Consider the following 57,049-nt stretch of genomic DNA (forward strand, 5'->3'; position numbering starts at 1 on the left):
CCCTGCTGGCGTTCGTCACGGTTGGCCGAAGGGGCTGAGGTGCGGCGCGAGTGTGGTCTCCAACCGTTGCACCGCGTCTTCGTGCTCTCGCAGCATCTCAAATGCCGGACCCTTGAGGCCGTTCCAGTGAAATTCAGCGGACGAGGAGCGGTGCTACTCGGGTCAGCGTCTCCAGGACATTTGGCCTCGCTGACCGCCCTCCGGGCCTCGTCGTACCTCCGCGTCCGGCCACGGCGCCAGGTCAGGCAGTCGCGTTTCCACCTGACCTTCCCGCACCGCGATGACGAGCGGATCACGCTCCCCTGGATCCGCATGCCCGCCGACCAGTAGCCACGACTGTTGCCGCTGATGCCATCGCAGCAGTACCCGACCGCTGTCCGGGTGCACCACCAATGCCGAGGCCGTGACGTGCAGAGAGCTGCCCGCCGCCATGGATCACCAGCTTCTTAAGGCTCCGTTGGGGTTCGCGGAAATTCGCCGGGCGCGTACCGGTACGCCGGCTGGTGGCCGACAAAGTGCTGCACATCTGGCCGGCCCCCGTTGTCAGAGGGGCCTGCGATAGTGCGTCCATGATCGCAGAACATGAGTACGCAGTCGTGTTGCGCCCGGGTGAGCAGTTGGTCCGCCGGACTGTGAGCTGCCCCTCGGGTGAATACAGTGTGGTGCACCAGCACGATGGCAATGTCGTCGTGTACCGGAACGCGGACCACTTCGCCGTCTGGGCCACTGGGACCAATTTCCAGCACTCCGTGTGCCGTCCGGAGGCTCTCGAGCATCAGGACCTGGACCGCGCCTTCGGTCGGCCGGGACGCCTGTTGTTGCAGGAGGACGGCAACCTGGTGGTGTACTCCCCGACGGACCAGCCGCTGTGGTCCAGCGGCACGATGGGCCGGTCGATGGCCGCCCTGATGATCCAGGACAGCGGCAGGCTCGTGCTGAGGACCGCAGAGGACACCATCCCGTGGCACAGCTCCAGCGCGCCCCAGCGGTGGGAGGGCTGGAACCGCGTGACAGACGGCAGGCGACTGCGGCGCGGGCAGTGCCTGCGCGGCGGAACCCTGGTGTCGGACAACGGCGCATACGCGTTCGTGGCGGAGGGGGGCAGCGCCGCCTATTTCTGCCATACCGCTGGCGGGATTCTGTGGACGGTGGGACTCCACCCCCAGCAGGGCTACGAACTGACCGGCGACGGCCGTCTGGTCACACGCGACGCCGACGGCACGGAACGTCCCGCCGAATCGCTCGGGATATCCGACTCCGCCGCCGCCGCACTGGCCAAGAGGGGGGCGGCAGAGATGTCGGTGACCGACGACGGACTTCTCGTGATCACCGATGGCGAGGGTATGGTCCTGTGGACCATGACGCCTCCATTCACGCACACGCCCAGGCAGCGCCTGCCACGGGCGGAGCGGCCGAGGCCCCGAGTGGCTCCGGACGTGCCCTTGCTGCCCGTGGGTGAGGACCTGCCAGTGATCCGGACCGACTTCTCCGACGACGCCGCCTGGGAAGATGCGGTGGCGCGGGTGAGCGCGGAGTACGACGACTGGTCGGTGGACGTGACACCGATCGACGACCGCCGCTACGCGGGCCTGACATCGGACCAGGTGGCGCTTCTCGTCCCGGAGGACGTGCACTGGCCCATGTTCGTCATGGCAGACGTCCGGACCATGGCCTCCCCCGGACGCGAGATGCTGATGGTCGCGACGGACCCGGAAGCCCTGGTGGACAGTGCGCGCGCCACCCCGACCGCCATCGTGGAGATAGCGGTCAACCTGTGGATCGCGAACATGGACTGGGAGGATTATGTGGGTAGGTCCGATGACTCGGCCGAAGCCGACGACCGTGTCCTCAAGGCGTGGAACATCGAGGAACCGCCCGAATAACCCGGGAAGGTCAGCCGACGTTCGAGTAAAAGTGCCCGCACCCGCTCGATGTCGGTACGTTCCGCTGTGGTCCTCGGCTCGTAGCGGCGACCGCAGTCGAGCCGCCTGTGGTGGTGCCCGCCCCGCGGCCGCATCCGGAGCCGGCGGCGGTGTCGTGGCCGTCGGCGGACGGTGAGGCGGTCGTGGTCGAGGTGGACCGGGGTGGTGCCCCGGTCGGGGAATCTGAGTCTGTGCGGGCAGCAGATCTGGTTCGGTCCGGCGCTGGCCGGCACGGCGGTGACCTTGCGGATCGATGTGAACCGGCTGCATGTGCTGATCGGTGGAGCCCGGCACAAGACGCTGCCCTCGAAGCTGTCCGGCCGGGATCTGCGGGCCCTGCTGGCCAGCAGGCAAGCCCGACCTGCCGGAGCCTGGGCGCCTGATCCCGGCCCGGTCGTCGATGGTTCGGCGGTGGAGGTGGACCGCACGGTCAACCCGGTCGGCTACGTCGGTCTGGGCGGTGACCGGTGCAATATCGGCTGGGCGTTCGCAGGACAGCGGGTCACCCTGCGGCTGGACGGCACGGTGATGCAGGTCCTGGACGAGCAGCGCGTCTTGCTGGCCGCGCTGCCCTGCCCCCTGTCGGCCACGGCCTGCGGCCGGTTGCGCGGAGCACGCCCAGCAGGCCCACCCCCGACCATTCCGCCGCCCGCCCCGCAGATCGCCGAGCGGACCGTCACCAGCAACGGCGGCTTCACCCTCGCAGGCCAGCGCGTCCAGATCGGCCGATCCTGGGCCCGCCAGGTCGTCACCGCCCACCTCGACGAGACCGTCATCCGGGTCTTCCACGGCAACGACCTGATCACCACCGTCCCCCGCACCACTGCAAGGAGGTGGCCGTCCGCAAATCCGGAGAGTACAACCGACGGAAGATCGTCTAGGACAGACGTCAAGCATCACCCGACGCCAAACCGTCAACCATCACCCGAGACCCGACAGCTGGCGCTTGGCGCGTTCGTGCTCGGCAATGCTGATGATGGTCTCGGCTCCGTTGATCTGGTGCTGGAGCTTGTTGAGCACGTCGGTACGGGCCGACTGAATGAGGTGGTCCGTCGTCGGGGTAGTGCCGGTGCTGGTTCCGGTGGGGGTCCAGAACGTCTTGTGGCTGCACTCGCGGATGATGTCTTGGCACGTGCGGATCACCCAGTTCATGGCCACGGTGATCTCGTCGCGGTGGAGCTGGTCCAGGTCCGAGCTGTCGTTGTGCTCGGGGCGGTGTGTCATTCGGTGTGCCCTGCGGTCGGCGTCGACTTCCTGGTGAACCAGACCGTCTTGCCCACGGTGTGCTCGATGTCGCCCCAGTCGTCGGCGAGTTCGGTAACGAGGAGCAGGCCGCGGCCGTGTTCGCAGTCGGGGCGTGGGGTGAGGGAGATAGGGCGGCCGGAGCCGGAGTCGCGTACTTCGATGCGTACCTCCTCCTCGGTGGCCTCGATGCGCACCCGAAACAGCCGGCCGGGCGGGACGCCGTGGAGGAGTGCGTTGGTCGCGAGTTCCGATACGCAGAGCTCGATGTCTTCTAAGCGGTCGACGTAGCCCCACTCGGAGAGTGTTCGGGTCACGAACTGTCGGCTTGCCTGGATGGATGGCTTGCGCCGCGTGAACAACTGCTGGCCCGTCAAGTGCACGGCCGGTCACCGCCTCAGAGCGTGCTGTGAGATTGAGGTCACCTTATTGCTATTCACGAAAGGTGGCAAGGTAGTCTCGAGGGCGGTGGCCATGGGGTCGCTTACTGTGTAAAGCGGCAAGGTTGGCGAGTCCGATCAAGCTTGAGGAGGGGTTCGGTGCCTGGCGACGTGTGGGCCAGTACCTCGATGCCTTATCTGCGGCCGGCTGCCGGAGGGCAGGGCGATGTGTGGGGGCAGGAGGCCGCGGCGCTCGGGCGTCGGGGTACGCAGCGGATCGTGAGGGCGGGGGAAGTGCCGGCCCCCGAGGTTGTGGCCCGGCTTCTGGGGCTTGAGGAGGGGGATCGGGTCGTCGTGCGGCGGCGGATCATGTACCTGGACGAGCAGCCGTGCGAGCTGACCGACTCCTACTACCCGGCCCACATCGCGGCAGGAACCGCCCTCGCGGGCACCGCGAAGATCCGCGGCGGAGCGGTGGCTCTGCTCGCCGAACTGGGTTACGTGGGGCGCCGGGTGCAGGAGGACGTGACGGCTCGGATGCCTGATCAGGAAGAGCGGGGGTTGTTGGGGACCGGCGCCGACGAACCGGTCTTGCGGCTGGAGCGTGTTGTCCTCGACGGGGACGGGCGCCCGATCCAGGCCGACCTGATCACCATGCCCGCCCACCGGCAGCGTCTGCGCTACGAACTCACGATGGGATGACCGTGCCCAAGGCCGAACAGGACGCCGTCGACCGGCGCTCGCTGCACGAGCGGATCGCCGCCGACCTGCGGGACGAGATCATGTCGGGCGACCTGCGCCCCGGCGCGAATCTCCCCTCAACCGCGCAGCTCAAGGAACGGTTCACCGCGTCGAACGCGACCGTGCAGAAGGCGCTTCAGCTACTGAAGGACGAGGGCCTGGCGGTGGGCCGTGCCGGAGCGGCTGTCACCGTGCGGGAGCACCGGCAGCGCACCATGCGCCCCGCCTCGTACATGGCCCCGGCCGCGCCCGGTGAGCCGTATCGGTGGATCAGCGAGGCCGCCAGCCGTCAGACGCGCGGGAACAGTCGGCTCCTGGACGTGGCCGAGGTTCGGCCGTCGGCTGATGTCGCCGAGGCGCTGGGGCTCCCGGAGGACGGCACGGCGCTGCTGCGGGCGCAGGTGCTGCTCATGGATGACGAGCCGGTGGAGCTGGTGAAGTCCTACTACCCGCTGGAGCTGGCGCGCGGGACGGCGATGATGGACCGCCGCAAGATCAAGGGCGGCACCCCGGCCCTCCTCGCGGAACTGGGCTACCCACCCCGCCTCAGCGTCGACAAGGTCTCCGCCCGCGTGCCGACCCAGGAGCAGTACAGGGTGCTCGGTCTGCCCGGAAACCTGCCCGTGCTGCGCACGCTGCGGGTGGTGTACAGCGACGACGAGCGCCCTATCGAGGCCACGGTGATGGCCAAGGCAGGTCACCTCTACGAGCTGCAATACGAGTTCACCCCTTCTTGATTGCCTCCTGATGAACGGGGCCGTTCACCGGTCCGGCGACCGGTGTCGGGTCGGGGTGGTGGAGTTCCGGGAAGTGGGCTTTGCGAGCCGCTTTGGCCGAGAGGGGAAGAAGCAGGTCCCGTCGCATCCGCCGCAAGGGCATCGCCTTCAGGCGAGTGTTGAGGTCGTCACACGATCGGGCCCCGCCTCGCCGCCTGTGAGGTGACAGTTCGGGGAGTGCGGAGCCATCTGGTGCGGATCTGGCACGAGACGCTTAGAGAGGTCTAGACAACAAAGAAGCCCCGGGCCGCTGGCCTGGGGCTTTGTGGTGGAGCGGGTGACGAGAATCGAACTCGCGCTCTGAGCTTGGGAAGCTCATGTTCTACCATTAAACTACACCCGCGAGTGAGGCGCCGATCTCTCGGTGCCGCATCGTCGCTCACTTTACCTCATGGCTGACCCCCGGTGCATGCGCTGTGGGGTTTTCGCGTTTTTCGGGTGCGGGTGGGGCCCGGTCGGAGAGGGTGGAGTGGGGGAAGGTGCTCTTGGGGTGGGGGAGTTGGGGCGTACCGTGGGGGGCGGAGTGCCGCTTGGAGTGGCGTGCGGTTGATCCCCTAATGTGGCTTTTGTCGTCCGCGTCGTCCACGTTCATGGGGAAGGGACTCAATGGAGCGCACCGTCGTCCGTTGTGCCGAAGGGCATGTGTTCAGCACCGCTTCGTTCCCGATGCGGCACCTTACGGTCGACCGCATCGGTCCCGGGCGGCTGCTGCGGTGTCCGCGTTGCGCCAGGCTCCGGCATGCGGTGCCGGTGGCGCGCGAAGAGCGGTAGGCGCCGTAGGGGCCGTAGCAGCAGCGGGTAGTTGCGGTAGTCGAACGAAGATCGTGGGCGCGGGGCCCGGGCGGGGGGCCGGGGCCCCGCCCAGGGGGGGGGGGGGGTTGGGTCTACAACTTGCGTGGGTATCTGAGGAACGGGCCACCGGACGGCGATCGTCCCCCGCCGCGGGGGGGGGGGGGGGGGGGGCGGGCTGGGGGGGGGGGGGCGGGGGGGGGGGGCCGCGGGGGGGGGGGGGGGGGGTTCCGCGCGGGGGGGGGGGGGGGGGGCCCGGGGGGGGGGCCCGGCCCCCGCGCCATGGGGTGGGGGTGGTTTGCGTATCCTCGTTCCGTGCTTCTCTCAGACAAGGACATCCGGACGGAGATCGACGCCGGACGGGTGCGGATCGATCCGTATGACCCGGCGATGGTGCAGCCGTCGAGCATCGACGTCAGGTTGGACCGGTTCTTCCGGGTTTTCGAGAACCACCGCTATCCGCACATCGATCCGGCGGTCGAGCAGCCGGATCTGACGCGGCTGGTGGAGCCGGAGGGGGATGAGGCGTTCATCCTGCATCCGGGGGAGTTCGTGCTCGCCTCCACGTACGAGGTGGTCACGCTCCCGGTGGACCTCGCCTCGCGGCTGGAGGGGAAGTCGAGCCTGGGCCGACTGGGGCTGCTGACGCATTCGACGGCCGGTTTCATCGACCCGGGGTTCTCGGGGCATGTGACGCTCGAGCTGTCGAACGTGGCGACGCTGCCGATAAAGCTGTGGCCGGGGATGAAGATCGGGCAGCTGTGCATGTTCCGGCTGACCTCGCCCGCCGAGCATCCGTACGGCTCGGCGCGGTACGGCTCCCGCTACCAGGGGCAGCGTGGGCCGACGCCTTCGCGTTCGTTCCAGAACTTCCACCGGACGAAGGTGTGAGCAGCGGTGGCTGAGGAGCGCGAGAATCTTTCGTACGAGCGGTTCGGCGTGGCGGTCCGCGAGCTGGCGCAGGAGATCGCGGACGACGGGTACGAGCCGGACGTCGTGCTGTCCATTGCCCGCGGCGGGGTCTTCGTCGCGGGCGGGCTGGCGTACGCGCTGGACTGCAAGAACATCCACCTGGTGAACGTGGAGTTCTACACGGGGGTGGGGACCACCCTCGACATGCCGGTGATGCTCGCGCCCGTGCCCAACGCGATCGACTTCTCCGACAAGAAGGTGCTGATCGCCGACGATGTCGCGGACACCGGCAAGACGCTGAAGCTGGTGCGCGACTTCTGCCTCGGGACGGTCGCCGAGGTGCGCAGCGCCGTGATCTACGAGAAGTCGCAGTCGCTGGTGAAGTGCGAGTACGTGTGGAAGCGCACCGAGCAGTGGATCAACTTCCCCTGGAGCGTCGAGCCGCCTGTCGTGCGGCGTGACGGGCAGGTCCTCGACGCGTAGGACGCGTAGCAGGGGGTGTGAAGGGGCCCTTGCGGGCCCCTCTCCTACAGGGTTCCGAGCTTCACCAGCGACAGCAGCGCGATCAGCTGGATCGCCGACGCCCCCAGCGCCTTCTGCCACGGCAGGTCGTGCGACTTGCTCACCATGGACGTGAACAGCGCGCCCGACGCCAGCCAGGTCGCCCAGCCCAGCACCTGGACCAGGGAGCTGTCGCCGCCCAGGAAGAGCGCGAACAGCAGCCTCGGCGCGTCGGTGATCGACATGATCAGCATCGAGAGGCCGATCGTCGGTCCCCAGGTGCCGTCGCCGCCGAGCTGGCGGGCGAGGGTGTGGGTGACCGCGCCGAGCACCAGGGCGCTGATCACGACGGCGACGCCCGCGCTGAGGATCCACGGGATGCTGTTGGCCATCGGGGCGTTCAGGACGTCCTTACGGGCGTCGTCGAAGCCGAAGACCGCCAGCAGGCCGTAGACGAAGGTCACGATGAGGGCCGGGCCCCACACCGTGTAGTCGCGCATCTGCCAGAAGGTGGGCGCCGGGCGCAGCACGATGCCGCTCAGCAGCTGCTTCCAGTGCAGCCGGGGGCCGGCGGGCGGGGCGGTGGAGGAGCCGGCGCGGTAGGTGCTGCCGTCGTCGTACGAACCGGGGCCCTGGTCGTACGGGTCGTACGCGTCGGGCGCCTCGCCCACGCTGAACGCCTGCGTATGCCCGGAGTTGTTGTCGGCGTACCCGCCGGGGCCCCCGGGGCCCGGTCTGTACGTGCCGCCCTGGCCGTAGCCCTGGTCCGGGCCCGGTCCGCCGCCGGGCCCGCCGCCGGGTCCGTAGTACGGGTCCTGGCTGCCGAAGTACTCCGGCTCTCCCTGTGTAGCGGGCTGCTGCCACTGCGGCTGCGTGCGGCCGTACGGGTCCTGCGACCCGTGCGGCGGCTGCTGCGGTCGCTGCTGCTGCCCTTGTTGCGCGGAGTGGGAGTCCCGTCCGCGTCCGATCCTGAATCCAGCCACCATTCGAACGTACCCGGTCGCGGAGGGTGGGGTGCCGGAGCGGGGGGACAGGCCCGGCATTGCTGCCGAGCTGTGACATCCCTTAGGGGGACCCTGGGGGGTTAACCCCCCGCTCGTACGCCAGTTGGTGCTAGGAGGTCGCGGCGAAGGGCCGGCTGGAGAAAGTGATCTTGTCGGAGGCGCCGTTGGTGATCCACCACCGCTCGGGCCGCTCGCCGTACAGGGAGAACGCGATGCCGGGGCCCCAGGCGAGCACGATCTCGTCCTTGCCGTCGTGATCGAAGTCCGCCGCGCCGTAGAGCCGGGCGGCGCGCTCGTCCCGGCGTACGGCCTTGCCGTCCACCCGGGCCGGGACGGTGCGGGTGAGGGTGTGGCGGGCGAGGGCGGTACGTCCGGGGCGCGGGGCCAGCAGCCGGGCGCCGCCGGAGCCGAGCGGGACGGCCAGCTCGTCGGCGCCGTCGCCGTCGGTGTCGGCGGCCACCATCGTCCCCGACATGCCGGGCACCGGGATCGACGGGGAGGAGCGGACGACGCGGCCGGTGGCGGTGCCGTAGTAGACGCTCACCGTGCGGCCGATGTCCGGCTTCTCCGTCGCGTCGCCGCCCTCGTCGGCGCGGGTGCCGCTGGCGCCGACCGCGACGTCCCGGCGGCCGTCCCCGTCGAAGTCGCCGAAGGTGATCGAGTTGCCCTTGCGCAGCGGGCGCCCGGTGTGGCGCAGCCCGTGCGGGCCGGCGGACAGCAGGGCGGAGCCGGACTGGGTGGCGGCGCTGATCCCGTGCACGACCAGGTCGGTGGGGCGGTCGCCGTGGATCCGGTCGGCGACGAGGTCGCCGATCTCGGCGCCGCCGCCGTGGAACGGGCTGCGGTACGGCACGGTCCGGGCGGCCCGGCCCGCGCGGTCGAACGGCCCGTACAGGACGAGGAACGAGCGCCGGTCGGCGCGGACGACCGCCAGGTCGTGGTGGCCGTCGCCGTTGAAGTCGCCGACGGTCGGGCGCGCCGGGTCGACGGAGTCGGAGGGGCCGGTGAGCTGGACGCGGGCGGCGGAGCGGGCGTGCGGTGGGCCGCCCGCGCTGCCCCAGGCGATGTACGGGACGGTCCGGACCGTGGCGTGGGTGCGCTTGGCCTCGGCGGCGCCGAGCCGTTCGCCGCCGGTGGTGGTCACGTCGGCGTAGCCGTCGCCGTCGAGGTCGGCGGTGGTCACCTCGGTCGCGCCCGCGACGGCGACGTCGCCGTCGGGCAGGCCCAGGTCGGCCCGGCGCAGCACGGTGCGGGTGGCGGGGTGGAGGCCGTCGTCCGAGCCGTGGACGAAGGCGATCCGGCTGGGCAGGCCCCGCTTGCGGGGCGGGACCGGAAGCTGGAGGTCCGGGTAGCGGTCGCCGTTGACGTCGTCGGGCAGCTTGCTGCCCTTGCCGCGCGGGACGGGGGCGGTCGCGGCGGACCCGGCGCCCGCGGAGGCCGCCGAGGCGTGGGAGGGGCGCTGGTCCCGTGGCCCGTCGGCGGAGGCCCCCGCGCCGCATCCGGTGAGCAGCGCGAGCACACCGGCCCACACCGCGCAGGTGGCGAGGGCGGTGCGGCCGGGGGATCGCGTGGGGGGAGTGGGCGGAGGCGCGGGCGTCATCGGTCACCCCTAACCCATGCGGCACGGTCGCGGCAACCAAGGGGTTACGGAGGTTCTGGGAGCCATCAGTCCGCTTGACTGTAAAGATGACCTTTGGAGCACAAGGGCTGTCCAGGACATTTACCCACCCATGGGTGGGGCATGATCCCTGTGAGGATCCACAGGGATCCACAACCTTGTTGTGAGAAGGGATACTTCACGGCCAGGATCGGTTCATGTTCGAAGCGGGCGAGCGGGGGCTGCCATGTGCGTATCGCACGATGCGTCAGTGACGGGTGAGGCACCGAGACCCATGGAGGGTGCGAGCGGGGTGTAGGCGCGATGTCGGACGGGAGTGGCCGGCCGGCTGCGGCGGATGCCGCTCGCCCGCCAGAGCACGAGGGTGCTGGAAATAACGGCATGGCCGGACTTTTCGGTCGAGCACGGGTCCCCCTGGCGCGGACCATGACCGACTGGCGGAATCAGCGCGGCCATCAGGGTCCCCGCCGTCAGCGGAATGCCCGCGAGCGGAATGTCCACGAGCGGAACGGGCACGACCCCGCGGTGCGTGACCCCGCGGCGCACGGGACCGAGGGGCGTCCGACGAGCGGGACGGGCCAGGCGCTACGGACCCGCGAGGGGTACGAGGGGCAGGGCCCCCGGGGCCGCCGGGGCGGGCGGTCGCGCCGCCTCCCGGGCCGTGGCGTCCGTACGGTCGCGGGCCAGGTGTTCGTTCTCCAGGTGGGCGTCGTGCTGCTGCTCGTCGTCGCCGCCGTGGTGGCGCTCGTCCTGCAGTCCCGGTACGACAGCGAGCGCGAGGCCCGTAACCGCTCGATGGCCGTCGCCGAGAGCTTCGCGAACGCGCCGGGCATGGCCGCCGCGATGCGCGGCCCCGATCCGGCCGCCGCGCTGCAGCCGCTCGCCGAGCGGGCCCGCAAGGGCTCGGGCGTCGACTTCGTCGTGGCCATGTCGCCGCACGGGATCCGCTACACCCACCCCAATCCGGACCGGATCGGGAAGCACTTCATGGGCAGCATCGACGCCGCGGTGCGGGGCCGGAGGGTCACGGAGACCTTCACCGGCACCCTCGGCCTGTCCGTGCGGTCCGTGGTGCCCGTGTTCGACCACCAGGGAGACCACCCGGGAGACCGCCAGGGGAGCCACCGGGGCAAGGTCGTGGGCCTGGTCTCGGCCGGGATCACGATCAAGAAGGTGAGCGGCGCGGCCAACCACCAGCTGCCGCTGCTGGTCGCCGCCGCCGTTGCCTCGCTCGCCCTGGCCACCGGCGGCACCGCCCTGGTCAGCAGGCGGCTGCGGCGCCAGACCCACGGTCTGGACCCGGCCGAGATGACGCGGATGTACGAGCACCACGACGCGGTGCTGCACGCCGTGCGGGAGGGCGTGCTGATCGTCAGCGGCGACGGACGCCTGGTGCTGGCCAACGACGAGGCGCGCCGCCTGTTCGCCCTGCCGCCGGACGCGGAGGGCCGTCTCGTCGCCGAGCTGGGCTTCGATCCGTACACGACCGAGCTGCTGGTGTCGGGGCGCGCGGCCACCGACGAGGTGCACACGGCCGGGGAGCGGCTGCTGTCGGTCAGCCACCGCCCCACCGACCGCAACGGCGGCCCGCCCGGCAGCGTCGCGACCCTGCGCGACACCACCGAGCTGCGCGCGCTGACCGGCAAGGTCGACCTGGCCCGCAACCGCCTGAAGCTGCTGTACGACGCGGGCGTGTCCATCGGCACCACGCTGGACGTGGTGCGCACCGCGCAGGAGCTGGCCGAGTACGCGGTGGCCCGGTTCGCCGACTACGTCTCCGTCGACCTCGCGGACTCGGTCCTGCGCGGCGAGGAGCCGCAGGAGGGCGCCGCCGGTACGGCGGGCGGCGGGGGCGGCGCGGACGGCCGCCCCACGCCCCTGCGGCGTACGGCGCTCAGCGGCATCCGCGACGACGTGCCGCTCTACCCGCTCGGCAAGCTGATCCGGTTCACGCCGAACGCGCCCCAGGCCCGCGGCTTCCGCACCGGCACCGTCACGGTCGTCCCCGTGCTGAGCGACCACGGGGGCTGGCAGGAGCAGGACCCCGACCAGGCCCGGAAGATCGTCGACTCCGGCATCCACTCGATGATCACGGTCCCGCTGCGGGCCCGGGGCGTGGTGCTGGGCGTGGCCAGTTTCCTGCGCGCGGAGAAGCCCGAGCCGTTCGAGGAGGACGACGTCTCGCTCGCCGAGGAACTGGTCACCCGGGCCGCCGTCAGCATCGACAACGCCCGCCGTTACACCCGCGAGCACACCATGGCGGTGACGCTGCAGCGCAGCCTGCTGCCCCGGGTGCTGCCCGAGCAGAACGCGCTGGACGTGGCGTACCGCTATCTGCCCGCCGAATCGGGCGTCGGCGGCGACTGGTTCGACGTCATCCCGCTGCCGGGCGCGCGGGTGGCGCTGGTGGTGGGTGACGTCGTCGGCCATGGGCTGCACGCGGCGGCCACCATGGGGCGGCTGCGGACCGCGGTGCACAACTTCTCCACGCTCGATCTGCCACCGGACGAGATCCTGTCCCATCTGGACGATCTGATCGCCCGCATCGACCACGACGAGGGCCACAGCGCCCTGGCGGACGGCGACGGCGGCGGTGAGGTGATCATCGGGGCCACCTGTCTGTACGCGATCTACGACCCGGTGACGCGGCGCTGCACCATGGCCCGGGCCGGGCATCCGCCGCCCGCGGTGGTGAGCCCGGACGGCTCGGTGGAGTTCCTGGATCCGCCCGCGGGCCCGCCGCTGGGCCTGGGCGGGCTGCCGTTCGAGACGGACGAGCTGGAGCTGCCCGAGGGCAGCCATCTGGTGCTGTACACGGACGGCCTGATCGAGAAGCGCGACCGGGACATCGAAACGGGCCTGGAGATGCTGGGCGACGCCCTGTCCCACCCCGGGCGCACCCCGGAGCAGACCTGTACGGCGGTGCTGGACGCGCTGCTGCCCGAGCGCCCCAGCGACGACATCGCGCTGATCGTCGCCCGTACGAGGGTGCTGGAGCCGGGGCGGATCGCCGACTGGGAGGTGCCGTCCGACCCGGCCCAGGTCGCCGAGGTGCGGGCGGCGGTGGCCCGGCAGCTCGCGGAGTGGGAGCTGGGTGAGGTGGCGTTCACGACCGAGCTGATCCTCAGCGAGCTGATCACCAACGCGATCCGCTACGCCACCGGCCCGATCCGGGTGCGGCTGCTGTGCGACCGCAGCCTGATCTGCGAGGTGTCCGACACCAGCAGCACCTCACCGCATCTGCGGTACGCGGCGACGACCGACGAGGGCGGCCGCGGGCTGTTCCTGGTCTCGCAGTTCGCCGACCGGTGGGGGACGCGGTACACGGCGGAGGGCAAGGTCATCTGGACGGAGCAGACGCTGCCGTTACCGAAGAACGGCAAGCCGCGGGCATAGAGCCGTAAGCGGCATGGAGCGAGGCCCGCCCGTGCACTGCACGGGCGGGCCTCATCCTTCGTCATCGTGACCCCGGGGGCGTCACTTCACCGGGGCGGGCTCCGGGGCCTCGGTCGACTCGCCGTCGCCCTCCGGCTCGGCGGGGGTCTTCACCGAGTCGAGCAGCAGCTGCGCCACGTCCACGACCTGGAGCGATTCGGCGACCTTGCCATCGTTCTTCTTGCCGTTGACCGAGTCCGTCAGCATGACCAGGCAGAACGGGCAGGCGGTCGAGACGATGTCGGGGTTGAGCGACAGGGCCTCGTCGACGCGCTCGTTGTTGATGCGCTTGCCGATCCGCTCCTCCATCCACATGCGGGCGCCGCCCGCGCCGCAGCAGAAGCCGCGCTCCTTGTGGCGGTGCATCTCCTCGTTCCGCAGGCCCGGCACCTTGGCGATGATCTCGCGCGGCGGGGTGTAGACCTTGTTGTGGCGGCCCAGGTAGCAGGGGTCGTGGTAGGTGATCAGACCCTCGACCGGGGTGACGGGGATCAGCTTGCCCTCGTCGATGAGGTGCTGGAGCAGCTGGGTGTGGTGGATGACCTCGAAGTGGCCGCCCAGCTGCGGGTATTCGTTCGCGATGGTGTTGAAGCAGTGGGGGCAGGTCGCGACGATCTTCTTCTTCGCCTTCTCGACCACGACACCCTCATCGGCGTCCTCGCCGAAGGCCATGTTCAGCATCTCGACGTTCTGCTGACCGAGCTGCTGGAACAGGAACTCGTTGCCGAGGCGCCGGGCGGAGTCACCGGTGCACGCCTCGTCGCCGCCCATGATCGCGAACTTGACGCCCGCGATGTGCAGCAGCTCCGCGAAGGCCTTGGTGGTCTTCTTGGCGCGGTCCTCCAGGGCGCCGGCGCAGCCGACCCAGTACAGGTAGTCGACCTCGGTCAGGTCCTCGACGTCCTTGCCGACGACCGGGACCTCGAACCCTGCGTCCGCTGCAAGCTCCTTGGTCCACGCCAGCCGCTGCTTCTTGGCCAGCCCCCAGGGGTTGCCCTTCTTCTCCAGGTTCTTCAGCATCGTCCCGGCCTCGCTCGGGAAGGACGACTCGATCATGACCTGGTAGCGGCGCATGTCGACGATGTGGTCGACGTGCTCGATGTCGACCGGGCACTGCTCGACGCAGGCGCCGCAGGTGGTGCAGGACCACAGCACGTCGGGGTCGATGACCCCGCCCGCGGCGAAGCCGCTATCAGACACAGCCTCCAGGGTGCCGATCAGCGGGCGCTCGGCCTCCGCGAGCGCGGCCTGCGGAACCCCGGCGAGCTGCTCAGCGGTCGCCTTCTCCTCGCCCTCGGCATCCTTGCCGCCGCCCGCGAGGAGGTACGGGGCCTTGGCGTGCGAGTGGTCGCGCAGCGCCATGATCAGCAGCTTCGGCGAGAGCGGCTTGCCGGTGTTCCAGGCCGGGCACTGCGACTGGCAGCGGCCGCATTCGGTGCAGGTGGAGAAGTCGAGGATGCCCTTCCAGGAGAAGTGCTCGATCTGCGAGACGCCGAACTGGGCGTCCTCGTCCGGGTCCTCGAAGTCGATGGGCTCACCGGCGGAGGTCATCGGCTGGAGCGCGCCGAGCGCCACCTCGCCCGAGGCCTCGCGCTTGAACCAGATGTTCGGGAAGGCCAGGAAGCGGTGCCAGGCGATGCTCATGTCGATGTTCGTGCTGACCACGATCATCCAGATCATGGTCGTGCCGAGCTTGATCATCGCGAAGAGGTAGGTCAGGTTCTGCAGCGTGCCCAGACCGAGGCCCTTGAAGAGCAGCACCAGAGGGTACGAGGCGAAGTACGCCGGCTCGTAGTGGTCGACGCCGTGCAGGGCGCCCTCGAGGCCGCGCAGCGCCATGATGGCCAGGCCGATGATGAGGATGACGTACTCGACGAAGTACGCCTGCCAGGCCGTGGAGCCCGTGAACCGCGACTTGCGGCCGGCCCGGCTGGGCAGGTTCAGCAGCCGGATCACCATCAGGGTCGCGATGCCGAGGGTGGTCATCGTGCCGATGAACTCGATGTAGAGCTCATAGGGGAGGAAGCCGCCGACGACCGGCAGCGTCCAGTCGGCCTGGAAGAGCTGGCCGTAGGCGTTGATGATGGTCGGCGGCAGGGTCAGGAAGCCCACCGCGACGAACCAGTGGGCGATGCCGATGACACCCCACTTGTTCATCCGGGTGTGCGCGAGGAACTCCCGGATCAGCGTCACGCTGCGCTGCCAGGGGTTGTCGGTCCGGGTGCCCGCCGGGACCGGCGCGCCGAGCCTGAAGAACCGTACGAATTGCGCGACGGCGCGGCCAAGCAGGGCAACGCCGACCGCGGTGAGGACCAGCGACACGATGATCGCGGCGAGTTGCATGGAGGCTCCTCGAACCTGCGAGTGCGGGCATTACTAAGCAGTAACTTAATTGGTCTTGACTGACATTACCCGTCCGGGTGCACCCCCATGTAGTCGACCGGCCGGTGATTTGCGTCGCCAGACGGCCCCGTGGTGCGCCCCCTTGGTCATAAGACCCGTATAAAAGTTGAGCGGCCACGACTCAGGTCTGTTGACAGCGGGAAGTTGATCGTGCACGCTTGAGTCTGTTCCACTCAATGCTGTAGCTGGAGGATTGCGAAATGGCACGTGCGGTCGGCATCGACCTGGGTACGACGAACTCCGTCGTCAGTGTTCTCGAAGGCGGTGAGCCCACCGTCATCACCAACGCCGAGGGCGCCAGGACCACGCCTTCCGTCGTCGCCTTCGCGAAGAACGGCGAGGTGCTGGTCGGCGAGGTGGCCAAGCGCCAGGCGGTCACGAACGTGGACCGGACCATCCGGTCGGTCAAGCGCCACATGGGCACTGACTGGAAGGTCAACCTTGACGGCAAGGACTTCAACCCGCAGCAGATGAGCGCCTTCATCCTGCAGAAGCTCAAGCGGGATGCGGAGGCGTACCTCGGCGAGAAGGTCGCGGACGCGGTCATCACCGTCCCGGCGTACTTCAACGACGCCGAGCGCCAGGCGACCAAGGAAGCCGGTGAGATCGCCGGCCTCAACGTCCTGCGTATCGTCAACGAGCCTACCGCCGCCGCGCTCGCCTACGGGCTGGAGAAGGACGACCAGACCATCCTGGTCTTCGACCTCGGCGGCGGCACCTTCGACGTCTCGCTGCTGGAGATCGGCGACGGCGTGGTGGAGGTCAAGGCCACCAACGGTGACAACCACCTCGGTGGTGACGACTGGGACCAGCGCGTCGTCGACTACCTGGTGAAGCAGTTCAACAACGCCAACGGCGTGGACCTGTCCAAGGACAAGATGGCCCTGCAGCGCCTCCGTGAGGCCGCTGAGAAGGCGAAGATCGAGCTGTCCAGCTCGACCGAGACCACCATCAACCTGCCCTACATCACGGCCTCCGCCGAGGGCCCGCTGCACCTGGACGAGAAGCTCAGCCGCTCGCAGTTCCAGCAGCTGACCTCGGACCTGCTGGAGCGCTGCAAGACCCCGTTCCACAACGTCATCAAGGACGCGGGCATCTCGCTGTCCGAGATCGACCACGTGGTCCTGGTCGGCGGTTCGACCCGGATGCCCGCCGTCGCCGAGCTGGTCAAGGAGCTGACCGGCGGCAAGGACGCCAACAAGGGCGTCAACCCGGACGAGGTCGTCGCCATCGGCGCGTCCCTCCAGGCCGGTGTCCTCAAGGGTGAGGTCAAGGACGTCCTGCTGCTGGACGTCACCCCGCTGTCCCTCGGCATCGAGACCAAGGGCGGCATCATGACCAAGCTGATCGAGCGCAACACGACGATCCCGACCAAGCGCTCGGAGATCTTCACCACGGCCGAGGACAACCAGCCGTCCGTGCAGATCCAGGTCTACCAGGGCGAGCGCGAGATCGCCGCGTACAACAAGAAGCTCGGGATGTTCGAGCTGACCGGCCTGCCGCCGGCCCCGCGCGGGGTGCCGCAGATCGAGGTCACCTTCGACATCGACGCGAACGGCATCATGCACGTCGCGGCGAAGGACCTGGGCACCGGCAAGGAGCAGAAGATGACCGTCACCGGCGGCTCCGCGCTGCCGAAGGACGACATCGACCGCATGATGCGCGAGGCCGAGCAGTACGCGGAGGAGGACCACAAGCGCCGCGAGGCCGCCGAGACCCGCAACCAGGCCGAGCAGCTGGTCTACCAGACCGAGAAGTTCCTCAAGGACAACGAGGACAAGGTCCCGGGCGAGGTCAAGACCGAGGTCGAGGAAGCGGTGACCGACCTCAAGGAGAAGCTCAAGGGCGAGGACACCGCCGAGATCCGCACCGCGACCGAGAAGGTCGCCGCGGTCAGCCAGAAGCTCGGCCAGGCGATGTACGCCAACACCGAGGCCGGCGCGGGCGAGGCCGGTGCCGCCGGTGCGGCCGGTGGCGAGGGCGCCCAGGCCAAGGCCGACGACGATGTGGTGGACGCCGAGATCGTCGACGACGAGAAGGCCGACAAGGGCCAGGGTGGTGCCGCGTGACGGAGGAGACCCCGGGCTTCGAGGAGCAGCCCGACGTCCCCTCCGAAGCCGCGCAGACCCCCGACGACGCGGCGAAGGGCGCCGGGTCCGCCGACAAGGCGGGCCCGGGTGCCCCGGCCGGGGACCTCGAGCAGGTAGCCATTCAGGCGCAGCTGGACCAGGTGCGTACCGCCCTCAACGAGCGGACCGCCGACCTCCAGCGACTTCAGGCCGAGTACCAGAACTACCGGCGCCGGGTCGAGCGGGACCGGGTGCAGGTCAAGGAGGTCGCCGTCGCGAACCTCCTGACCGAGCTGCTTCCCGTGCTCGACGACATCGGCCGGGCGCGGGAGCACGGCGAACTCGTCGGCGGCTTCAAGTCCGTCGCCGAATCGCTGGAGACGGTGGCGGCGAAGCTGGGCCTGCAGCAGTTCGGCAAGGAGGGCGAGTCCTTCGACCCGCTGGTGCACGAGGCGCTCATGCACTCGTACGCGCCGGACGTCACCGAGACGACGTGCGTGCAGATTCTCCAGCCGGGGTATCGAATCGGCGAACGAACGATTCGCCCGGCGCGGGTCGCGGTCGCCGAGCCCCAGCCGGGTGCCTCGCCCAAGGGCCCGGGCGAAGGCGACGGCACGGCGCCGGACGAGGAGAGCGGTGGCCCGGAAGAGGGCTGACGCGACGGTGACAGCAGGACCAACAGGATCCATAGGAGAGGAGGGACGTCGGGGATGAGCACCAAGGACTTCGTCGAGAAGGACTACTACAAGGTTCTCGGCGTCCCCAAGGACGCGACCGAGGCGGAGATCAAGAAGGCGTACCGGAAGCTCGCCCGCGAGTACCATCCGGACGCCAACAAGGGCGACGCCAAGGCCGAGGAGCGCTTCAAGGAGATCTCCGAGGCGAACGACATCCTCGGCGACCCCAAGCGGCGCAAGGAGTACGACGAGGCCCGCTCCCTGTTCGGCAACGGGGGCTTCCGCCCCGGGCCGGGCGGGGCGGGCTCCACCGGAAGCTTCAACTTCGACCTGGGCGACCTCTTCGGCGGCGCCCAGGGCGGCCCCGGTGGCGCGGGCGGCTTCGGCGGCGGGCTCGGCGACGTGTTCGGCGGGCTCTTCAACCGCGGCGGGGCCACCCGTACCCAGCCGCGGCGCGGCCAGGACGTCGAGTCCGAGGTGACGCTCAGCTTCACCGAGGCCGTTGAAGGGGCCACCGTTCCGCTGCGGATGTCCAGCCAGGCCCCGTGCAAGACGTGCTCCGGCACCGGCGACAAGAACGGCACCCCGCGGGTCTGCCCGACCTGCGTCGGCACAGGGCAGGTCAGCCGGGGCGGCGGGGGCGGCTTCTCGCTCACCGACCCGTGCGTGGAGTGCCGGGGCCGCGGTCTGATCGCGCAGGACCCGTGCGAGACCTGCAAGGGCAGCGGACGGGCCCGTTCCGCCCGCACCATGCAGGTCCGCATCCCCGCGGGTGTCAGCGACGGCCAGCGGATCCGGCTGCGCGGCAAGGGCGCCCCGGGCGAGACCGGCGGTCCGGCCGGTGACCTCTACGTCATCGTCCATGTGGACCCGCATCCGGTCTTCGGCCGCCGCGGCGACAACCTGACCGTCACCGTCCCCGTCACCCTTCCGGAGGCGGCGCTCGGCGGCGAGATCAAGGTCCCGACCCTGGGCGGTCCGCCGGTCACCCTGAAGCTGCCGGCCGGCACGCCGGGCGGCCGGACGATGCGCGCCCGCGGCAAGGGCGCGGTGCGCAAGGACGGCACCCGCGGCGACCTGCTGGTCACCGTGGAGGTCACGGTGCCGAAGGACCTCAGCGACTCGGCTCGTGAGGCGCTGGAGTCCTACCGGGAGGCGACCGCGGGCGAGGACCCGCGGGCGGAGCTGTTCCAGGCCGCGAAGGGAGCATGACCCGATGGAGACGCACGGCCGAGGGGGCCTTGGAGGCAGGGGAGCCGGCCGATCCCGCAATCCGTACGAGCTGACCGACGAATCGCCGGTGTACGTCATCTCGGTCGCCGCTCAGCTCTCCGGCCTGCATCCGCAGACCCTGCGTCAGTACGACCGCCTCGGTCTGGTCTCCCCGGACCGCACCCCCGGCCGCGGCCGGCGGTATTCCGCGCGCGACATCGAGCTGCTGCGCCAGGTGCAGCAGCTGTCCCAGGACGAGGGCATCAACCTCGCGGGGATCAAGCGCATCATCGAACTGGAGAACCAGGTCGCCGCGCTCCAGTCGCGCGTGGCCGAGCTGCAGTCGGCCGTCGAGGGCGCGGCCGCCGCGATGCAGCAGCGCGAGGCCCAGGTCCACGCCTCGTACCGCCGCGACCTGGTCCCCTACCAGGACGTTCACCAGGGCAGCGCGCTGGTCGTCTGGCGCCCCAAGCCCAAGCGACGCGGCGAATAGCACGGCCCTCATCGCGTGCTCATATGGCCCGGCGACCGGTTTCCGGCCGCCGGGCCGCTCTACTTTTCCGGGCAGCTCCACTTCGCGATCTTCATGACGCGGATGTCGAAGTCGACATCGACGGGCCCGGATCCGCCGCCGCCCTTGGCGACGACCCGCGCGCGGACGGTGTCCGCGCCCGTACGGCGAAGGCCGCCGACGCTGAAGGTGGTGTCCGCGGTCACCTCCCCGCAGGTGGCCGCCGGGCTGCCCGCTTCCGTGCGTTTGCGGATCGCCTCGGCCCTCAGCGCCGTGGGCGTGAGGTGGGTGGCCATCAGCTTCGACAGCTTCGAGGACGCGGCCCGCCCGCCGGAGGCGAAGGCATCGGGCAGGGCGGAATAGTAGGAGCGCAGTGTGTCGTGAGCTCTTCTCATGTCGGCGCTTTCCCCGGGGCGGGACGGCTCCACCGCTGATCGCTCCGGCCGCGTGGCATTCCAGCCGGCGACTCCCGCGAATGACGTCACGGCCACGGTGGCGACAGCGGCGGCCAGTACGCGGCGCCTGCGCCGTCCGGCGCTTCGCCGGCGCACCTCCCGCCCGGACAGGGTCCGCTCGACCCGAACGTCGTCGAGCAGGGTCGCGTTCTCGGCGAACCATGCGTGAACCCGGCGCTCATCCGACATGATCTACCTCTTTGTCCGGCAGGGAGGAAAGGTAGTGAGCGAGTGACGTCCGTCCACGGACCAGCCACGTCCTGACGCTGCCCGTCGGCCAGCCCGTCTCGGCGCTGATCTGCTCAACGCTCAGATCGCAGAGATGGTAGAGAACGATCACGCTTCGCTGTTTCACCGGAAGCGTTTTGAGGGCGGCGATGACGACGACGTGCTCGGGGGACGGGCCTTCCACGTTCCGTTGCTCGTGATGGCGTTGCATCAGTTGCAGACCGCGCCGCACGCGGCGGAACCGGGACACGGCGAGCCGCCGGGCCGTGGTGCGGATCCACGCCTTCTGTGAAGCGGCGCCCGAGAACCGCTCCCATCGGTCCCAGGCCTTGATGAACGCCTCCTGGACGACGTCCTGGGCCTCGGGGAGATCTCCGGTCATCGCGTAGAGCTGCCGAACGAGCCTGGGATAGGCCAGTGCGTAAAAATCGTCGAACTCCTCTTCCCGCCCCACCCATCGCCCCTCTTCCCGTCGATTCCCCGCACGGGATGACGCACCGGCGCCCGCGCCGCGCTACGGCGGGCCGCTGTGACCTGTATCACCGGGGCCGGGTGTCGCCGCGGGCGCCCCGGGCCGCGTATCCGGCATGTCCCGTCGGACCGACAGTGAAGGAACACCCATGCGCCACGCCGGACGCCGCAAGGCGAGCAAGACAGCCACGAAGCTCAAGACCGCCGCGGTCAGCGCCCTCGCGCTCGGCGGCCTGCTCCTGGCGGCGGAGTCACAGGCCAACGCCGCTCCGACCTCCCACTCCTCCCCGGACGTGGCGAAGCAGTTGGACGCGCGGAAGGCCAAGGCCGCCGCCGAGTCGCACACGCCCTCGCTCACCGGGGCCCAGAAGCGGGCCCTCGCGCAGCGGAAGAGGATCGTCGCCATCGCGGAGGCGGAGGCGGAGGCCGGGTCCCACGCGTCCTCGTCCTCGACGGCTGAGAAGCAGGCCCGCGCACAGCGGGCGAGGGCAGTGGCGGCGGGCACGGACGGTGCCGACGCCCGGGCCCAGGAGCGGGCCCGCGCACAGCGGGAAAGGTCCGCGAAGATCACGAAGATGACGGAGCTGGAGGCGAAGACGCGCGCCGAGAAGGCCCGGGCGGTGGCGAAGTACCGCTCCTCCCACCGCTGATCACCTGAGCGAGTGGCCCGGCGACCGTTCCCGGAACGCCGGGCCGCTCGTATGCCCGGCGTGCGGCCGGGGGGAGCACCATGGAGGTATGGGAGGAGGTACCGCCAATGTTGGAGATCAAGACGATGGACAAGCCGGATGAGCGGCGGGACTTTCCCGGTGGTCATCTGGAGACGCTGCATCTGACCGGGTTCGACTTCGCCGTGGGCACCTTCGAGCCAGGCTGGCGCTGGCGGGAGTCGATCCGGCCGCTGGCCGGGACGGAGAGCTGCCAGGTCCGCCACGCCGGGATCGTGATGAAGGGGCGGATGCGGCTGCGCATGGACGACGGGGCCGAGGCCGAGGTGGGCCCCGGCGACGCGTACGTGGTGCCGCCCGGTCACGACGCGTGGGTGGTCGGCGACGAACAGTGCGTAGTGTACGACACCGGCGGTGAGATGGCCGAGGCCTATGCGCGGCTGGAGCGGGCCGAAGCCTGATCCGCGGGGTTTGGCCGGGCGCGGTGCCGGTAACGCGTAGCAGCCCGGATCCGTCGACAGGTAAGAAATGAGTACCGGCCCCACACCCCCGCACCAGGGCGGCCGCCCGGCCAGAGGCGGCGGCAGCGCACGTACCGACCGGATGCTGCGGACCCTGCTCCGCCGCCGCAAGAAGTCGCTCGCTTACGAGGACGTCACCGTCGTCGACCGGCCGCGGCTGCGGCGCGCGGTGACGGCGACCGCGGTCGGCAACACCATGGAGTGGTTCGACTTCGGCGTCTACGCGTATGTCGCGGTCACCCTCGGCAAGGTCTTCTTTCCGTCCAGTTCCCCGGCCGCCCAGGTGGTGTCGACGTTCGCCACCTTCGCGGTCGCCTTCCTGGTGCGTCCGCTCGGCGGGCTGGTCTTCGGGCCGCTGGGCGACCGCATCGGGCGCCGGCGGGTGCTGTCCACCACCATGATCATGATGGCGGTCAGCACCTTCGCCGTGGGGCTGCTGCCCGGTTACGGCTCGATCGGCTTCGCCGCGCCGCTGCTGCTGCTGGTGTGCCGGGTGCTGCAGGGCTTCTCGACCGGCGGTGAGTACGCGGGGGCGACCACGTACATCGCGGAGTTCGCGCCCGACCGGCGGCGCGGCTTCCTGGGCAGCTGGCTCGACTTCGGCACGTTCGTCGGCTATTCGCTGGGCTCCGGGCTGGTCACGGTGCTCACCGCCGTGCTCGGGGACGACGGCATGGTGGACTGGGGCTGGCGCCTTCCGTTCCTGGTCGCCGGGCCGCTGGGCGCGATCGGTCTGTACATGCGGCTGCGGCTGGAGGAGAGCCCGGCGTTCCAGCAGGAGGCCGACCGGGCGGCCGAGGCGGCGAAGGCCGCGGCGGCAGGCGGTGGCACCGCGCCGGTGGAGGACGCGCGGCAGTCCGGCAAGGGGCGGCTGAAGGAGATCTTCACCCGGCACTGGCAGGCCGTGCTGATCTGCATGGGTCTTGTGCTGCTGTACAACGTCACCAACTACATGGTGACGTCCTATCTGCCGACGTACATGACCTCCACGCTCGGCGAGAACGCCACCACCGCCCAGCTGCTGGTGCTCGGCACCATGATGGTCGTGGCGCTGACGATCACCGTGGTCGGGCGGTCCTCCGACCGCTGGGGGCGGCGTCCGATGTTCATGGCCGGGAGCGGGGCCATGATCCTGTTGGCGATTCCGGCGTTCCTGCTGATCCAGGAGGGCGGCATCCTGCTGCCCGCGATCGGCTGTCTGGTGCTGGGGCTGCTGCTGGTCACGTTCGCGGGCACGAGCGCCGCCACGCTTCCGGCGCTGTTCCCGACCCGGCTGCGCTACGGCGCGCTGTCGATCTCGTTCAACCTCTCCGTGTCGCTGTTCGGCGGGACGACGCCGCTGATCGCGTCGTCGCTGGTGGAGTCGACGGGCGATCCGCTGGTGCCCGCGTACTACCTGATGGCGGCCGGTGTGGTGGGCCTGGTCGCGGCCCTGTTCCTGTACGAGACGGCCGGGAAGCCGCTGCGCGGCTCGGGCCCGATGGTGGAGACCGAGGAGGAGGCCCGTACGGCGGTGGCGGAGAGCCGCACCGAGGCCGGGCGCAGGGCGCGGGACATCTGGATCAGGGTGCGCCACCCCCGGGGGCACCACCAGTACGACGAGGAGCGCTGAGCCCGGGGCCGGTCAGGCGCGGCCCATCGCGCGGGTGATCGTGATCTCGATCAGGACGCGGTGCGGGTTGGGGCGGGGCGTGCGCTCGTAGCGTTCGGCGTAGCGGTGTTCGGCGTCGGCGATCAGCTCGGGTTCGGTGCGTACCCTCGCGATGCCCTCCAGCGTGGCCCACCGCTTGCCCGCCATCTGGCAGACGGCGACCCGCGCGCCGTCCTTGCCCGCCGCCCGGACGTGGGCGGCCTTGCGGCTGTGGCCGCTCGCGATGACGCGTGCGAGCCCGGCGCCGGGGTCGTAGGTGACGCCGACCGGGACGACGTGCGGGGTGCCGTCGGGGCGGAGGGTGGTGAGGGTGCACACGTGGCGTTCGCGCCAGAACGCGAGGTACGCGGGGTCCGGGTGACGTGGATCGAGGGCCATGCACGGGAACCTATGGCCAGAACGCTGGCGGAAGCACAGTTGAGTGGAATAGACTCAACTTTACGCATGTTGTGCAGGGCAGGATTGTGGGCCGCCGCCGCGTGACGAGGAGGAGCACAGAACGTGGACGCCGAGCTGACCAACAAGAGCCGGGCGGCACTGAGCGCCGCCAATGACCGGGCGGTGTCCGCCGGGCACGCCGACCTGACCCCGGCCCATCTGCTGCTCGCCCTGCTCGAAGGGCAGGACAACGAGAACGTGATGGATCTGCTGGCCGCCGTCGACACCGACGCGGCCGTCGTACGGAACGGGGCCGAGCGGCTGCTCGCCGCCCTGCCCAGCGTGCAGGGCTCCACCGTGGCCCCGCCGCAGGCGAGCCGTGATCTGCAGGCCGTCCTCGTGGACGCCGCGCAGCGCGCCAAGGACCTCGGCGACGACTACATCTCCACCGAGCACCTTCTGATCGGCATCGCCGCCAAGGGCGGCCAGTCCGGGGAGCTGCTCGACCAGCAGGGGGCGAGCGCCAAGAAGCTGCTCGCCGCGTTCGAGAAGGCCAGAGGTGGACAGCGGGTGACGACTCCCGACCCGGAGGGCACGTACAAGGCGCTGGAGAAGTTCGGCACCGACTTCACCGCCGCCGCCCGCGAGGGCAAGCTCGACCCGGTCATCGGCCGGGACCAGGAGATCCGGCGCGTGGTGCAGGTGCTCTCGCGGCGTACGAAGAACAACCCGGTGCTGATCGGCGACCCGGGCGTCGGCAAGACCGCCGTGGTGGAGGGGCTGGCCCAGCGCATCGTCAAGGGCGATGTGCCGGAGAGCCTGCGCGACAAGCGGCTGGTCGCCCTCGACCTCGGCGCGATGGTCGCGGGCGCGAAGTACCGGGGTGAGTTCGAGGAGCGGCTGAAGACCGTCCTCGCCGAGATCAAGTCCAGCGACGGCCAGATCATCACCTTCATCGACGAGCTGCACACCGTGGTCGGCGCGGGCGCCGGCGGGGACTCTTCCATGGACGCGGGCAACATGCTCAAACCCATGCTGGCCCGCGGCGAGCTGCGCATGGTCGGCGCCACCACGCTGGACGAGTACCGCGAGCGGATCGAGAAGGACGCCGCGCTGGAGCGCCGCTTCCAGCAGGTGCTGGTCGCCGAGCCGACCGTCGAGGACACCGTGGCGATCCTGCGCGGGCTCAAGGGCCGGTACGAGGCCCACCACAAGGTGCAGATCGCGGACGGCGCGCTGGTGGCCGCCGCGACCCTCTCCGACCGGTACATCACCTCCCGCTTCCTGCCCGACAAGGCCATCGACCTGGTCGACGAGGCCGCCTCCCGGCTCCGCATGGAGATCGACTCCTCACCCGTGGAGATCGACGAGCTCCAGCGCTCCGTCGACCGGATGAAGATGGAGGAGATGGCGCTCGCCAAGGAGACCGACGAGGCCAGCAAGCTGCGGCTGGAGAAGCTGCGCCGCGACCTCGCCGACAAGGAGGAGGAGCTGCGCGGCCTGACCGCCCGCTGGGAGAAGGAGAAGCAGGGCCTCAACCGGGTCGGTGAGCTGAAGGAGAAGCTGGACGAGCTGCGCGGCCAGGCCGAGCGCGCCCAGCGCGACGGCGACTTCGGCACCGCCTCCAAGCTGCTGTACGGGGAGATCCCGGCCCTGGAGCGCGAGCTGGCCGAGGCCTCCGAGGCCGAGGAGGAGGTGCAGCGCGAGGACCGCGGCACCATGGTCAAGGAGGAGGTCGGCCCGGACGACGTGGCCGACGTGGTCGCCTCCTGGACCGGCATCCCGGCCGGCCGGCTGCTGGAGGGCGAGACCCAGAAGCTGCTGCGCATGGAGGACGAGCTGGGCAAGCGGCTGATCGGCCAGACCGAGGCCGTACGGGCCGTCTCCGACGCCGTGCGCCGCACCCGGGCCGGGATCGCCGACCCGGACCGGCCCACCGGATCGTTCCTCTTCCTCGGCCCCACCGGCGTCGGCAAGACCGAGCTGGCCAAGGCGCTCGCCGACTTCCTCTTCGACGACGAGCGGGCCATGGTCCGCATCGACATGAGCGAGTACGGCGAGAAGCACAGCGTCGCCCGGCTGGTCGGCGCCCCGCCCGGCTACGTCGGCTACGAGGAGGGCGGCCAGCTCACCGAGGCGGTGCGCCGCCGCCCGTACAGCGTGGTGCTGCTGGACGAGGTGGAGAAGGCCCACCCCGAGGTCTTCGACATCCTGCTCCAGGTCCTGGACGACGGGCGGCTCACCGACGGCCAGGGCCGGACGGTGGATTTCCGCAACACCATCCTGGTCCTCACCTCCAACCTCGGCAGCCAGTACCTGATGGACCCGCTGCTCGGCGAGGAGGAGAAGAAGCAGAGCGTCCTGGAGACCGTGCGCAGCTCCTTCAAGCCCGAGTTCCTGAACCGGCTGGACGACCTGGTGGTCTTCTCCGCGCTCAGCCAGGACGAACTGACCCGCATCGCCGAACTGCAGATCGCCGCGCTCGCCCGGCGCCTCGCCGAGCGGCGGCTGAGCCTGGAGGTCACCCCGGAGGCCCTGGCCTGGCTCGCCGAGGAGGGCAACGACCCGGCCTACGGGGCGCGCCCGCTGCGCCGTCTGGTGCAGACCGCGATCGGCGACCGGCTGGCCAGGGAGATCCTCTCCGGCGAGGTCCGGGACGGCGACACGGTCCGCGTCGACCGCGCCGGCGACGGCCTTCTGGTGGGCCCGGCGCAGTGATGCGTCCCCCCGGGCGGACTTGATCGCGCCAAGGTGCGTCCGGGGTTGCACGCCGGGGGCCGGTGTGAGGGAGGATGGCGGTATCCATACGAAGGGAAATCCACGGTGAGCATCGACCCGTCCTCGATTCCGAATTTCGGGGGCCAGCCCGAGCCCGAACCGGCGGGTCCGAGTGGCCCCGTGCTGCCCGACCAGGACCTGGTCAAGCAGCTTCTGGAGCAGATGGAGCTGAAGTACGTCGTCGACGAGGAGGGAGACCTCGCGGCGCCGTGGGAGCAGTTCCGCACGTACTTCATGTTCCGTGGTGAGGAGGAGCAGCAGGTCTTCTCCGTCCGGACGTTCTACGACCGGCCGCACGGCATCGAAGTGAAGCCGCAGCTGCTCGAGGTGACCGACGACTGGAACCGCCGCACCCTGTGGCCCAAGGTCTACAGCCACACGAATGACGACGGCACGGTCCGGTTGATCGGCGAAGCGCAGATGCTGATCGGCACCGGCGTCAGCCTGGAGCACTTCGTGTCCAGCACGGTCAGCTGGGTGCGGGCTTCGATCGAGTTCGACCGCTGGCTGGTCGAGCAGCTCGGTCTGGAGACCGACGTCGAGTCCGGCGACGACGAGAAGCCGGGCGACGACGAGGCCTGAGCCAAAAGAGTCCCCGAGCCCGGTCGACGCGCCGCCCCTGAAGGCGACGGCGCGCGGCCGGGCTCTTGCCATGTCCACTGCGTGAGCGGGAAGGGCCGCGATGAACGAGCACGCCGGAACGGAAGCGGATCGATTACGCCACCCCGCCGACCCCCCAACGGGCGGGCGGGTCATCGGCGTGCTGCTCCGGCTGGCCTGGTCGACCGTACGCACCCGGAAGGTCTCCTTCGCCGGGTCCTTCGTGGCGATGGCGAGCGCCCAGGCCCTGGTGGCGACGTGCGCGGTGCTTCTCGACGCGGGCGCGAGGGCGGCACCGGCCCAGGGCGGCGAAGAGGTGATGTCCTTCGTCGTACCGTTCGGTCTCACCTGCCTGTTCGTCTCCGCCTTCGCCGTCTCCGGCGCCTTCTCCCTCTCCGTCCAGCAACGCACCCGGGAAGTCGCCCTGCTGCGCGCCGTCGGCGCGACCCCCCGTCAGGTGCGCCGGATGATCGCGTACGAGGCGTTCGTGGTCACCGTCGCGGCGGCGGTCCCCGGATGCGGTCTGGGCATCCTCCTCGCCGCCGCGCTGCGGGCCTGGCTGATCCACCAGGGCTGGGTGCCGGACGCCTTCCCTCTGGACTTCGGCCCCTGGAGCCTGGCGATCGCGGTGGCGATCTGCTGCGTGACCGCCCAGCTCGCGGTCCGGAGCAGCGGCAGGCGGGCCTCACGGGTACGGGCCGTCCAGGCGCTGGGCGAAGCGGCGGTGCCGCCCCGGCGGGTGGGCGTGGTACGCACCTCCCTGGGCCTCGCGGTGCTGGCCGGCGGCGTCTGGGGACTGGCGGCCATCGACGAGTGGGGCGGCTCCGACGCCGCCAATTCGGCGGTCGCCATGGTCATGGTGCTCATGATCGCGGTGTCGCTGCTCGGCCCGTGGATCGGGAAACTCGCCGGAGCGGTGTTCGGCGTCGCGTGCCTGATGCTGCTGCCGGTGACCGGATCGCTGGTCCGGGCGAACCTGAGCCTTCGGCACCGGCGGCTGGGCGCGGCCGTCACCCCGCTCGCGCTCACCGTCGCCTTCGCGGCCGTGGCCCTGTTCGTACCGCAGATGAAGTGGCACGAGCTGGAGCGGCAGGACCGCGAGCGGCTGCTGGCCGACTACCTGGTGGGGACCACGGGGCTCGAGGGCCTGCCCGACTCGACCGCCAGGACGGTCGGTGACCTCCCGGGCGTCGCCGCGGCCATCGGCACCCTGGGCACCCACGCCACGGTGCTCGCCGGCGACGACCCGGGCGGCCAGGGCCCGGACGGCATCGCCCAGGCCGTCACGGACGGCCCGCTGAACCAGGTGCTCGACCTGGCCCCCGCCCACGGCGGCCTCGACCGGCTCGGACCGCGTGACATCGCGCTGAGCCGGAGCATGGCCCGCCGGGCCCACGCCGCCGTGGGCGACACGGTGTGGCTGGCCCTGGACGACAACCGCACCGAACGTGTCCGGGTGGCCGCCGTCTACACCCGCGACCGGGGCCTCGGGGAGGTCATCCTCCCGCGCCGCATGGCCGCCGCCCACCGCCTCCCCGACGAACCGTCCAGCCTCGACACGGTGTACGTACGCGCCCTCCCGGGCCGGCAGCACGACGTGGCGGCTCAACTGGCGGCCCTGACCAGGGGCCGGCCGTCCTGGCAGGTCCAGGACCGCTCCGCCCACCGGGCCGAGGCCCGTCGTCAGCAGGACGCCTCGATGACCGCCACCTATCTGCTGCTGACCGTCGTGACCGTGTTCACGTCGATCTCGGTCGTGAACACCCTGGTGATGACGACCATGGAGCGTACGGGCGAGTTCGCCCTGCTGCGGCTCGTCGGCTCGACCCGCACCCAGGTGGCCCGCATGATGCGGGCCGAGAACGCCGTGACCGTGCTCGCGGCGCTGCTGGTCGGGGCGACGGTGGCGGGGATGGTCCTGACCGTGTTCAGCAAGGCCCTGACCGGCTCCCCCTACCCCGCCCTCCCGGCGGCCACCATCGCCCTCATCGTGGGCGGCGCCGGCCTGCTCGCCTTCGTCACCGGAGTGCTGACGACCTGCATAGCCCTCCGCCAGGGCCCGGCCACCGCCCTGAACACCGCCGAATGACCGGCCCCCTCCGCCCGGGTCAGCCGGAGAGGGCCTTGAGGCGGGATACGGCGTCGGTGAGGACGTCCTCGCGCTTGCAGAAGGCGAAGCGGACGAAGGGGGCGCCCTGGGACTGGTGGTCGTAGAAGACGGCGTTCGGGACGGCCACGACGCCGCAGCGTTCGGGGAGGGAGCGGCAGAAGGCGAAGCCGTCGGAGGTGCCGAGGGGGCGGATGTCGGTGGTGATGAAGTAGGTGCCGGCCGGGCGGAAGACGGTGAAGCCCGCGTCGGTGAGGCCGTCGGCCAGCAGGTCGCGCTTGGTGCGCAGGTCCTCGCGGAGGCTGTGGAAGTAGGTCTCCGGCAGGCGGAGGGCCTCGGCGACCGCGTATTGGAAGGGGCCCGCGGAGACGTAGGTGAGGTACTGCTTGGCGGAGCGGACCGCGGTGATCAGCTCCGGGGTGGCGGTGACCCAGCCGACCTTCCAGCCGGTGAAGGAGTACGTCTTGCCCGCGCTGCTGATGGTGACGGTGCGCTCGCGCATGCCGGGGAAGCCGGCGAGCGGGGTGTGGGCGGTGCCGAAGACGAGGTGTTCGTAGACCTCGTCCGTGATCACCAGCAGATCGCGCTCGACGGCGAGGGCGGCGACGGCGGTCAGCTCGTCGTGGGTGAGGACGGTGCCGGTGGGGTTGTGGGGGGTGTTGAGGAGGATGAGGCGGGTGCGGTCGGTGACCGCGGCGCGCAGTTCGTCGAGGTTCAGGCGGAAGGCGCCGTCGTGCGGGCGGAGGGTGACGGGGACGCGGGTGCCGCCCGCCATCGCGATGCACGCCGCGTACGAGTCGTAGTACGGCTCCAGGGCGATCACCTCGTCGCCCGGCTCCAGCAGGGCCAGCAGCGAGGCGGCGATGGCCTCGGTGGCGCCCGCGGTGACCAGCACCTCGGTGTCGGGGTCGTAGGACAGCCCGTAGAAGCGCTGCTGGTGCTCGGCGACGGCGGTGCGCAGCTCGGGGATGCCGGGGCCGGGCGGGTACTGGTTGCCGCGGCCGTCGCGCAGGGCGCGCACCGCGGCTTCGCGGACCTCTTCGGGGCCGTCGGTGTCGGGGAAGCCCTGGCCGAGGTTGATGGCACCGGTGCGCACGGCGAGGGCGGACATCTCGGCGAAGATCGTGGTGCCGAATGCGGCCAGCCGGCGGTTGAGCAGCGGTCGTCCCATGGGCCTATCCTCCGCCGAACCTCTGGACTTCCTCAACTCCGCTTTTGAGGGGGACGAAGTCGGGCAGGAGCCCGGCAGACACGACAGAGCGGTACCTCGCTATGGGGGCTCGCTACGGGGGATGGAAGGAGTGAGGACCCCATGGGTTTCATCGTCTTTTTCGTCGTCGGCGTCTTCGCGATCATGGCGGTGGCGGCGCTGAGCGCCGGTAGGGCCAGGAAGCGGAACGGCGGTCGCCGGGGAGCGTACCGGGCAGGGTCGGCCGGTGGAGCGGCCGGCGGTGGCTGGTGGCTCGGCAGTGGTGGTTCGAGCGGCGGTGGCTGCGGTGGTGGCGGGGGCCATCACGGCGGTGGCGGTTGCGGTGGTGGCAGCGGCTGCGGCGGCGGAGGGGGCTGCGGCGGTGGCGGTGGCGGTGGCGGCGGTGGCTGCGGGGGAGGCGCCTGAGCCGCTCCTCGCAGAAGCCCGGTTCGGGGGAACCCGGTGATTCGCGCCCGGCGCGCCAACGTGCGCCGGGCGTCGGCGTGTTGAACACTTGAGCTGGGGACCGCCCTAGAGGGTGGAAACCCGGCGAAGGTGGGTAAAAACGATGTGGCGCCGACCATTTCATGATTCCGTATACCACCGCCCTACGGACCCCCACGTGCACCGCCCTACGGACCCCACGTGGGCACGAGCCGGCGTATCCGCATACCCCAGGACCACCGCGGGGCGAGCCGGCCCACCTTTCCCCTGCGTGCTTGCGGAGCCGACCCATGCTCACGACCCTCAAGACTGCCTACACCGACACTCGTGCCGACGACCTGGCCTGGGCCCTGGGGCGGGAACCGCTTCCGGCGCTGGCCGTGCTCGACCTCTCGCTTCATGGTTTCGCCGTGCAGTTGAGGCTTCTCGGGGCCTCGCATCAGGTCCTCCTCGAAGCGGAGGACGGGCGCTGTTCGGAGACCGTGGCCTGCATGTCCGGCAGCAGCACCCCGCTTCCGCTGGGGGTTTCCACCCTCGTCGACGGCCGTGAGTACGAATTCGCGGCGCGCGTCGAGGAGTTGTCGCAGGGCTCGTTCGCCGGACGGGCCCAGGAGTTACTCGCCCTGGTCGCCGACCATCCGCACGGCCTGGCCGGGACGTTCCCCGGCAGCCCGCACGCGTTCACCGCGCTGCTCGCGCAGTGGCACGAGGGCACGGTGGGATGGCGCACCTGGCACGCGTACCCGCAGGAGGGGCGGCTGGTCACCACCCGTACCTGCCTGGGGGTGACGTCCATACCGATGCCGCTCCGGCCGCCCGCCGATCCGCCACCCGCCGATCTGGTGTCCGGATGATGCGGTGTACGGATGAGCGGCAGTCAGTACACCCTTGTGGGTGACCAGGCGTGGGTGATTTGTAACGTAGCGTTCCGTTCGTGACCGAATACCCGATGCCCGCGCCGGAGTCTGAGAGTCCGGTGCGGCTGCCCGTACGGGCCGGGTTCGGGCGCTTCCTGATCCTCGTCACCGTCTTCGTCTGCGCCGCCTGCGGACTGGTCTACGAACTCGAACTCGTCGCCCTCGCCTCCTACTTGGCGGGCGACTCGGTCACCCAGGCCTCCGTCGTCCTGTCGGTGATGGTCTTCGCCATGGGTGTCGGCTCCCTGCTCGCCAAGCGGCTGCGCTGCCGCGCCGCGGTCGGCTTCGGCGCCGTCGAGGCGGTGCTCGCGCTCCTCGGCGGCTGTTCGGCGATGGCCCTGTACGCGTGCTTCGCGTGGTGCGGGCAGTCGCGCTCCGCGCTGGTCGGCTTCTCGTTCGCGATCGGCGTGCTCATCGGCGCCGAGGTGCCGCTGCTGATGACGCTCATCCAGCGGGTGCGGCGGCAGGACCCGGGCGGCGCGGTCGCCGATCTGTTCGCCGCCGACTACGTGGGCGCGCTGGTCGGCGGGCTCGCCTTTCCGTTTCTGCTGCTGCCCGCGTTCGGCCAGCTGACCGGCGCGCTGGTGACGGGCGCGGTCAACGCGGTCGCGGGCGGGGCGCTGGTGCTGTGGCTGTTCCGCCGCGATCTGAGCGCACGGTCCCGGTGGGCGCTGATCGTCACCAACGCCCTGGTGCTGGCCCTGCTGGCCGCGGGCGCCGTCCTCACCCCGTCCTTCGAACGGGCCGCCCGGCAGGCCGTGTACGGGCCGGAGGTGCGCGTCGCGCTGCGCACCGGGGTGCAGGAGGTCGTGCTCACCGGCGGCCGGACCCGCGGGCGCCCGCTGTCGCTGTTCCTCGACGGGCGGCTGCAGGTCAGCGGGAACGACGAGCTGCGCTACCACGAGGCGCTGATCCATCCGGCGATGGCGGCCGGGCCGCACCGCCGGGTCCTGGTGCTGGGCGGCGGCGACGGGCTCGCGGCCCGCGAGGTCCTGCGGTATGCCGGGGTCCGGTCGGTCACCGTCGTCGAGCGCGACCCCGAGGTGGTGCGGCTGGCCCGCCGCGACCCCGCGCTCTCCGCCCTCAACGCGGGCGCGTACCGCGATCCGCGGGTGCGGGTGGTCACCGCGGACGCCTTCGACTGGCTGCGGCGGAGGGCGGCGTACGACGTCGTGGTGTGCGATCTGCCCGACCCCGGCCTCACGTCGAGCACCAAGTTGTACTCGCAGGAGTTCTACGGCCTGGCGGAACGCGTGCTGGCCCCCGGCGGCCGGCTCGCCGTGCACGCGGGGGAGGCGGGCCCGCGGCCCCGCGCGTACTGGACGGTGGACGCGACGATGCGGTCGGTGGGGCTGCGGACGGTGCCGTACGTGGTGGCGGCGCGCCCCTCGGGCGGCGGCCCGGCGGCGGACGGGCCGACGGGGGAGGGGCCGCGCGACTGGGGGTTCCTGCTCGCGGCCCGCACCCCGCCCCGGCTGGCCCTCGCCCGTCACGGCCCCCGCCCGCGCTCGCTCACCCCGGCCGGTCTGGACGCGGCGCGGCGCGCGGCCGAGCGGAGGCGGGAGCCGCGTCTGCCGCCGTCGACCCTCATGCACCCGCGGTACGGGGACTGACACCGCGTGGGCCACGGGGACCGGTGGGCCGGTGGGCCGGTGGGTTCGTGATCTCGTGGGCTCATGGGACGAAAGTTGCGTGGGAACGGGTCTCAGTCAACGTGCGATGGGTAGTGTCTTGAGCTATGGAGCATGAGGTGTTCGTTCCGTTTCCCGTCGACACCGTCCGGCAGGCGCTCTCGGAGCCCGACCGCATCGCCCGTTGCGTCCCCGGGCTCCAGCAGGATGCTGATGAGGACGCGGGTCCGCTCGCCGGGCGGCTGCGGCTGCGCATCGGCGGATCCACCATCACCTACCGCGGTGCGCTGCGCGTCACCGAGCGCGGCGGTGGTGTGGAGGTCGAGGGCGAGGGCGCCGAGGCGCGGGGCGGCGGCTCGGTGAAGCTCGCGCTGACCCTGACGCCACGGGCCGTGGAGGGCGGCGGTACGGGGCTGCGCTGCTCCGGGACCGTGCGCAGCGAGGGGCGGTTGGCCGAATTCGACGCGCACGCGACCGGGACGGTGGCCCGCCGGTTGCTGGACCGCTTCGGGGCGGCGCTGGCGTCCGGTCTCGAGGCGTCCCCGATCACCCCGCCCGCCGATCACGACCCGCTCGCCGAGGCGGAGCTGCCGCTGCGCGCCGACGACACCGCTCAGGCCGACGACACAGCTCAGGCCGACGACACCGCTCAGGCCGACGACCGGGCCGATGGCGTGGAGGAGGCCGAGGACGTCGACGTGGACGACATCGGCGACCTCGACGACATCGACTCGGTGGACGACGTCAGCGCCCTCGCCGAGCTGGGCGGGCTCGACGACGACGAGCCCCCGGCCGAGGCCGCGCACGCCCGCCGCACCATGATCGGCCGCTCGACCGAGGAGGTCGACCACGCCCCGCCCCGCGGCCGCTACGCCCCCGTACCGGCGCCCGAGGCCGGGTCCACCAGCGCCGCGCTGCGCTGGGCCGCGCCCGCTGCCGCCGTGGTGCTCGCGTCGGCCGTCGTCGTCGGACGGCGCGTCCTGCGCCGCCGCCGGTGAGCGGGCGGCGTCGCTGACCGGTCGCCGTCCCTGAGCGGCTGCGCATAGGGTCGTGACGTGACCGAAGAGACAACGGATACCAAGGGCGTCCGGCTGACCGCCGGGGACGCCGAGCTGACCGTTTCGCCCGACAACGGCTGCCGCATCGGCTCGCTGCGCATCGGTGGCACGGAGCTGCTGCGGCAGGGCCCGCGGTACGGGTCCTTCCCGATGGTGCCCTGGTGCGGCCGGGTCGAGCTGGGACGGTTCCGCGACGGCGGCCGGAGCCATCAGCTGCCCGTCAACTCCCCGCCGCACGCGATCCACGGCACCGGCCGGGACCTCGCCTGGCATACGGTCCGCACCGGGCCGGACAGCGCGGCCTTCACCTACGACCTCGCCGACCCCTGGCCGTACGAGGGCCGGGTCACCCAGAGCTTCGACCTGGCCGCTGACGCGCTGACCGTCACCATGAGCGTGGAGACGGACGGCGACTCCTTCCCGGCGCAGGCCGGGTGGCACCCGTGGTTCCTGCGCGACCTGGGCGAGGGCGGCGCCGACGTCGAGCTGTCCTTCACCGCGGAATGGCAGGAGGAGCGCGGCGAGAACCACCTCCCCACCGGCCACCGCATCCCGCCGCGCCCCGGCCCGTGGGACGACTGCTTCGGCATGCCGGACGGCGTGGACGTCACGCTGACCTGGCCGGGGCGGCTCGAACTGACGGTCACCAGCCGCAGCGAATGGGTCGTGATCTACGACGAGCAGGCGGAGGCCGTGTGCGTCGAGCCGCAGTCCGGGCCGCCGAACGGTCTGAACACCCTTCCCCGCCTGGTCACGCCCATCGACCCGCTGGAGATCTCCATGACGTGGAGCTGGCGCGAGCCGGCGTAGGGGCCGATGGGGGCCGGTGCGGATACCGCCTAAGCTCGTCCGCATGAGCGAAGCGCGTGACGCCCTGCTGCAGCAGATCAAGGACAAGGCCGTGGTCCACGGCACGGTGACCCTCTCCTCCGGCAAGGAGGCCGATTACTACATCGACCTGCGCCGGATCACCCTGGACGCCGAGGCCGCGCCCCTGGTCGGGCAGGTCATGCTCGACGCCACGGCCCACCTGGACTACGACGCGGTGGGCGGCCTGACCCTGGGCGCCGACCCGGTGGCCACGTCCATGCTGCACGCGGCCGCCGCGCGCGGCCGCGGGCTCGACGCCTTCGTCGTCCGCAAGGCGCAGAAGACCCACGGTCTGCAGCGGCGGATCGAGGGCCCGGACATCGCGGGGCGGCGGGTGCTGGTGGTCGAGGACACCTCCACCACCGGCGGCTCGCCGCTGACCGCCGTCGAGGCGGCGCGTGAGGCGGGCGCCGAGGTCGTCGCGGTCGCCACGATCGTCGAGCGCGGGGCCGCGCCCGCGATCGCGGACGCCGGGCTGCCGTACGTACCGGCGTACTCGCTCGCCGACCTCGGCCTGAGCTGACCTCGGCCTGAGCCGACCTCGGCCTGAGCCGACCTCGGCCTGAGCTGCTCTCGACCTGAGCTGACCTCGGCCCGACCTGACCAGGAGCAGTCGCGTGGGTGGTTTCACGTGAAACCACCCACCCCCGTCCGTGTGGTCCCCGCGTGCGCCGTGTGGAGCAATCGACGGAGTCTGGGAAGATGGCCGCGACGATGACGTCGCCGCAGGACTCCCCCTAGGTCAGGGCCAAGAACCTCACCCGCACATCACAAGGAGCGGACAGATGCCCATCGCATCCCCTGAGATCTACAACGAGATGCTCGACCGGGCGAAGGCAGGCAAGTTCGCCTACCCGGCGATCAACGTGACCTCGACGCAGACGCTGCACGCCGCGCTGCGGGGCTTCGCCGAAGCGGAGAGCGACGGCATCGTCCAGATCTCCACCGGTGGTGCCGAGTTCCTGGGTGGCCAGTACAGCAAGGACATGGTGTCGGGCGCGGTCGCGCTCGCCGAGTTCGCGCACGTCGTCGCCAAGAAGTACCCGGTCAACATCGCGCTGCACACCGACCACTGCCCGAAGGACAAGCTGGACGGCTATGTGCGTCCGCTGCTCGCGGTCTCCCAGGAGCGCGTCGCGAGCGGCCAGAACCCGCTGTTCCAGTCCCACATGTGGGACGGCTCCGCCGAGACGCTGGACGACAACCTGCGCATCGCGCAGGAGCTGCTGGCCGAGGCGGTCAAGGCCAAGATCATCCTTGAGGTCGAGATCACCCCGACCGGCGGCGAGGAGGACGGCGTCTCGCACGAGATCAACGACGAGCTGTACACCACCGTCGCTGACGTCGAGCGGACCGCCGAGGCGCTGGGCCTGGGCGAGAAGGGCCGCTACCTGCTGGCCGCCTCCTTCGGCAACGTCCACGGCGTCTACAAGCCGGGCAACGTCGTGCTGCGGCCGGAGCTGCTGCGTCAGCTGCAGGACGGGATCGCCGCGAAGTCCGGCAAGACCGACCCGTTCGACTTCGTCTTCCACGGCGGCTCCGGCTCCACGGAGCAGGAGATCCTCACGGCGCTGGAGAACGGCGTGGTGAAGATGAACCTGGACACCGACACGCAGTACGCCTTCACCCGGCCGATCGCGGACCACATGTTCCGCAACTACGACGGTGTGCTGAAGGTCGACGGCGAGGTCGGCAACAAGAAGACCTACGACCCGCGCAGCTGGGGCAAGGTGGCCGAGAAGAGCATGGCCGAGCGCGTCACCCAGGCCTGTGCGAACCTGCGCTCCACCGGCACCAAGCTGAAGTAACCGGCGCCGTCCTCCCGGGCCCGGCGGCCCGCCCTCGCGGCGGCCGCCGGGCCCGTGCGCTTCCCGCACCGGCGGGCCAGGGTGCGGCGGCCGCCGGCGGACCGCGCTCGTGGGCTGGCTCCTCGCGGGGGACGCGAGGATGATCCAGGTATGAGCGATGACGCACCCGCCGCCGCGGTGCGGCTCTCCAGCGCCGCTGGGCGGTGGGTCGTGCTGACCACCGTGCTGGGCTCCGCGATGGCGCTTCTCGACAGCACCGTGGTCAATGTCGCGCTGCCCCGCATCGGTCTCGACCTCGGCGCCGATCTCGCCGTCCTGCAGTGGACCGTCAACGCGTACATGCTCACCCTCGCCGGGCTCATCCTCCTCGGCGGGGCGCTCGGCGACCGCTTCGGGCGGCGGCGGGTGTTCATCATCGGCGTGGTGTGGTTCGCGCTCGCGTCCCTGTTGTGCGGGATGGCCCCGAACGCCCCGGTGCTCATCGGCGCCCGCGCCCTCCAGGGCATCGGCGGGGCGCTGCTCACCCCCGGCTCGCTGGCGCTGATCCAGTCGGTCATCCACGCCGACGACCGGGCCCGGGCGGTCGGGCTGTGGTCCGGGTTCGGCGGGGTGGGGGCGGCGATCGGGCCGTTCCTCGGGGGCTGGCTGGTGGACGGTCCGGGCTGGCGCTGGGTGTTCTTCCTCAACGTGCCGCTGGCGGCCGTATGCGTACCGGTCGCGCTGCGGCACGTACCGGAGTCCCGGGATCCGCGGGCGCATGGCCGGTTCGACGTGCTGGGCGCGGTGCTCGGCGCGTTCGCGCTCGGCATGGTGACGTACGCGCTGATCGCGGCGCCGCAGCGGGGCGCGTCGCTCTCCGTGGTGCTGCCCGCCGTGGCCGGGCTGCTGGCGGGGGTGGCGTTCGTGTACGTGGAGCGGGTCCGCCCCGAGCCGATGCTGCCGCTCACGCTCTTCTCCTCGCGCCAGTTCACCGCCGTGAACGCGGTGACGCTGTGCGTGTACGCGGCGTTCGGCGGCTTCTTCTTCCTGGTCGTCCTCAACCTCCAAGTGGTCGTCGGCTACTCCGCGCTGGCCGCCGGGACCGCGCTGCTGCCGACGACGCTGCTGATGCTGCTGCTGTCGGCCCGCTCCGGCGAGCTGGGCAAACGCATCGGCCCGCGCATCCCGCTGACCGTCGGCCCGCTGCTGTGCGCGGCCGGAATGCTGCTGATGACCCGGGCCGGGGTGGGGGCCGTCTACTGGCGGGACGTGCTGCCCGCGCTGCTGGTGATGGGACTGGGCATGGTGGTGCTCGTCGCCCCGCTCACCGCGACCGTCCTGGCCTCGGTGGACGTCGGACGGGCGGGCCTGGCCAGCGGCATCAACAACGCGGCGGCGCGGGCGGCGGGCCTGGTGGCGGTGGCGGCGCTGCCGCTGCTGGCGGGCATGGGCTCGGAGGCGTACCGGTCGGCGGACCGGTTCTCGGAGTCGTTCCGGAAGGCGATGCCGATCTGCGCGGCGGTGCTGGTGGTGGGCGCGCTCATCGCCTGGCGCACGGTACGGGCGGACGCGCTGGAGTGGGCCGGGGGCGCGGAGGCCGAGGCGAAGACCGAACAGGAGGGGGCGCGGGCGGCGGAGGAGCGCCCCTGCCGTCCCGAGTGCGCGTACCACTGCGGGGTGGGTGCCCCGCCCCTGGATCCGGGCGAGCGCCCGGGCCGCCCCCGCCGCTCCGACGGCCCACCCGCCTGACTCAAGGCCCCTTCGTGGGGCCCGGGGGTGGACGGAGCCGGGTGTGGGGCGGCGGGCGGGGCGGGTGGTCCGGCAGACTGGAAACCATGGCCATTCACGAGAACCTGCTCGGGGGACCGCCCCCGACCCATCTGCCCGACGACCCCGAGCCCCGGGAACTGCTCGCGTCCGGCGCGGCTCCCACCGAGGTCGCCGCGAAGTACCCGGCCTCCTCGCTCGCCTGGGCCCAGCTCGCGGACGAGGCGTTCGAGAACGGCCGGGTGGTCGAGTCGTACGCGTACGCCCGCACCGGCTACCACCGCGGACTGGACGCGCTGCGGCGCAGCGGCTGGAAGGGCCACGGTCCCGTGCCCTTCGAGCACGAGCCCAACCGGGGCTTCCTGCGCGCCCTGCACGCGCTCGCCCGTGCCGCGCAGTCCATCGGTGAGCAGGAGGAGTACGAGCGCTGCTCGACGTTCCTGCGCGACAGCTCCCCGACCGCGGCGGACACGCTGTCCTGACCTCTTCCGAGGCTGATTCCGAGACGGGCCCGCCGGGGGCGATTCGCGCCGGCGGGCCCGTTTCGCGTCGCCGTGAACGTGCCGCACGCACTTGCGAGCGGCGCGCGCGGGACGCATGATGCGGGCAGGGACCACACAGGTGGCCCCTGAGGGGACCGGGGCTCCGAGACCGAAGGGATGGGGCGGACCGCTACCCGGTGGCGAGCAGTACACAGGAGATGCGATGTCGCAGCAGCCTGCCCCGAAATCCGCCCCCGATGAAGCCGTCCGCGAGGACGCCATCACGTCCGACGGCGAGCCCGAGGCTCCCCATCTGGACTTCCAGGGCACGACCCCGTACGAGGACTACGTCCGGGCGTCCGTCCTCACCCACCTCCAGCACCCGCTCTCCGACGACCCCGGCGAGATGGTCTTCCTGGTCACCACCCAGGTCATGGAGCTGTGGTTCACCGTCATCGTCCACGAGTGGCACACCGCCGCGCAGGCGCTGCGCGAGGACGACCTGCCCACCGCGCTGGAGGCCCTGCGGCGCTCCACCTACGAGCTGGAGTCCCTGAACGCGTCCTGGAAGCCGCTCGCGCACCTCACGCCCGGCCAGTTCAACGCGTACCGCTCCGCGCTCGGCGACGGCTCCGGGTTCCAGTCCGCGATGTACCGGCGGCTGGAGTTCCTGCTCGGCGAGAAGTCGGCGTCCATGCTGGTCCCGCACCGGGGCGCGCCGCGCGAGTACGCGGAGCTGGAGAAGGCGCTGACCGAGCCCAGCCTGTACGACGAGGTGCTGCGCTTCCTGGCCCGCCGTGGCCACGCCATCCCCGCCGCCGTACTGGACCGCGACCCCGCCCGCAGGTACGAACCGGACCCCGGCGTGGAGCGGGTGTGGCAGGAGATCTACTCCGGCCCGCGCGAGGACGAGCTGACCCGGCTCGGCGAGGCGCTGACCGAGGTCGCCGAGCTGGTGTGGCGCTGGCGCAACGACCATCTGGTGGCCACCCGGCGGGCCATGGGCGCCAAGACCGGGACCGGCGGCTCCGCCGGGGTCGCCTGGCTGGAGAAGCGGGCCACGAAGAACGTCTTCCCCGAGCTGTGGACGGCGCGCAGCCATGTCTGACGCGACGCTCTCCACGGAACTGACCGGCGAGGCCGCCGCGCTCGACGCGGCCGATGAACTCCGCGACCGGCGCGACGCCTTCACCCTCGACGACATCGTCTATCTCGACGGCAATTCGCTCGGCGCGCTGCCCCGCGCCGTCCCCGACCGGCTGGCCGATGTCGTGGCCCGCGAATGGGGACAGCTGCGCATCCGCTCCTGGGAGGAGAGCGGCTGGTGGACCGCCCCCGAGCGGATCGGCGACCGCGTGGGACGGATCGTCGGCGCCGCCCCCGGACAGGTGGTGGTCGGCGACTCGACCAGCGTGAACGTCTTCAAGGCGGTCGTCGCCGCGGTACGCATCGCCCAGGAGCGCGGCGCCCACCGCGACCAGATCGTGGTGGACGAGGCCACCTTCCCGACCGACGGCTACATCGCCGAATCCGCCGCCCGCATGACCGGCTGCACCGTGCGGCCGGTGGCGGCGGGCGACGTACCGAACGCGGTCGGGGCGCGCACCGCCGTCGCGCTCGTCAACCACGTCGACTACCGGACCGGCCGCCTCCACGACCTGCCCGGCACGACGGCCGCCGTGCACGCGGCCGGGGCGCTCGTCGTGTGGGACCTGTGCCACAGCGCGGGCGCGCTGCCGGTGGGCCTCGACGCGCACGGGGTCGACCTCGCGGTCGGCTGCACGTACAAGTACCTCAACGGGGGGCCCGGTTCGCCCGCCTATCTGTACGTGGCGCACGAGCACCAGCCGCGCTTCGACTCCCCGCTCCCCGGCTGGAACTCCCACGCCGACCCCTTCGGCATGGACCCCGGCTACACCCCCGCCGACGGCGCGGCCCGCGGCCGCGTCGGCACCCCCGACATCCTCTCCATGCTCGCGCTGGAGGCCGCGCTGGAGGTGTGGGACGACGTCCCCGTAGAGGCCGTACGGGCCAAGAGCCTGGCCCTGACGGACTTCTTCCTGCGCTGCGTCCAGCGGTACGTACCGGCAGGCCGCGTCGAGTCCGTCACCCCGGCCGCCCACGCGGAACGCGGCAGCCAGGTCGCGCTGCGCTGCGCGGACGCGGGCCCGGCGATGGCCGAACTGGTGCGGCGCGGCGTCGTCGGCGACTTCCGCCGCCCCGACGTGCTGCGCTTCGGCTTCACCCCGCTGTACACCGGTTTCGCCGAGGTGGAGCGGGCGGCGCGGGTGCTGGCCGACGTACTGGGCGAGGTGGGCTGACCGATGCGTCTCGACGCGGCCGCCGAGGAGGCGTCCCTGTTCGGCCACGCCCCGGTGGCGCCGGACGCGACGGCCGCGTACGGCGAACACCCGGACCAGGTGGTGGACTTCCACCTCCCCCGCGACCCGGCGGCCCCCGCCCCGCTGGTCGTCCTCTTCCACGGCGGCGCCTGGCGCGCCCCCTACGACCGCCGCCACCTCTCCCCGTTCGCGGCGCACCTGGCGGGTCGCGGCTTCGCGGTGGCCCTCCCCGAATACCGCCGCGGCGCCGAGCCCGACCGTGGACACCCGCCAGGGGCGCGGCACCGGGCGGGACGGTGGCCGGAGACGTTCGACGACATCGCCGCCGTCGTCGACCGGGTGCCGCGGCTCGTGCGGGAGTCGGGGCTCGGCGGGGTGGCCGACGTCGATCGGGTCGTGCTCGCCGGGCACTCGGCGGGCGGGCATGCCGCGTTGTGGGCGGCGGCCCGGCACCGCCTGCCGCCGCACGCCCGGTGGCATCTGGCCGCGCCACCCCCGCTCCGCGGCGTCGTCGCGCTCGCCCCGATCGCGGATCTCAGCGCCGCCCGCGCGCTGCGGGTGTGCTCGGACGCCGTCGACGAACTGCTCGGTGACCGGCTCGCCGCGCGGCTGCCGTTCGCCGATCCCGCCGCGCTGCTGCCCACCGGCGTGCCCACGGTCCTCGTGCAGGGCGGCACGGATGTCGACGTTCCGCCGCAGGTCGCGGATTCCTTCGCGGCGGCCGGGGCGGTCGCCGGGCAGCCGCCGCGAGTGGTGCGCATCGCCGCCGTCGGGCACTTCCCGCTGATCGACCCGGCCACCGCCGCCGCCCGCACGGTCGCCGACGAGATCGCCCGGCTCGCCGCGTAGTACGCGTGGTACGCGTAGTACTTGAGAGGGACGCCGGACAATCACCATCGGTGGGGACGACGCGGGACCGCCCGCTCCCTACGGTGTGAGGCGTGACCCAGACGATTCCGCGGACCGAGCTCCGCATCGCCCGCAGTGCGCTGTCCGGCCTGCGGCAGGACTTGTTCGAGGATGCGTTCGCCATCCGCCCCCTGCCGCCGCTGAGTTCGGGGCATCCGCTGATGCGCCGGGCCCCGGAGCGGGCCCGGCACTACGTGGGCCGGCTGCCGCATGCCGCGCTCACGGCCTGCGCGTTCTACGTCATGGCCCAGTCGGTCTTCATCGTGCCCGATGAGGTGGGCCCGGTGCTGGCCCTGCTGAGCGGGGTGCCGCTGCTTCTGACGCTGTTCCGGCCGGTCGGCGCCTGGTGGCTGTCGTTCGGGGCGAGCGTCGTGACGGGAATGGGGCTGCTGCCTCTGGAGCTGGGGATGGGCTGGCCGTGGCCCATTCCGATGTTCACCTCCCACATCGTGGTGATGGTGGTGGTCGCGGCCCGGTCGCGCCCCCGGGTGGCCGCCGAGATATGGCTGATCACGGCCCTTCTCGGGGGTGTGGTCGAGCACTACGACGACGACATGTACGGCTCGGACGCCTTCCGGATGGTGCTCGTCTCCGGGCTGGTGCTCTGTGCCGTCGTCACCGGGCGCAGCCTGCGCGAGAGCAAGCGGGCCATAGCGGTGCAGGAGTCGGCGACCGTCGAGGAACGGTCCCGCCGCACCACCCTGGAGGAGCGCGCCACCATCGCGCGGGAGCTGCATGACGTCGTCGCGCACCACATGTCCGTCATCGCCATTCAGGCGGAGGCGGCCCCGTACCGGGTGGAGAACCCGCCCGAGGAGCTGACCAGGAGCTTCGCGACCATCCGGGAGAACGCGGTGATCGCCCTCACCGAGCTGCGCCGCGTCCTCGGGGTGGTGCGGGCGGACGCGTCCGACGGCTACCCCGACGCCGGCCCTGAGGCGCCCCAGCCCACGCTGGCCACGCTCGACAGCCTCTTCATGGGCGTCAGGGCCGCGGGCCTGGCGGTCGATCACGTCACGACGGGCGCGGTGCGCCCGCTGCCGCAGGGCGTGGAGCTGTCCGCGTACCGCATCGTGCAGGAGGCGCTGAGCAACGCGCTGCGCCACGCCCCGGGGTCGACAGCGCGGGTCGAGGTGTCGTACGTGCTCGGCGGCCTCGGGCTGCGCGTCGTCAACGGGCCGCCCACCAAGGCGGTGTCGCCCTCGCCGGGCATGGGCCAGGGGCTGCTCGGGATGCGGGAGCGGGTCGCGATGCTGGACGGGGAGATACGGGCGGGGGAGCGGGAGGAGGACGGCGGCTACGAGGTCACCGTCTTCATCCCGGTCCCGGAGGCGCCGGCTGCGGACACGGTCCCTCTGGAGAAGGCCCCCCTGGAGAAGGTCATGGAGTCGGAGCCGGGTGCATGACGCACGACACCGCGACCGCCCCCGCGCCCGCGATCCGCGTGCTGATCGTCGACGACCAGATGATGGTCCGCGAGGGCTTCTCCGTGCTGCTGGGCGCCCAGCCGGACATCGAGGTCGTCGGTGAGGCGGTCGATGGGCGCGAGGCGATCGCCCAGGTCACGGCGCTGCGCCCGGATGTGGTGCTGATGGACATCCGGATGCCGGTGCTGAACGGGCTGGAGGCCACGCGGGAGATCGTGGCGGCGGACGCCGACGCCAAGGTCCTGGTGCTGACCACCTTCGACCTCGACGAGTACGTCTACCAGGCGCTCCGCGCCGGGGCGAGCGGCTTTCTGCTCAAGGACGCCTCGGCCCGGCAGCTCGGCGAGGCGGTACGGGTGGTGGCGGCGGGGGAGGCGCTGCTGGCGCCCACCGTCACCAAGCGGCTCATCACGACGTTCTCGCAGGGCGGCGGGCTCGACGCCCTGCCCGGCGGGCCGCGGCCGGGCCCGCAGGAGCGGCTGAAGGAGCTGACCGAGCGGGAGAACGAGGTGCTGGTGCTGGTCGCGCAGGGCCGGTCCAACGCGGAGATCGCGGAGCAGCTGGTGGTGGCCGAGTCGACGGTGAAGACCCATGTGAGCCGGATCCTGGTGAAGCTCGGGCTGCGGGACCGCACCCAGGCCGCGGTCTTCGCGTACGAGGCCCGGATCGTGACCCCCGGCGGCTGACCCCCGACAACAGACCAAAGCCCTCTTCAGGACGGGCCGGTCCGGCGATACGGTCCGGTAATGAGCAGCGCAGCCCCTGCCTTCGACCCGTGGCAGCCGTCGTTCGTCGCCGACCCCTACCCGGCCTACGCGAGCCTGCGAGAGCAGGGCCGGGCGCACTGGTTCGCGCCCTCCCGCCAGTGGCTGATCCCGCACTACGAGGATGTGCGCGCCCTGCTGACCGACCGGCGGCTGGGGCGTACGTATCTGCACCGCTTCACCCACGAGGAGTTCGGCCGCACCGCCCCGCCCCCCGAGCACGAGCCGTTCCACACCCTCAACGGCAACGGCATGCTGGACCTGGAGGCGCCGGACCACACCCGGCTGCGGCGGCTGGTCTCCAAGGCGTTCACGCCGCGCACGGTCCAGGGGCTGGTGCCGACGATCCGGCGGCTGGCGTCCGGGCTGGTGGACTCGTTCGTGACGTCCGGCGGCGGCGATCTCATCGCGGCGGTCGCCGAACCGCTGCCGGTCGAGGTCATCGCCGAGATGCTGGGCATTCCGCCCGCCGACCGCCCGGCGTTGCGCCCCTGGTCGGCGGACATCTGTGGGATGTTCGAGCTGAACCCGGGCGAGGAGACGGCGCGCCGCGCGGTGCGGGCGTCGGAGGAGTTCTCGGAGTATCTGCGCGGGCTGATCGCCGCCCGCCGTAAGTCTTCGGGCGAGGACCTGATCAGCGCGCTGATCGCCGCGCACGACGAGGGGGACCGGCTCTCCGAGCAGGAGATGGTCTCCACGTGTGTGCTGCTGCTGAACGCGGGCCACGAGGCCACCGTCAACACCACCGGCAACGGCTGGTGGACGCTCTTCCGCCACCCCGAGCAGCTGGCCCGGCTGCAGGCCACCCCGGACGCGCTGTTGTCCACCGCTGTGGACGAGCTGCTGCGCTACGACACCCCGCTGCAGCTGTTCGAGCGCTGGGTCCTGGAGGACATCCGGGTCGGTGACACCCTCATCCCGCGCGGCAACGAGGTCGCCCTGCTCTTCGGCTCGGCCAACCGCGACCCGGCCCGCTTCGAGCGGCCCGACACCCTCGACCTCGCCCGCGCCGACAATCCCCACCTCAGCTTCGGCGCCGGGATCCACTACTGCCTGGGCGCCCCGCTGGCCCGTATCGAACTCGCCGCGTCCTTCGGCGCGCTGCTGCGCGCCGCGCCGGAGCTGCGGCTGGTCCGGGAGCCGGAGTGGCAGCCGGGGTATGTGATCCGAGGGCTGACGGAGCTGCTGGTGGAGGTCTGACGTCCGAGGTCTGGCATCCCCAGCCGCATCCGCAGCCGCAGCCGCAGCCGCACATGACTCGGCGCCGGGACCGCCACAGGGGGAGTGCGGGCCCGGCGCCGAGAGCGGTGACGGTCAGCCGCCGATGTCGCGGCGGCGCAGGGCCACCAGTCCTCCGGCGGTCAGGACGGCCGAGAGCAGAACCATCCACACGAACGGGGCCGCGGTGACATGCTCACCGGGCAGCTTCGGCAGATGGCTGAACGGCGAGGTGTTCATGACGGACTGCGGCACCTTGAGCGCCGGACCCATCCAGCCGAGGGCGGCGACCCAGCCGACCAGGCCCCAGGCGGCGGCCGAGTACTTCGGCAGCGCCCCGACGATCAGGACCGTCAGGCTGGTGATCAGCCACACCGCCGGGGTCTGGGAGAGGGCGGCGCCCAGGACGCGCGGCAGCGAGCCGCCCACGTCGCCCGCCGCCAGCCCGTAGCCCAAGCCCAGCGCGAGACCGCCGACGGCGAGCACGGCGACCGGGCCGAGGTAGGCGATGACCAGGTGGCTGGCGGCCCAGCGGACTCGGCTGACGGCGTTGGACAGCAGCGGTTCGGCGCGCTGGTCGGTCTCCTCGCTGCGCAGCCGCAGCACGGAACCGGCGGTGTAGACGGTGAGGATGGTGCCGAGGACGCCGACCATGGCGGCCAGGAAGGCGTCGTTGAGGCCCTGGGCGCCACCCATGCGCTCGATGATCTCGCGGGTCTGGTCGCTGTCGCCGAGGAAGCCGTCGGCGCCGTCCGAGATGGCGCCGAAGAGGGCGCCCGCGAAGACGAACCCGGCGGCCCAGCCGGCCAGGGCGCCGCGCTGGAGGCGCCAGGCCAGGCCGAAGACGCCGCGCAGGAACGGGCCCGCCGCGGGCGGTCCGGGGCGGGTCGCGTAGAAGCTGGCGCCGACGTCGCGGCGGCCCGCGAGGGTGTACGCGAGGGAGATGGACGCGGCGGCCAGCACCGCGATCAGCAGCAGGGGCCACCAGCGCTCGGCCGCGAACGGCCGGGCGTACTCGGCCCAGCCCAGCGGCGAGAGCCAGACCAGCAGATGACCGGAGCCCTTGGAGCCGTCCTCGGCGGCGTCGCCCGCCATGCGCAGCACGAACGCCACGCCGACGGCGGCCGAGGAGAGCCCCCGGGCGAGCCGCGCGCTCTCGGTGAGCTGGGCGGCGACGGCGGCCAGACCGCCGAAGGCCATCCCGGACAGGCCGACGGTCAGCCCCAGGGCGACCGCCCCGCTGCCGCCCTGGCCCGCGAGACCGCCCGCGATGAGCAGGGTGACGGCGGCGTTGGCGATGGCCACGGTGAGCAGGGCCGCGGTGAGGCCCGCGCGGCGGCCGACCACGCACGAGGACAGTGCCTCCTGGCGGCCGGTCTCCTCCTCCTCGCGGGTGTGCCGGATGACGATGAGCAGGCTCATGATCGCGGCGAACACCGCGAGGAAGGCGCCCACCCGCCAGACGGTGAGCGCGCCGAGCGAGTCGCCGAAGGCGGTGCCGAACAGCGCGCGGGTGGCCCCGTTGCCGTTCATGTCATGGACGAGCTGGGCCCGCCTGGCGGGGGTGTCGTAGGCGCTGTCGAGGCGGGTGACGGTGCTGGAGGCGGTGAGCCCGAGGCACAGCACCCACACCGGCATCATGATCCGGTCACGGCGCAGCGCGAGCCGCAGCAGGGTGCCGGTGCCGGTCAGATCGCGGGACGAGCCGCGGGCGCGGCCGGTGACCCGCGCGTCGGCTACGGCGGTCATCGGGCGATCGCCTCTTCCGTGCCGGTGCCGGTGCCGGCACCGGCACCGGTGCGGGCGATGTCGTCCTGGTAGTGGCGGAGGAACAGCTCTTCCAGGGTGGGCGGGGTGGAGGTGAGGCTGCGCACTCCCGCCTCGGTGAGCCGGCGGAGCACGGCGTCCAGGTTCTCGGAGTCGACCTGGAGGCTGACCCGCTGGTCCTGGACGTCGAGGCCGTGCACGCCGGGCAGCCCGGACAGCCCGCTGGGCGGGGCGGCCAGCTCCGCGGTCACCGACGTACGCGTCAGATGGCGCAGCTCGGCGAGCGAGCCGGACTCGACCCGCCTGCCCTTGCGGATGATGCTGACCCGGTCGCACAGCGCCTCGACCTCGCTGAGGATGTGGCTGGAGAGCAGCACGGTGCGCCCGCGGTCGCGCTCCTCGGCCACGCACTCGCGGAAGATCTCCTCCATCAGCGGGTCGAGCCCGGAGGTCGGCTCGTCGAGGATCAGCAGCTCGACCTCGGAGGCGAAGGCGGCGACCAGCGCGACCTTCTGGCGGTTGCCCTTGGAGTAGGTGTGGCCCTTCTTGGTCGGGTCCAGCTCGAACCGCTCCAGCAACCGCTTGCGCCGGGTCTGGTCCAGCCCGCCCCGGAGCCGCCCGTACAGGTCGATGACCTCGCCACCGCTCAGGCTGCGCCACAGGGTGACGTCTCCGGGGACGTACGCGATGTGCTGATGGAGGTCGACCGCATCGTGCCAGGGGTCCTTGCCGAGGAGCTGGACCGCACCCGAGTCGGCGCGCAGCAGTCCGAGCAGGACCCGGATGCTGGTGGACTTCCCGGCGCCGTTGGGCCCGAGGAAGCCATGGACCTCGCCTGCCTCGACTTCGAGGTCGAGGCCGTCCAACGCGTGGGTCCGACCGAAGGACTTGTGCAGGCCGGACACGGAGATTGCCGTCGTCATGGTGGCGAAGCTACGCTACTTTCACAGATTTGTGAAGTTAAGGAACTATATAAACTTATGATGATGTGACGAAGAGAGGAGATGATGAGCCGGTGGGCGAGATGATCGAAGAGCAAGACGCACGTGATGACGAGGCGGTGTCCCGGTTCGTCGAGCGGTTCGCGGCCGATCTCGTCGAGGCCGGGATGCAGCGGATGGGCGCCCGCGTCTTCGCCGCGCTGCTCGTCTCCGACTCCGGCGCGCTCACCTCCGCCGAACTCGCCGAGCAGCTTCGAATCAGCCCGGCCGCCGTCTCCGGCGCGATCCGCTACCTCGCCCAGGTCGATCTGGTCGCGCGGGAGCGCGAACCGGGCTCCCGGCGCGAGCGCTACCGGCTCTACAGCGCGACCTGGTACGAGTCGCTGTCCCGCCGCGACCAGCTGCTCGTGCGGTGGGAGTCCACCATGCGGGACGGGGCGAAGATCCTCGGCCCGGACACCCCGGCCGGGCAGCGGGTGTCCGAGACCGCCGAGTTCTTCGAGTTCATGCAGAGCGAACTGCGCACGATGCTGGATCGCTGGCGCGCCCACCAGGCGGCGCGCGGCGGGGCCGAGGAGCAGTAACGATCACCCTGGCCCGCAGCCGGTCACCGGTGGTGCGGCAGGGTCAGGTTCCACGCCCCGGCGAGCACCGTCCAGGTCCGGCTGCGCACCGGGCCGCGGACCAGCGCGTCCGAGTGGTAGCGGAAGTCCTGGCCGGAGACGGTCACGGCGCGGGCCCGCGCCCGCACCGGCCCCTCGGCGCCGTCGCCCGCGTGCGGATGGACCACCACCTCGGCCAGTCCGCCGCCCGGCGCCGCTGTCGATACCGAGACCCCCTCGACCCGCCGGTCCAGATCGGTCAGCAGCACCCCGTCCGCCTCGACCCGCAGCCGCTGCGGCGGCGGCTGTGCCCGGCGCCCCCGGCCGCCCGCGCCGAGCCCGATGACCGGCAGCGACAGCAGGGTCAGCGCCGTCCGCGCGGTGCGCGCCGCCGGGGTCCACCAGGGGTGGTGGCCGCCCGCCGCACAGCCGCCCGTACGCCCCGGACCGGCCTCGCCGCCGGGCCCGGACCCGCCGCCCGGCCCGGCCGCGCCGGGGTCCTCGGCGTACGGATCGCAGCCGCAGTCGCAGCCCCCCGCCGCCCCGCCGCCCGCGCCGCGACCGCTCACGCCGCCGTCCGCGCCGCCCGGCCCCGTACCGGGGGCGCCGGACGGTCCGTACGGCCCGGCCGGGCCCGGCGGCGCCGTACCGGCCGCGCCGTCGCCGGGGATGCGCAAGCCCCCGAGGACCACCCCGCCGCTCTCGTCCACCAGCAGGTCACGCGGGCTGGCGGCGCCGTCGAGCACCGTGCGCGCCGCAGCGACCGCGTCCGTCGGCACGCCGAGGGCGTGGGCGAGGGCGACCGTGGCCGCCCCGCCGACGGGTACGACCGACAGCGCCGCGTCCGCCAGCTCGCGCTGCCGGTGCAGCATCTCCACGACCCGCAGCAGGGCCCGGTCGTCGCCCACCACCACCGGCCGCCGGCCGCCGCGCCGGGCCAGCGCCCGCTCGACTTCCTCGGGGCCGTCCGGCAGGCAGATTTTCGTCTGCGCGCCCGCACACAGCACATCTTTCGCGATGCGCACCGACTCCCCATCCGTTCGCCGGGCGGTGGGGTCGATGACCATGAGCAGGCGGCGCCCCCGGACGGTGTCCGGCGGAGAGTGCCAGGGGTCTGGAGCCGACACCTCGGTCCTTCCTCAGGTAATCTCTCGGTGCAAGAGCCCCTGTCGCTGTTGCGCCAGGGGCTTCGTCTATCCGGGGCACCGGTTCGACGGCTCTTGTGGTGACGCACGCCACCACGCACGTTGGACATGCCCCGCCCGGAAGGGGTGTACGCCTGTGCCCGCACTTGTGCTGCTCGGTGCTCAGTGGGGTGACGAGGGCAAGGGAAAGGCCACCGACCTGCTCGGTGGTTCGGTTGACTATGTGGTCCGCTACCAGGGCGGCAACAACGCGGGCCACACGGTGGTGGTCGGCGACCAGAAGTACGCCCTCCACCTGCTCCCGTCCGGCATCCTCTCGCCCGGATGTACCCCCGTCATCGGTAACGGCGTCGTCATCGACCCCGCGGTCCTGCTCTCCGAGCTGAGCGGGCTGAACGAGCGCGGCGTCGACACGTCCAAGCTGCTGATCAGTGGTAACGCCCACCTGATCACGCCGTATCACACCACCATCGACAAGGTGACGGAACGCTTCCTCGGGAAGCGGAAGATCGGCACCACCGGTCGTGGCATCGGCCCGTCCTACGCCGACAAGATCAACCGCGTCGGCATCCGGGTCCAGGACATCTTCGACGAGTCGATCCTGCGGCAGAAGGTCGAGGCCGCGCTCGACTTCAAGAACCAGGTGCTCGCCAAGCTCTACAACCGCCGCGCCATCGCCGTGGACCAGGTGGTCGAGGAGCTGCTGGGGTACGCGGACCAGCTCGGCGGCTACGTCGCCGACACCACCCTTGTCCTCAACAACGCCGTCGACCAGGGCCAGGTCGTGCTCTTCGAGGGCGGCCAGGGCACCCTGCTCGACGTCGACCACGGCACGTACCCCTTCGTCACCTCCTCCAACCCGACCGCGGGCGGTGCCTGCACCGGTACCGGCGTCGGGCCGACGAAGATCAGCCGGGTGATCGGGATCCTGAAGGCCTACACCACGCGCGTCGGCGCGGGCCCCTTCCCGACCGAGCTGCTGGACGAGGACGGCGAGAAGCTGCGCACCATCGGCGGCGAGCGCGGTGTCACCACCGGCCGCGACCGGCGCTGCGGCTGGTTCGACGCGGTCATCGCGCGCTACGCGACCCGGGTCAACGGGCTCACCGACTTCTTCCTCACCAAGCTCGACGTGCTCACCGGCTGGGAGCGGATCCCGGTGTGCGTGGCGTACGAGATCGACGGCAAGCGGGTCGAGGAGCTGCCGTACAGCCAGACCGACTTCCACCACGCCAAGCCGATCTACGAGACGCTGCCGGGCTGGTCGGAGGACATCACCCAGGCCAAGACCTTCGACGACCTGCCCAAGAACGCGCAGAAGTATGTGCAGGCGCTGGAGGACATGTCCGGCGCGCCCATCTCGGCGATCGGCGTCGGCCCGGGCCGCGACGAGACGATCCAGATCAACTCGTTCCTCTGAGACACCCCCTGGGGCCACGGCCCGCACGCCATGTGCGGGCCGTCGTCGTATCACGCCACGGGCGGGCCGAAGACCCCGGCGGGCACCGACTGGTGCTGCTGTCGCCGCGCCGCGCGCCGCCTCTCCTGCATCCCGGTCAGCTTCACCACCACGACGACGGCCAGCGCCGCGGCCAGCAGCGAGACGACGTCGTCCGCGATGTGGCCGGCGACCCCGATCCGCCGGTCCTCGTTCTCGCCCTCGACGATGACCTCCAGCAGACCGGCGGACGGGGCGGAGAAGCACATCACCACGAAGAACATCCACCACCAGTGCAGCGCCGCGCGGGACACCCGTCCGGGGCCCGGGGGAGTGCTGCCGGTCCAGATGTCGTTCGCGATCTGCTTGGGGATCCACAGCAGCGCGACCGGGATGAACCACGCCCCGACGGCGTAGCCACTGCCGAACCGCAACCGGCCGGGGGACAGCACCGTGGCGTTGATGTACGTACGCCGGAACCACACCAGCCACAGCACGACGAGCGCGACCACGCACATGCCCAGCGCGCCGTCCAGCGAGCTGATCGCCGCCGACCTGCGGCCGACCGCGGCGGCGGATCCCTCGTCGTGGGCCAGGTCGCGGAGCGAGCCGAACTGCGACATCCGCAGATACAGATCGCTGATCGTCAGCAGCATCCACAGGCTGAACACGCCCACCAGGGTGTTCCCCAGCGCACGCACCGAGCGCACCTTCCCGCCCTGCTCCGGCGGAACGGCCGGGGCCTGGTAGCCGCCGCCCTGCTGCGGCCACGGCCCGCCCGGCTGCTGCGCCATGGGCCCGGCGGCCCCGCCCATCGGGTACCCGGACGCCGCCGGGCCGCTCGGAGTGGCGTAGGCGGAAGGCGTCTGGGGAGTGGCGTACGCGGAAGGGGTCTGGGGAGTGGCGTACGCGCTCTGCTGCGGGGTGGGCGCCGGGGCCGTCGCCTGCTGATACGGGTTCTCGGCCTCCAGCAGCTGCAGCGCGTCCCGGCCGAGGCGGGCCAGCAGCCCGCCCGGCAGCCACGGCTCGGCGGGATCGGGCGCGGCCGCCTCGGTGTACGCGATCAGGTCCGGCACCGACGGGCGCTGCGTGGGGTCCTTGCTCAGACAGGCGCTCACCAGGCCCAGCAGCCCCTCGGGCAGCCCGTCCAGGTCGGGTTCCTCCTGGGCTATTCGGTACATCAGGGCGTGTATGCCGCTGTCCACCCGGCCGAACGGCTGCCGCCCGGTGGCCGCGAACGCGAGCACCGACCCCAGGCAGAACACATCGCTCGCCACGGTCACCGTCTCGCCGCGCACCTGCTCCGGCGACATGAACCCCGGCGAGCCGACGACCGCGCCCGTCACCGTCAGGTTGCTGTTCCCGCTGCCCACCGCGTCCAGGGCGCGGGCGATGCCGAAGTCGATGACCCGCGGGCCGTCGATCGTGATCAGGATGTTGGACGGCTTGAGATCGCGATGGATCAGCCCCGCGCCGTGGATGTCGCGCAGCGCCAGCGACAGGCCGTGCGCCAGGACCCGCACCGACTGCTCGGGCAGCGCCCCGAAGTCCTCGGCCACCACCTCGTGCAGCGACGGTCCGCCGATGTATCCCGTGGCCACCCAGGGCACGGCGGCCTCGGTGTCGGCGTCGAGCACGGGCGCGGTCCACTGGCCGCCCACCCGTCTCGCCGCCTCCACCTCACGCTTGAAGCGGCCCCGGAAATCCGATTGCCGGGCGAGTTCGGCCTGCACCAGCTTCACGGCGACGGTACGGCCACGGGCCGAACGGGCGAGGTACACCTTGCCCATTCCGCCCTCGCCGAGCCTGCCGAGCAGTTGGTACTCGCCGATCCACCGCGGGTCCTGGGCCCCGAGGTTTTCCATCGCGGTGTGGCTCCTGTCCGTGTGCCGATGGTCCCCGTACGCCGATCGGCCGATCAGTTCAGACGGGTGAAGGTCTGGGTCATCGTCTCATCGCTGAAGCTGTCGGGGTCTTCATAGACCACGCGCAGCTTGTCCTTTCCAGACGCCGTGAAAGTAAGCGAGGTTCCCGACTCGCACAGATCCTCCGGCGTGGCCTTCGTGATTTTGATGGGGCTCAGCACCAGGCCCTTCTCGACCGAGGCCAGCATCCGCTTGCCCTCGCAGTGGTACTTGCTGCTGTCGCCGATCTGCTCGGCCACCGCGGTGCCGATGGCGCCCTGACTGATGGTCAGTTTCCGCGTGGCGCCCTTCTCCCCGAACGCGTCCTTGGCCAGCCACGTGCCCTCGTAGACGGCCGGTATGGGCGCGTCCCCGGTCTTCGAGGGGCGCAGCGTCGCCTCCGCGGAGCCGTCCGTGGTGTTCCAGGCGAGCGAGCCGTCGTCCCCGAGCCGCAGGGTCTGCTCCCCGACGGCGCCGCACGCCTCGTCCGGGACGCTGAGCGACACGTCCTCGTCCTCGATCACCAGCAGGCTGTCCGCCGACTTGAGGGTCGCCGAACTCCGGCAGAACTTGTCCGGCTCGGACATCACCGTGTCCGCCACCGACGAGCCGACCGCGCCCTGTGAGAGGACGATCCGGCGGATCTTGCCGGTGGCGTCGCCGTCCTGCTTGATCTCGCCCTCCCAGGCGCCCAGATAGCTCTGCGGCACGTCCCCGGCCGAGCCCAGCTCGGTGGACGACGGCCCCGGCGACCCCGAACCCCCGCCCGGCGCCTTCGACTTCGCCGGACCCGCGGAGGGCGCGGTGTGGGTCGCCTTGTCGTAGTCGGCGGCCTGCTCGCCCTTGTCGCTGTTGGACTTGACCACGGCGACGGCCGCCGCCCCGGCGATGAGCAACGTGGCCAGCGCGGCCGACGCGACGACGACCGTCTTACGCCGCCCCCGCCGCTGGGGCTCCGGCGCCCCGGGGCCGTTGGGACCGCCGGGTCCGCCGGGCGTCGTAGGCGGCCCGAACGACGTGACCTCGGGCGGCCCGAACGCCTGCGGCGCGGCCTGCGGCGACCCGGCCCCGTACGGCCCGGAGGCCTGCGGCCCGCCGTGCGGCGGCGCGGCGGCGTGCGCCACGGCGGCGCCGTGCGGCGGCGTGGCCTGCGGCGACCCGGCGGCCTGCGGCTCTCCCCGCGGGCCTGCGGCCGGGCCTCCGGCGGCGTACGGGCCCGCGCCCTGCGGCTCTCCCTGCGGCGACCCCGATCCCTGCGGCTCTCCCCGCGGCGGCCCTGCGGCCGGGGCCACCTCCCCGCCGGGACGGGACTCCGGGGCGTCGGGCGCCTCCTCCCGCCGCTCCGCCGTCCGCGGCGGGGCGGACGGGGGCCGCGGAGGGGTGGCCGCCGGGGGCGGGGTGCTGGGCGGGGGCGGGGCCAGGGGGTACGACGTGGCCGACGGCGGACCCGGTGGCGGCGGCGGGACGGCGCCCGCCGTCGGCGGGAGCGGCGGCGGGGCGGGCACGGCAGGCCGTACCGGGGACGCGGGCGTCTCCACGTCGAGCAGCTGCACCGCGTGGCGGCCGAGTTGGGCGACGAGGCCGCCCGGCAGCCAGGGTTCGGCGTCCGCGCCCGCCTCGTCCTCCGGACCGGCGGTGCGGTCCAGCAGCGCGTCCAGGCCGGGGCGTTCCTCCGGGGTCTTCCGCAGGCAGTCGGTGACCAGCTCGCGCAGCCCGTCCGGCAGCCCGGTCAGGTCGGGCTCCTCCTGGGCGATGCGGTACATCACCGCGTGCACACCGCTGTCGGCGGTGCCGAAGGGCTGGCGGCCGGTGGCGGCGAAGGCGAGCACCGAGCCGAGGCAGAAGACGTCGCTGGCGGGGGTGACGCGTTCGCCGCGCACCTGCTCGGGCGACATGAAGCCCGGGGAGCCGACGACGGCGCCGCTGCGCGTGAGGATGCCGTCGGTGACGGTCTCCAGGGCGCGGGCGATGCCGAAGTCGATGACGCGCGGGCCGTCGATCGTGATGAGGACGTTGGAGGGCTTGAGGTCCCGGTGGACGAGACCGGCGCCGTGGATGGACCGCAGGGCGCGGGTGAGGCCGTTGCCGAGGATGCGCACGGTCCGCTCGGGCAGGGGACCGGACTCGGCGACGATGGCGTGCAGCGAGGGCCCGGCGATGTACCCGGTGGCGACCCACGGGGTGGCGGCCTCGGTGTCGGCGTCGAGAACGGGGGCCGTCCATTCGCCGCCCACCCGCTGGGCCGCCCGCACTTCCTGGGTGAACCGCCGCCGGAATTCCGCTTGCTGCGCGAGTTCGGTCTGTACGAGCTTCACCGCGACCGTACGGCCCCGCGCCGAGTGCGCCAGGAACACCCGGCCCATGCCGCCCGCGCCCAGCCGCCTGAGCAGTCGGTACT

General features: G+C 71.8%; 47 protein-coding genes, 1 tRNA gene and 1 pseudogene (1 of these 49 cut by a window edge). 33 read left to right on the forward strand and 16 right to left on the reverse strand.

Annotated features, from left to right (window positions below; genetic code table 11):
• Positions 1–162: 162 nt before the first annotated feature.
• A complete protein-coding gene (locus tag ACFZCY_RS03905; protein ID WP_391169144.1) occupies positions 163–432 on the reverse strand; it encodes an NUDIX domain-containing protein in 270 nt (89 codons plus the stop codon).
• A 71-nt stretch (positions 433–503) separates the two neighbouring features.
• Here ACFZCY_RS03905 and ACFZCY_RS03910 point away from each other — a divergent pair, with 71 nt between their 5' ends.
• Both ACFZCY_RS03910 and ACFZCY_RS03915 read left to right on the forward strand, forming a co-directional pair.
• Positions 504–1,883, forward strand: coding sequence for a DUF6924 domain-containing protein (locus ACFZCY_RS03910; RefSeq protein ID WP_391169146.1), 1,380 nt, complete (start codon positions 504–506; stop codon positions 1,881–1,883).
• Between the two features lie 113 nt (positions 1,884–1,996).
• Positions 1,997–2,803 (forward strand): annotated as a pseudogene (locus ACFZCY_RS03915) (IS481 family transposase); the annotation flags it as partial.
• A 40-nt stretch (positions 2,804–2,843) separates the two neighbouring features.
• Here the strand turns inward: ACFZCY_RS03915 and ACFZCY_RS03920 are convergent.
• Both ACFZCY_RS03920 and ACFZCY_RS03925 read right to left on the reverse strand, forming a co-directional pair.
• Positions 2,844–3,146, reverse strand: coding sequence for a hypothetical protein (locus ACFZCY_RS03920; protein ID WP_391169147.1), 303 nt, complete (start codon positions 3,144–3,146; stop codon positions 2,844–2,846).
• A complete protein-coding gene (locus tag ACFZCY_RS03925; RefSeq protein ID WP_391169401.1) occupies positions 3,143–3,541 on the reverse strand; it encodes an ATP-binding protein in 399 nt (132 codons plus the stop codon). Before ACFZCY_RS03925 ends, ACFZCY_RS03920 begins: the two co-directional genes overlap by 4 nt.
• Before the next feature lie 162 nt (positions 3,542–3,703).
• Here ACFZCY_RS03925 and ACFZCY_RS03930 point away from each other — a divergent pair, with 162 nt between their 5' ends.
• Positions 3,704–4,246: a UTRA domain-containing protein gene (locus ACFZCY_RS03930; RefSeq protein ID WP_391169148.1), complete on the forward strand. Its 543-nt coding sequence runs from the start codon at positions 3,704–3,706 to the stop codon at positions 4,244–4,246.
• Positions 4,243–5,022, forward strand: coding sequence for a UTRA domain-containing protein (locus tag ACFZCY_RS03935; protein ID WP_391169150.1), 780 nt, complete (start codon positions 4,243–4,245; stop codon positions 5,020–5,022). Before ACFZCY_RS03930 ends, ACFZCY_RS03935 begins: the two co-directional genes overlap by 4 nt.
• Before the next feature lie 308 nt (positions 5,023–5,330).
• On the opposite strand, the gene ACFZCY_RS03940 is transcribed toward ACFZCY_RS03935, so the two are convergent.
• A tRNA-Gly gene (locus ACFZCY_RS03940) sits at positions 5,331–5,404 on the reverse strand.
• A 761-nt stretch (positions 5,405–6,165) separates the two neighbouring features.
• On the opposite strand from ACFZCY_RS03940, the gene dcd reads away from it, so the two are divergent.
• Both dcd and ACFZCY_RS03950 read left to right on the forward strand, forming a co-directional pair.
• A complete protein-coding gene (dcd, locus tag ACFZCY_RS03945) occupies positions 6,166–6,741 on the forward strand; it encodes a dCTP deaminase (protein ID WP_361486713.1) in 576 nt (191 codons plus the stop codon).
• 6 nt (positions 6,742–6,747) lie between these two features.
• Positions 6,748–7,245, forward strand: coding sequence for a phosphoribosyltransferase family protein (locus ACFZCY_RS03950; protein ID WP_391169151.1), 498 nt, complete (start codon positions 6,748–6,750; stop codon positions 7,243–7,245).
• A 44-nt stretch (positions 7,246–7,289) separates the two neighbouring features.
• Here ACFZCY_RS03950 and ACFZCY_RS03955 read toward each other — a convergent pair whose 3' ends face one another.
• Entirely contained in the window at positions 7,290–8,249 is a 960-nt protein-coding gene (locus ACFZCY_RS03955; protein WP_391169152.1) for a YIP1 family protein, read from the reverse strand.
• Positions 8,250–8,376: 127 nt separating this feature from the next.
• Positions 8,377–9,867, reverse strand: coding sequence for an FG-GAP repeat domain-containing protein (locus ACFZCY_RS03960; protein WP_391169154.1), 1,491 nt, complete (start codon positions 9,865–9,867; stop codon positions 8,377–8,379).
• Between the two features lie 543 nt (positions 9,868–10,410).
• On the opposite strand from ACFZCY_RS03960, the gene ACFZCY_RS03965 reads away from it, so the two are divergent.
• Positions 10,411–13,281: a SpoIIE family protein phosphatase gene (locus ACFZCY_RS03965; RefSeq protein ID WP_391169156.1), complete on the forward strand. Its 2,871-nt coding sequence runs from the start codon at positions 10,411–10,413 to the stop codon at positions 13,279–13,281.
• 81 nt (positions 13,282–13,362) lie between these two features.
• On the opposite strand, the gene ACFZCY_RS03970 is transcribed toward ACFZCY_RS03965, so the two are convergent.
• Complete coding sequence (locus ACFZCY_RS03970) at positions 13,363–15,663, reverse strand: heterodisulfide reductase-related iron-sulfur binding cluster (protein ID WP_391169157.1); 2,301 nt, start codon at positions 15,661–15,663, stop codon at positions 13,363–13,365.
• Between the two features lie 260 nt (positions 15,664–15,923).
• Between ACFZCY_RS03970 and dnaK the strand changes: the two genes are divergently transcribed.
• The 4 genes from dnaK to ACFZCY_RS03990 are packed head-to-tail and all read left to right on the forward strand — an operon-like array spanning position 15,924 to position 20,174.
• Positions 15,924–17,792 carry a molecular chaperone DnaK gene (dnaK, locus tag ACFZCY_RS03975; RefSeq protein ID WP_391169159.1) on the forward strand — a complete coding sequence of 623 codons (1,869 nt, stop codon included), beginning with the start codon at positions 15,924–15,926 and terminating at the stop codon, positions 17,790–17,792.
• Positions 17,789–18,448, forward strand: coding sequence for a nucleotide exchange factor GrpE (grpE, locus tag ACFZCY_RS03980; RefSeq protein ID WP_361486693.1), 660 nt, complete (start codon positions 17,789–17,791; stop codon positions 18,446–18,448). The genes dnaK and grpE overlap by 4 nt, the downstream gene beginning before the upstream one ends.
• A gap of 54 nt (positions 18,449–18,502) precedes the next feature.
• Complete coding sequence (dnaJ, locus tag ACFZCY_RS03985) at positions 18,503–19,681, forward strand: molecular chaperone DnaJ (RefSeq protein WP_055545638.1); 1,179 nt, start codon at positions 18,503–18,505, stop codon at positions 19,679–19,681.
• A gap of 4 nt (positions 19,682–19,685) precedes the next feature.
• Positions 19,686–20,174, forward strand: a complete 489-nt coding sequence (locus tag ACFZCY_RS03990) for a heat shock protein transcriptional repressor HspR (protein WP_361486691.1) — start codon at positions 19,686–19,688, stop codon at positions 20,172–20,174.
• A 59-nt stretch (positions 20,175–20,233) separates the two neighbouring features.
• Here ACFZCY_RS03990 and ACFZCY_RS03995 read toward each other — a convergent pair whose 3' ends face one another.
• Together ACFZCY_RS03995 and ACFZCY_RS04000 are read right to left on the reverse strand one after the other, a co-directional pair.
• Complete coding sequence (locus ACFZCY_RS03995; RefSeq protein ID WP_391169161.1) at positions 20,234–20,836, reverse strand: hypothetical protein; 603 nt, start codon at positions 20,834–20,836, stop codon at positions 20,234–20,236.
• Positions 20,826–21,329, reverse strand: coding sequence for a SigE family RNA polymerase sigma factor (locus ACFZCY_RS04000; RefSeq protein WP_391169163.1), 504 nt, complete (start codon positions 21,327–21,329; stop codon positions 20,826–20,828). Before ACFZCY_RS04000 ends, ACFZCY_RS03995 begins: the two co-directional genes overlap by 11 nt.
• A 166-nt stretch (positions 21,330–21,495) precedes the next feature.
• On the opposite strand from ACFZCY_RS04000, the gene ACFZCY_RS04005 reads away from it, so the two are divergent.
• The 3 genes from ACFZCY_RS04005 (at position 21,496) to proP (ending at position 24,147) form a co-directional block, all read left to right on the forward strand.
• The gene (locus tag ACFZCY_RS04005; RefSeq protein ID WP_391169165.1) at positions 21,496–21,996 is read left to right on the forward strand and encodes a hypothetical protein; all 501 of its coding nucleotides are present in this window, start codon (positions 21,496–21,498) and stop codon (positions 21,994–21,996) included.
• A gap of 107 nt (positions 21,997–22,103) precedes the next feature.
• A complete protein-coding gene (locus ACFZCY_RS04010) occupies positions 22,104–22,475 on the forward strand; it encodes a cupin domain-containing protein (protein ID WP_391169167.1) in 372 nt (123 codons plus the stop codon).
• A 142-nt stretch (positions 22,476–22,617) separates the two neighbouring features.
• Complete coding sequence (gene proP, locus ACFZCY_RS04015) at positions 22,618–24,147, forward strand: glycine betaine/L-proline transporter ProP (protein WP_391169402.1); 1,530 nt, start codon at positions 22,618–22,620, stop codon at positions 24,145–24,147.
• A 12-nt stretch (positions 24,148–24,159) separates the two neighbouring features.
• Here proP and ACFZCY_RS04020 read toward each other — a convergent pair whose 3' ends face one another.
• Positions 24,160–24,564 (reverse strand): TIGR03618 family F420-dependent PPOX class oxidoreductase, encoded by a 405-nt coding sequence (locus ACFZCY_RS04020; protein WP_391169169.1) that lies wholly within the window; start codon positions 24,562–24,564, stop codon positions 24,160–24,162.
• A gap of 123 nt (positions 24,565–24,687) precedes the next feature.
• Between ACFZCY_RS04020 and clpB the strand changes: the two genes are divergently transcribed.
• The 3 genes from clpB (at position 24,688) to ACFZCY_RS04035 (ending at position 30,031) form a co-directional block, all read left to right on the forward strand.
• Positions 24,688–27,282 carry an ATP-dependent chaperone ClpB gene (gene clpB / locus ACFZCY_RS04025; RefSeq protein WP_391169170.1) on the forward strand — a complete coding sequence of 865 codons (2,595 nt, stop codon included), beginning with the start codon at positions 24,688–24,690 and terminating at the stop codon, positions 27,280–27,282.
• A 105-nt stretch (positions 27,283–27,387) separates the two neighbouring features.
• A complete protein-coding gene (locus ACFZCY_RS04030) occupies positions 27,388–27,924 on the forward strand; it encodes a YbjN domain-containing protein (protein WP_391169172.1) in 537 nt (178 codons plus the stop codon).
• A gap of 100 nt (positions 27,925–28,024) precedes the next feature.
• A complete protein-coding gene (locus ACFZCY_RS04035) occupies positions 28,025–30,031 on the forward strand; it encodes an FtsX-like permease family protein (protein WP_391169173.1) in 2,007 nt (668 codons plus the stop codon).
• 19 nt (positions 30,032–30,050) lie between these two features.
• Here the strand turns inward: ACFZCY_RS04035 and ACFZCY_RS04040 are convergent, their stop codons facing one another.
• Positions 30,051–31,220, reverse strand: coding sequence for a pyridoxal phosphate-dependent aminotransferase (locus ACFZCY_RS04040; RefSeq protein WP_391169174.1), 1,170 nt, complete (start codon positions 31,218–31,220; stop codon positions 30,051–30,053).
• Positions 31,221–31,972: 752 nt separating this feature from the next.
• Here ACFZCY_RS04040 and ACFZCY_RS04045 point away from each other — a divergent pair.
• From ACFZCY_RS04045 to ACFZCY_RS04110, 14 genes are all read left to right on the forward strand, one after another.
• Positions 31,973–32,536 (forward strand): DUF2617 family protein, encoded by a 564-nt coding sequence (locus tag ACFZCY_RS04045; RefSeq protein WP_391169175.1) that lies wholly within the window; start codon positions 31,973–31,975, stop codon positions 32,534–32,536.
• A gap of 95 nt (positions 32,537–32,631) precedes the next feature.
• Positions 32,632–34,212, forward strand: coding sequence for a polyamine aminopropyltransferase (locus ACFZCY_RS04050; protein ID WP_391169404.1), 1,581 nt, complete (start codon positions 32,632–32,634; stop codon positions 34,210–34,212).
• A 125-nt stretch (positions 34,213–34,337) separates the two neighbouring features.
• Entirely contained in the window at positions 34,338–35,228 is an 891-nt protein-coding gene (locus tag ACFZCY_RS04055; RefSeq protein WP_391169176.1) for an SRPBCC domain-containing protein, read from the forward strand.
• Positions 35,229–35,285: 57 nt separating this feature from the next.
• Positions 35,286–36,098, forward strand: coding sequence for an aldose 1-epimerase (locus ACFZCY_RS04060; protein WP_391169178.1), 813 nt, complete (start codon positions 35,286–35,288; stop codon positions 36,096–36,098).
• A 43-nt stretch (positions 36,099–36,141) separates the two neighbouring features.
• Positions 36,142–36,681 (forward strand): orotate phosphoribosyltransferase, encoded by a 540-nt coding sequence (gene pyrE, locus ACFZCY_RS04065; protein ID WP_391169179.1) that lies wholly within the window; start codon positions 36,142–36,144, stop codon positions 36,679–36,681.
• Between the two features lie 262 nt (positions 36,682–36,943).
• Entirely contained in the window at positions 36,944–37,966 is a 1,023-nt protein-coding gene (gene fbaA / locus ACFZCY_RS04070) for a class II fructose-bisphosphate aldolase (RefSeq protein ID WP_123101767.1), read from the forward strand.
• A gap of 150 nt (positions 37,967–38,116) precedes the next feature.
• Positions 38,117–39,694, forward strand: a complete 1,578-nt coding sequence (locus tag ACFZCY_RS04075; protein WP_391169181.1) for a DHA2 family efflux MFS transporter permease subunit — start codon at positions 38,117–38,119, stop codon at positions 39,692–39,694.
• Positions 39,695–39,780: 86 nt separating this feature from the next.
• A complete protein-coding gene (locus tag ACFZCY_RS04080) occupies positions 39,781–40,194 on the forward strand; it encodes a DUF3151 family protein (protein WP_391169182.1) in 414 nt (137 codons plus the stop codon).
• A gap of 223 nt (positions 40,195–40,417) precedes the next feature.
• Positions 40,418–41,302, forward strand: a complete 885-nt coding sequence (locus ACFZCY_RS04085; RefSeq protein WP_391169183.1) for a tryptophan 2,3-dioxygenase family protein — start codon at positions 40,418–40,420, stop codon at positions 41,300–41,302.
• Complete coding sequence (gene kynU, locus ACFZCY_RS04090) at positions 41,295–42,515, forward strand: kynureninase (RefSeq protein ID WP_391169184.1); 1,221 nt, start codon at positions 41,295–41,297, stop codon at positions 42,513–42,515. Before ACFZCY_RS04085 ends, kynU begins: the two co-directional genes overlap by 8 nt.
• Positions 42,516–42,518: 3 nt before the next feature.
• Positions 42,519–43,385, forward strand: a complete 867-nt coding sequence (locus tag ACFZCY_RS04095) for a prolyl oligopeptidase family serine peptidase (protein ID WP_391169186.1) — start codon at positions 42,519–42,521, stop codon at positions 43,383–43,385.
• 92 nt (positions 43,386–43,477) lie between these two features.
• On the forward strand, positions 43,478–44,851 hold the full coding sequence (locus ACFZCY_RS04100) for a histidine kinase (protein WP_391169187.1): 1,374 nt from the start codon (positions 43,478–43,480) through the stop codon (positions 44,849–44,851).
• The gene (locus ACFZCY_RS04105; RefSeq protein ID WP_391169189.1) at positions 44,848–45,558 is read left to right on the forward strand and encodes a response regulator; all 711 of its coding nucleotides are present in this window, start codon (positions 44,848–44,850) and stop codon (positions 45,556–45,558) included. The genes ACFZCY_RS04100 and ACFZCY_RS04105 overlap by 4 nt, the downstream gene beginning before the upstream one ends.
• Positions 45,559–45,618: 60 nt before the next feature.
• A complete protein-coding gene (locus ACFZCY_RS04110; RefSeq protein ID WP_391169190.1) occupies positions 45,619–46,836 on the forward strand; it encodes a cytochrome P450 in 1,218 nt (405 codons plus the stop codon).
• 114 nt (positions 46,837–46,950) lie between these two features.
• Here the strand turns inward: ACFZCY_RS04110 and ACFZCY_RS04115 are convergent, their stop codons facing one another.
• Both ACFZCY_RS04115 and ACFZCY_RS04120 read right to left on the reverse strand, forming a co-directional pair.
• On the reverse strand, positions 46,951–48,603 hold the full coding sequence (locus ACFZCY_RS04115; RefSeq protein WP_391169191.1) for an ABC transporter permease: 1,653 nt from the start codon (positions 48,601–48,603) through the stop codon (positions 46,951–46,953).
• Positions 48,600–49,544 carry an ATP-binding cassette domain-containing protein gene (locus tag ACFZCY_RS04120; RefSeq protein WP_391169193.1) on the reverse strand — a complete coding sequence of 315 codons (945 nt, stop codon included), beginning with the start codon at positions 49,542–49,544 and terminating at the stop codon, positions 48,600–48,602. Before ACFZCY_RS04120 ends, ACFZCY_RS04115 begins: the two co-directional genes overlap by 4 nt.
• Positions 49,545–49,645: 101 nt before the next feature.
• On the opposite strand from ACFZCY_RS04120, the gene ACFZCY_RS04125 reads away from it, so the two are divergent.
• Positions 49,646–50,146, forward strand: a complete 501-nt coding sequence (locus ACFZCY_RS04125) for a MarR family transcriptional regulator (protein WP_391169195.1) — start codon at positions 49,646–49,648, stop codon at positions 50,144–50,146.
• Positions 50,147–50,169: 23 nt separating this feature from the next.
• On the opposite strand, the gene ACFZCY_RS04130 is transcribed toward ACFZCY_RS04125, so the two are convergent.
• Positions 50,170–51,231, reverse strand: coding sequence for a hypothetical protein (locus tag ACFZCY_RS04130; RefSeq protein WP_391169405.1), 1,062 nt, complete (start codon positions 51,229–51,231; stop codon positions 50,170–50,172).
• Positions 51,232–51,445: 214 nt separating this feature from the next.
• Here ACFZCY_RS04130 and ACFZCY_RS04135 point away from each other — a divergent pair, with 214 nt between their 5' ends.
• A complete protein-coding gene (locus ACFZCY_RS04135) occupies positions 51,446–52,729 on the forward strand; it encodes an adenylosuccinate synthase (RefSeq protein WP_391169196.1) in 1,284 nt (427 codons plus the stop codon).
• A 50-nt stretch (positions 52,730–52,779) separates the two neighbouring features.
• On the opposite strand, the gene ACFZCY_RS04140 is transcribed toward ACFZCY_RS04135, so the two are convergent.
• Together ACFZCY_RS04140 and ACFZCY_RS04145 are read right to left on the reverse strand one after the other, a co-directional pair.
• A complete protein-coding gene (locus ACFZCY_RS04140; RefSeq protein WP_391169197.1) occupies positions 52,780–54,612 on the reverse strand; it encodes a DUF4328 domain-containing protein in 1,833 nt (610 codons plus the stop codon).
• Positions 54,613–54,665: 53 nt separating this feature from the next.
• Positions 54,666–57,049, reverse strand: the 3' portion of a protein-coding gene (locus tag ACFZCY_RS04145) for a protein kinase (RefSeq protein WP_391169199.1). Its footprint extends 40 nt past the window's final position; only the last 2,384 of its 2,424 coding nucleotides appear in the window; the start codon falls outside the window, past its right edge; its stop codon occupies positions 54,666–54,668.

Origin of the sequence: Streptomyces sp. NPDC007983, assembly GCF_042958345.1 — a bacterium.
Taxonomy (GTDB): domain Bacteria; phylum Actinomycetota; class Actinomycetes; order Streptomycetales; family Streptomycetaceae; genus Streptomyces.

What these genes read in the sequence shown, in the direction of transcription:
- ACFZCY_RS03905 (WP_391169144.1), bottom strand. Translation starts at nt 432, where the DNA reads ATGGCGGCGGGCAGCTCTCTGCACGTCACGGCCTCGGCATTGGTGGTG.
- ACFZCY_RS03920 (WP_391169147.1), bottom strand. Translation starts at nt 3,146, where the DNA reads ATGACACACCGCCCCGAGCACAACGACAGCTCGGACCTGGACCAGCTC.
- ACFZCY_RS03935 (WP_391169150.1), top strand. Translation starts at nt 4,243, where the DNA reads ATGACCGTGCCCAAGGCCGAACAGGACGCCGTCGACCGGCGCTCGCTG.
- ACFZCY_RS03955 (WP_391169152.1), bottom strand. Translation starts at nt 8,249, where the DNA reads ATGGTGGCTGGATTCAGGATCGGACGCGGACGGGACTCCCACTCCGCG.
- ACFZCY_RS03960 (WP_391169154.1), bottom strand. Translation starts at nt 9,867, where the DNA reads ATGACGCCCGCGCCTCCGCCCACTCCCCCCACGCGATCCCCCGGCCGC.
- ACFZCY_RS03970 (WP_391169157.1), bottom strand. Translation starts at nt 15,663, where the DNA reads ATGCAACTCGCCGCGATCATCGTGTCGCTGGTCCTCACCGCGGTCGGC.
- dnaK (WP_391169159.1), top strand. Translation starts at nt 15,924, where the DNA reads ATGGCACGTGCGGTCGGCATCGACCTGGGTACGACGAACTCCGTCGTC.
- dnaJ (WP_055545638.1), top strand. Translation starts at nt 18,503, where the DNA reads ATGAGCACCAAGGACTTCGTCGAGAAGGACTACTACAAGGTTCTCGGC.
- ACFZCY_RS03990 (WP_361486691.1), top strand. Translation starts at nt 19,686, where the DNA reads ATGGAGACGCACGGCCGAGGGGGCCTTGGAGGCAGGGGAGCCGGCCGA.
- ACFZCY_RS03995 (WP_391169161.1), bottom strand. Translation starts at nt 20,836, where the DNA reads ATGTCGGATGAGCGCCGGGTTCACGCATGGTTCGCCGAGAACGCGACC.
- ACFZCY_RS04005 (WP_391169165.1), top strand. Translation starts at nt 21,496, where the DNA reads ATGCGCCACGCCGGACGCCGCAAGGCGAGCAAGACAGCCACGAAGCTC.
- ACFZCY_RS04010 (WP_391169167.1), top strand. Translation starts at nt 22,104, where the DNA reads ATGTTGGAGATCAAGACGATGGACAAGCCGGATGAGCGGCGGGACTTT.
- proP (WP_391169402.1), top strand. Translation starts at nt 22,618, where the DNA reads ATGCTGCGGACCCTGCTCCGCCGCCGCAAGAAGTCGCTCGCTTACGAG.
- ACFZCY_RS04020 (WP_391169169.1), bottom strand. Translation starts at nt 24,564, where the DNA reads ATGGCCCTCGATCCACGTCACCCGGACCCCGCGTACCTCGCGTTCTGG.
- ACFZCY_RS04035 (WP_391169173.1), top strand. Translation starts at nt 28,025, where the DNA reads ATGAACGAGCACGCCGGAACGGAAGCGGATCGATTACGCCACCCCGCC.
- ACFZCY_RS04040 (WP_391169174.1), bottom strand. Translation starts at nt 31,220, where the DNA reads ATGGGACGACCGCTGCTCAACCGCCGGCTGGCCGCATTCGGCACCACG.
- ACFZCY_RS04045 (WP_391169175.1), top strand. Translation starts at nt 31,973, where the DNA reads ATGCTCACGACCCTCAAGACTGCCTACACCGACACTCGTGCCGACGAC.
- ACFZCY_RS04050 (WP_391169404.1), top strand. Translation starts at nt 32,632, where the DNA reads ATGCCCGCGCCGGAGTCTGAGAGTCCGGTGCGGCTGCCCGTACGGGCC.
- ACFZCY_RS04055 (WP_391169176.1), top strand. Translation starts at nt 34,338, where the DNA reads ATGGAGCATGAGGTGTTCGTTCCGTTTCCCGTCGACACCGTCCGGCAG.
- pyrE (WP_391169179.1), top strand. Translation starts at nt 36,142, where the DNA reads ATGAGCGAAGCGCGTGACGCCCTGCTGCAGCAGATCAAGGACAAGGCC.
- fbaA (WP_123101767.1), top strand. Translation starts at nt 36,944, where the DNA reads ATGCCCATCGCATCCCCTGAGATCTACAACGAGATGCTCGACCGGGCG.
- ACFZCY_RS04075 (WP_391169181.1), top strand. Translation starts at nt 38,117, where the DNA reads ATGAGCGATGACGCACCCGCCGCCGCGGTGCGGCTCTCCAGCGCCGCT.
- ACFZCY_RS04080 (WP_391169182.1), top strand. Translation starts at nt 39,781, where the DNA reads ATGGCCATTCACGAGAACCTGCTCGGGGGACCGCCCCCGACCCATCTG.
- ACFZCY_RS04085 (WP_391169183.1), top strand. Translation starts at nt 40,418, where the DNA reads ATGTCGCAGCAGCCTGCCCCGAAATCCGCCCCCGATGAAGCCGTCCGC.
- kynU (WP_391169184.1), top strand. Translation starts at nt 41,295, where the DNA reads ATGTCTGACGCGACGCTCTCCACGGAACTGACCGGCGAGGCCGCCGCG.
- ACFZCY_RS04095 (WP_391169186.1), top strand. Translation starts at nt 42,519, where the DNA reads ATGCGTCTCGACGCGGCCGCCGAGGAGGCGTCCCTGTTCGGCCACGCC.
- ACFZCY_RS04105 (WP_391169189.1), top strand. Translation starts at nt 44,848, where the DNA reads ATGACGCACGACACCGCGACCGCCCCCGCGCCCGCGATCCGCGTGCTG.
- ACFZCY_RS04110 (WP_391169190.1), top strand. Translation starts at nt 45,619, where the DNA reads ATGAGCAGCGCAGCCCCTGCCTTCGACCCGTGGCAGCCGTCGTTCGTC.
- ACFZCY_RS04115 (WP_391169191.1), bottom strand. Translation starts at nt 48,603, where the DNA reads ATGACCGCCGTAGCCGACGCGCGGGTCACCGGCCGCGCCCGCGGCTCG.
- ACFZCY_RS04120 (WP_391169193.1), bottom strand. Translation starts at nt 49,544, where the DNA reads ATGACGACGGCAATCTCCGTGTCCGGCCTGCACAAGTCCTTCGGTCGG.
- ACFZCY_RS04125 (WP_391169195.1), top strand. Translation starts at nt 49,646, where the DNA reads ATGATCGAAGAGCAAGACGCACGTGATGACGAGGCGGTGTCCCGGTTC.
- ACFZCY_RS04130 (WP_391169405.1), bottom strand. Translation starts at nt 51,231, where the DNA reads ATGGTCATCGACCCCACCGCCCGGCGAACGGATGGGGAGTCGGTGCGC.
- ACFZCY_RS04140 (WP_391169197.1), bottom strand. Translation starts at nt 54,612, where the DNA reads ATGGAAAACCTCGGGGCCCAGGACCCGCGGTGGATCGGCGAGTACCAA.